The sequence below is a fragment of the Microbispora corallina genome (genome assembly GCF_016863035.1).
Taxonomy (GTDB): domain Bacteria; phylum Actinomycetota; class Actinomycetes; order Streptosporangiales; family Streptosporangiaceae; genus Microbispora; species Microbispora corallina.
In genome coordinates this window covers 222,741-280,411 of sequence record NZ_BOOC01000013.1, presented here as the reverse complement: position 1 = coordinate 280,411, position 57,671 = coordinate 222,741, and the positions used below count along the sequence as shown (strand labels likewise).

General features: G+C 72.8%; 44 protein-coding genes (2 of these 44 cut by a window edge). 28 read left to right on the top strand and 16 right to left on the bottom strand.

Going from position 1 to position 57,671, the window contains the following annotated elements; genetic code table 11:
- The 3 genes in view from Mco01_RS16660 to Mco01_RS16650 are tightly spaced (each overlapping or abutting the next) and all read left to right on the top strand, a layout consistent with a single transcriptional unit that may run on beyond the window.
- Positions 1-333: the 3' end of an ABC transporter ATP-binding protein gene (locus tag Mco01_RS16660; protein WP_204057782.1), read on the top strand. It extends 774 nt beyond the left edge of the window; 333 of the gene's 1,107 nt are visible here — the last part of the coding sequence; the start codon falls outside the window, past its left edge; it ends in the stop codon at positions 331-333.
- Positions 330-1,004, top strand: coding sequence for an ABC transporter permease (locus Mco01_RS16655; RefSeq protein WP_204057781.1), 675 nt, complete (start codon positions 330-332; stop codon positions 1,002-1,004). The genes Mco01_RS16660 and Mco01_RS16655 overlap by 4 nt, the downstream gene beginning before the upstream one ends.
- Positions 1,001-1,687, top strand: coding sequence for an ABC transporter permease (locus Mco01_RS16650; protein ID WP_036331248.1), 687 nt, complete (start codon positions 1,001-1,003; stop codon positions 1,685-1,687). Before Mco01_RS16655 ends, Mco01_RS16650 begins: the two co-directional genes overlap by 4 nt.
- Before the next feature lie 83 nt (positions 1,688-1,770).
- On the opposite strand, the gene Mco01_RS16645 is transcribed toward Mco01_RS16650, so the two are convergent.
- On the bottom strand, positions 1,771-3,003 hold the full coding sequence (locus Mco01_RS16645) for a tetratricopeptide repeat protein (RefSeq protein WP_204057780.1): 1,233 nt from the start codon (positions 3,001-3,003) through the stop codon (positions 1,771-1,773).
- The gene (locus Mco01_RS16640; RefSeq protein WP_204057779.1) at positions 3,000-4,424 is read right to left on the bottom strand and encodes an ATP-binding protein; all 1,425 of its coding nucleotides are present in this window, start codon (positions 4,422-4,424) and stop codon (positions 3,000-3,002) included. Before Mco01_RS16640 ends, Mco01_RS16645 begins: the two co-directional genes overlap by 4 nt.
- Positions 4,425-4,716: 292 nt before the next feature.
- On the opposite strand from Mco01_RS16640, the gene Mco01_RS16635 reads away from it, so the two are divergent.
- Positions 4,717-5,634, top strand: a complete 918-nt coding sequence (locus Mco01_RS16635; RefSeq protein WP_204057778.1) for an ABC transporter substrate-binding protein — start codon at positions 4,717-4,719, stop codon at positions 5,632-5,634.
- A 102-nt stretch (positions 5,635-5,736) separates the two neighbouring features.
- Here the strand turns inward: Mco01_RS16635 and ligD are convergent, their stop codons facing one another.
- Complete coding sequence (gene ligD, locus Mco01_RS16630; protein WP_204057777.1) at positions 5,737-6,690, bottom strand: non-homologous end-joining DNA ligase; 954 nt, start codon at positions 6,688-6,690, stop codon at positions 5,737-5,739.
- A gap of 98 nt (positions 6,691-6,788) precedes the next feature.
- Here ligD and Mco01_RS16625 point away from each other — a divergent pair, with 98 nt between their 5' ends.
- Positions 6,789-7,271 (top strand): flavin reductase family protein, encoded by a 483-nt coding sequence (locus tag Mco01_RS16625; RefSeq protein WP_307825580.1) that lies wholly within the window; start codon positions 6,789-6,791, stop codon positions 7,269-7,271.
- A 4-nt stretch (positions 7,272-7,275) separates the two neighbouring features.
- Here Mco01_RS16625 and sppA read toward each other — a convergent pair whose 3' ends face one another.
- The 6 genes from sppA to Mco01_RS16595 all read right to left on the bottom strand — a co-directional run bounded on the left by sppA (position 7,276) and on the right by Mco01_RS16595 (position 18,535).
- Positions 7,276-8,967 carry a signal peptide peptidase SppA gene (gene sppA, locus Mco01_RS16620; RefSeq protein WP_204057776.1) on the bottom strand — a complete coding sequence of 564 codons (1,692 nt, stop codon included), beginning with the start codon at positions 8,965-8,967 and terminating at the stop codon, positions 7,276-7,278.
- 161 nt (positions 8,968-9,128) lie between these two features.
- Positions 9,129-10,667 carry a glycosyl hydrolase family 18 protein gene (locus tag Mco01_RS16615; protein ID WP_239103656.1) on the bottom strand — a complete coding sequence of 513 codons (1,539 nt, stop codon included), beginning with the start codon at positions 10,665-10,667 and terminating at the stop codon, positions 9,129-9,131.
- A gap of 154 nt (positions 10,668-10,821) precedes the next feature.
- Positions 10,822-13,098 carry a 1,4-alpha-glucan branching protein GlgB gene (gene glgB, locus Mco01_RS16610; RefSeq protein ID WP_239103655.1) on the bottom strand — a complete coding sequence of 759 codons (2,277 nt, stop codon included), beginning with the start codon at positions 13,096-13,098 and terminating at the stop codon, positions 10,822-10,824.
- A gap of 274 nt (positions 13,099-13,372) precedes the next feature.
- On the bottom strand, positions 13,373-14,692 hold the full coding sequence (locus Mco01_RS16605; protein WP_307825581.1) for a maltokinase N-terminal cap-like domain-containing protein: 1,320 nt from the start codon (positions 14,690-14,692) through the stop codon (positions 13,373-13,375).
- 32 nt (positions 14,693-14,724) lie between these two features.
- Complete coding sequence (treS, locus tag Mco01_RS16600; RefSeq protein WP_036331253.1) at positions 14,725-16,458, bottom strand: maltose alpha-D-glucosyltransferase; 1,734 nt, start codon at positions 16,456-16,458, stop codon at positions 14,725-14,727.
- Between the two features lie 31 nt (positions 16,459-16,489).
- Positions 16,490-18,535, bottom strand: coding sequence for an alpha-1,4-glucan--maltose-1-phosphate maltosyltransferase (locus tag Mco01_RS16595; protein WP_204057774.1), 2,046 nt, complete (start codon positions 18,533-18,535; stop codon positions 16,490-16,492).
- A 432-nt stretch (positions 18,536-18,967) separates the two neighbouring features.
- On the opposite strand from Mco01_RS16595, the gene glgP reads away from it, so the two are divergent.
- The 11 genes from glgP (at position 18,968) to Mco01_RS16540 (ending at position 34,192) form a co-directional block, all read left to right on the top strand.
- Positions 18,968-21,565: an alpha-glucan family phosphorylase gene (glgP, locus tag Mco01_RS16590; RefSeq protein ID WP_204057773.1), complete on the top strand. Its 2,598-nt coding sequence runs from the start codon at positions 18,968-18,970 to the stop codon at positions 21,563-21,565.
- A 93-nt stretch (positions 21,566-21,658) separates the two neighbouring features.
- Positions 21,659-22,750 (top strand): glycosyltransferase family 4 protein, encoded by a 1,092-nt coding sequence (locus Mco01_RS16585; protein ID WP_204057772.1) that lies wholly within the window; start codon positions 21,659-21,661, stop codon positions 22,748-22,750.
- 50 nt (positions 22,751-22,800) lie between these two features.
- On the top strand, positions 22,801-23,574 hold the full coding sequence (locus tag Mco01_RS16580; protein ID WP_036331255.1) for an enoyl-CoA hydratase/isomerase family protein: 774 nt from the start codon (positions 22,801-22,803) through the stop codon (positions 23,572-23,574).
- A gap of 124 nt (positions 23,575-23,698) precedes the next feature.
- On the top strand, positions 23,699-24,055 hold the full coding sequence (locus Mco01_RS16575; RefSeq protein ID WP_232326724.1) for a hypothetical protein: 357 nt from the start codon (positions 23,699-23,701) through the stop codon (positions 24,053-24,055).
- A 4-nt stretch (positions 24,056-24,059) separates the two neighbouring features.
- Positions 24,060-25,301: a DUF6395 domain-containing protein gene (locus Mco01_RS16570; protein WP_204057771.1), complete on the top strand. Its 1,242-nt coding sequence runs from the start codon at positions 24,060-24,062 to the stop codon at positions 25,299-25,301.
- Complete coding sequence (locus Mco01_RS16565; protein WP_204057770.1) at positions 25,298-26,140, top strand: M55 family metallopeptidase; 843 nt, start codon at positions 25,298-25,300, stop codon at positions 26,138-26,140. The genes Mco01_RS16570 and Mco01_RS16565 overlap by 4 nt, the downstream gene beginning before the upstream one ends.
- A 75-nt stretch (positions 26,141-26,215) precedes the next feature.
- On the top strand, positions 26,216-27,799 hold the full coding sequence (locus Mco01_RS16560) for a flavin monoamine oxidase family protein (RefSeq protein WP_204057769.1): 1,584 nt from the start codon (positions 26,216-26,218) through the stop codon (positions 27,797-27,799).
- A complete protein-coding gene (locus Mco01_RS16555; RefSeq protein ID WP_204057768.1) occupies positions 27,800-28,315 on the top strand; it encodes a YbaK/EbsC family protein in 516 nt (171 codons plus the stop codon).
- A gap of 106 nt (positions 28,316-28,421) precedes the next feature.
- The gene (locus Mco01_RS16550) at positions 28,422-30,707 is read left to right on the top strand and encodes a serine/threonine-protein kinase (RefSeq protein ID WP_204057767.1); all 2,286 of its coding nucleotides are present in this window, start codon (positions 28,422-28,424) and stop codon (positions 30,705-30,707) included.
- A gap of 11 nt (positions 30,708-30,718) precedes the next feature.
- Positions 30,719-32,683 (top strand): serine/threonine-protein kinase, encoded by a 1,965-nt coding sequence (locus Mco01_RS16545; RefSeq protein WP_239103654.1) that lies wholly within the window; start codon positions 30,719-30,721, stop codon positions 32,681-32,683.
- 63 nt (positions 32,684-32,746) lie between these two features.
- The gene (locus Mco01_RS16540; RefSeq protein WP_204057765.1) at positions 32,747-34,192 is read left to right on the top strand and encodes a serine/threonine-protein kinase; all 1,446 of its coding nucleotides are present in this window, start codon (positions 32,747-32,749) and stop codon (positions 34,190-34,192) included.
- A gap of 118 nt (positions 34,193-34,310) precedes the next feature.
- Here the strand turns inward: Mco01_RS16540 and Mco01_RS16535 are convergent, their stop codons facing one another.
- On the bottom strand, positions 34,311-35,075 hold the full coding sequence (locus tag Mco01_RS16535) for an SDR family NAD(P)-dependent oxidoreductase (protein ID WP_204057764.1): 765 nt from the start codon (positions 35,073-35,075) through the stop codon (positions 34,311-34,313).
- Between the two features lie 162 nt (positions 35,076-35,237).
- Here Mco01_RS16535 and Mco01_RS16530 point away from each other — a divergent pair, with 162 nt between their 5' ends.
- The 3 genes from Mco01_RS16530 to Mco01_RS16520 all read left to right on the top strand — a co-directional run bounded on the left by Mco01_RS16530 (position 35,238) and on the right by Mco01_RS16520 (position 39,630).
- The gene (locus Mco01_RS16530) at positions 35,238-37,598 is read left to right on the top strand and encodes a thiamine pyrophosphate-binding protein (protein WP_204057763.1); all 2,361 of its coding nucleotides are present in this window, start codon (positions 35,238-35,240) and stop codon (positions 37,596-37,598) included.
- A gap of 288 nt (positions 37,599-37,886) precedes the next feature.
- Positions 37,887-38,666 (top strand): electron transfer flavoprotein subunit beta/FixA family protein, encoded by a 780-nt coding sequence (locus Mco01_RS16525; protein WP_204057762.1) that lies wholly within the window; start codon positions 37,887-37,889, stop codon positions 38,664-38,666.
- Positions 38,667-38,676: 10 nt separating this feature from the next.
- On the top strand, positions 38,677-39,630 hold the full coding sequence (locus Mco01_RS16520) for an electron transfer flavoprotein subunit alpha/FixB family protein (protein ID WP_204057761.1): 954 nt from the start codon (positions 38,677-38,679) through the stop codon (positions 39,628-39,630).
- Positions 39,631-39,682: 52 nt separating this feature from the next.
- Here Mco01_RS16520 and Mco01_RS16515 read toward each other — a convergent pair whose 3' ends face one another.
- The 3 genes from Mco01_RS16515 to Mco01_RS16505 all read right to left on the bottom strand — a co-directional run bounded on the left by Mco01_RS16515 (position 39,683) and on the right by Mco01_RS16505 (position 42,510).
- Complete coding sequence (locus tag Mco01_RS16515; protein ID WP_204057760.1) at positions 39,683-40,570, bottom strand: rhomboid family intramembrane serine protease; 888 nt, start codon at positions 40,568-40,570, stop codon at positions 39,683-39,685.
- 94 nt (positions 40,571-40,664) lie between these two features.
- Positions 40,665-41,894, bottom strand: a complete 1,230-nt coding sequence (locus Mco01_RS16510; protein WP_204057759.1) for an MFS transporter — start codon at positions 41,892-41,894, stop codon at positions 40,665-40,667.
- A gap of 124 nt (positions 41,895-42,018) precedes the next feature.
- Positions 42,019-42,510, bottom strand: coding sequence for a TetR/AcrR family transcriptional regulator (locus Mco01_RS16505; RefSeq protein WP_204057758.1), 492 nt, complete (start codon positions 42,508-42,510; stop codon positions 42,019-42,021).
- A gap of 105 nt (positions 42,511-42,615) precedes the next feature.
- Between Mco01_RS16505 and Mco01_RS16500 the strand changes: the two genes are divergently transcribed.
- A complete protein-coding gene (locus Mco01_RS16500; RefSeq protein ID WP_204057757.1) occupies positions 42,616-43,770 on the top strand; it encodes a cysteine desulfurase family protein in 1,155 nt (384 codons plus the stop codon).
- 36 nt (positions 43,771-43,806) lie between these two features.
- Here the strand turns inward: Mco01_RS16500 and Mco01_RS16495 are convergent, their stop codons facing one another.
- Positions 43,807-44,847 carry a DUF695 domain-containing protein gene (locus Mco01_RS16495; protein ID WP_204057756.1) on the bottom strand — a complete coding sequence of 347 codons (1,041 nt, stop codon included), beginning with the start codon at positions 44,845-44,847 and terminating at the stop codon, positions 43,807-43,809.
- Positions 44,848-45,084: 237 nt separating this feature from the next.
- Between Mco01_RS16495 and mnmA the strand changes: the two genes are divergently transcribed.
- Positions 45,085-46,170 (top strand): tRNA 2-thiouridine(34) synthase MnmA, encoded by a 1,086-nt coding sequence (gene mnmA, locus Mco01_RS16490; RefSeq protein ID WP_275410507.1) that lies wholly within the window; start codon positions 45,085-45,087, stop codon positions 46,168-46,170.
- Between the two features lie 6 nt (positions 46,171-46,176).
- Here mnmA and Mco01_RS16485 read toward each other — a convergent pair whose 3' ends face one another.
- The gene (locus Mco01_RS16485; RefSeq protein WP_204057755.1) at positions 46,177-46,809 is read right to left on the bottom strand and encodes an MBL fold metallo-hydrolase; all 633 of its coding nucleotides are present in this window, start codon (positions 46,807-46,809) and stop codon (positions 46,177-46,179) included.
- Positions 46,810-46,828: 19 nt separating this feature from the next.
- Here Mco01_RS16485 and Mco01_RS16480 point away from each other — a divergent pair, with 19 nt between their 5' ends.
- Together Mco01_RS16480 and ligA are read left to right on the top strand one after the other, a co-directional pair.
- Positions 46,829-47,833 carry a methionine synthase gene (locus tag Mco01_RS16480; protein ID WP_239103653.1) on the top strand — a complete coding sequence of 335 codons (1,005 nt, stop codon included), beginning with the start codon at positions 46,829-46,831 and terminating at the stop codon, positions 47,831-47,833.
- 430 nt (positions 47,834-48,263) lie between these two features.
- The gene (gene ligA / locus Mco01_RS16475; protein ID WP_239103652.1) at positions 48,264-50,456 is read left to right on the top strand and encodes an NAD-dependent DNA ligase LigA; all 2,193 of its coding nucleotides are present in this window, start codon (positions 48,264-48,266) and stop codon (positions 50,454-50,456) included.
- Between the two features lie 290 nt (positions 50,457-50,746).
- On the opposite strand, the gene Mco01_RS16470 is transcribed toward ligA, so the two are convergent.
- Positions 50,747-52,204, bottom strand: a complete 1,458-nt coding sequence (locus tag Mco01_RS16470) for a glycoside hydrolase family 6 protein (RefSeq protein WP_204057753.1) — start codon at positions 52,202-52,204, stop codon at positions 50,747-50,749.
- 349 nt (positions 52,205-52,553) lie between these two features.
- Here Mco01_RS16470 and Mco01_RS16465 point away from each other — a divergent pair, with 349 nt between their 5' ends.
- The 5 genes from Mco01_RS16465 to gatB all read left to right on the top strand — a co-directional run.
- Positions 52,554-54,647, top strand: a complete 2,094-nt coding sequence (locus tag Mco01_RS16465; protein WP_239103665.1) for a putative bifunctional diguanylate cyclase/phosphodiesterase — start codon at positions 52,554-52,556, stop codon at positions 54,645-54,647.
- 158 nt (positions 54,648-54,805) lie between these two features.
- Complete coding sequence (gatC, locus tag Mco01_RS16460) at positions 54,806-55,105, top strand: Asp-tRNA(Asn)/Glu-tRNA(Gln) amidotransferase subunit GatC (RefSeq protein WP_036331271.1); 300 nt, start codon at positions 54,806-54,808, stop codon at positions 55,103-55,105.
- Positions 55,102-56,592, top strand: coding sequence for an Asp-tRNA(Asn)/Glu-tRNA(Gln) amidotransferase subunit GatA (gene gatA / locus Mco01_RS16455; RefSeq protein WP_204057752.1), 1,491 nt, complete (start codon positions 55,102-55,104; stop codon positions 56,590-56,592). Before gatC ends, gatA begins: the two co-directional genes overlap by 4 nt.
- A 28-nt stretch (positions 56,593-56,620) precedes the next feature.
- Complete coding sequence (locus Mco01_RS16450) at positions 56,621-56,971, top strand: AAA family ATPase (protein WP_204057751.1); 351 nt, start codon at positions 56,621-56,623, stop codon at positions 56,969-56,971.
- Between the two features lie 35 nt (positions 56,972-57,006).
- Positions 57,007-57,671 carry the beginning of an Asp-tRNA(Asn)/Glu-tRNA(Gln) amidotransferase subunit GatB gene (gene gatB, locus Mco01_RS16445; RefSeq protein WP_204057750.1) on the top strand. The gene runs 844 nt beyond the window's last position, so 665 of the gene's 1,509 nt are visible here — the first part of the coding sequence; it begins with the start codon at positions 57,007-57,009; the stop codon falls past the right edge of the window.

Below are 57,671 nucleotides of genomic sequence, written 5' to 3'. Positions count from 1 at the left end.
GCGCCGGGCGAGCTGGCCGTGGACGAGGACGGCCGCCCCCTCGGCTGGCGCACCGGCGGCGGCCTGTCGTCGTTCGGGACCTTCGACCCCGAGGCCGACTCCCTGCGGGCCGCCCTGGACGCCGCGCTGCTGTCGCCGAACGGCACGGCGGTGGCGGTCGACGGCGACGGACGGGTCCGCGGCGTGGCCCGGCGGGAGGCCCTCGACGAGCTGTTCGGCGCGTACGCCGACGGGGTGCCGGAGCGGGCTCGCGGCTTCCACGAGCAGCCCCCGGGTCCGGGCGGTGAGAGCCCGCCGGAGGGTGGGGCCGAGACCGGACGGGCGGGGTCATGAACGGCGAGCCGCTGGTCCGGTGGGACTGGATCGCGCGCAACTGGGCCAACGGGGACCCGTCCGCCATCAGCACGCTCCTGCTGGGTCACCTGGTCATGGCCTTCCTGCCGGTGGTGCTCGGGCTCGTGGTGGCGCTGCCGCTCGGCCTGGCCTGCGTCCGGTGGCGGTGGCTCTACCAGCCCACCGCGGCGCTGATGAACGTGACGTACTCCCTGCCGTCGCTGGTGCTGTTCTCGATCTTCCTGTCGATCACCGGGCTCACCCGGACGACCGTGGTGATCCCGCTGACGTTCTTCGCGCTGGCCGTGCTGATCCCGGCCGTGGTGGACGGGCTGACGTCGGTGCCCGACCACGTGCGGCAGTCGGCCGTCGCCATGGGGTTCCGCCCGGCGCGCCGCCTGCTCCTGGTGGAGCTGCCGATCGCCGTGCCGGTGGTGCTGGCGGGCCTGCGGGTGGCCACCGTGTCGAGCATCAGCCTCGTCAGCGTCGGCGCGCTGATCGGGCAGGGCGGGCTCGGCAACCTGTTCATCGACGGCTGGCAGCGGCAGTTCTACACCCCGATCGTCGTGGGCATCGCGCTGATCGTGCTGCTCGCGGTGGCCGCCGACGGCGTGCTCGTGCTCGCGCAGCGGCTGCTGACCCCCTGGTCCCGGGCGAGGAGGACGGCGTGAACTGGCTGGTCGGCTTCTTCGGCGACTCCGCCAACTGGTCCGGCCCGGACGGCATCCCGACCCGGCTGCTGGAGCACCTGGAGTTCTCCGCGGCCGCGTTCCTCATCGCCGCCGTGGTCGCCGTACCGCTCGGCATGCTGATCGGTCACACCGGCCGCGGCGCGCTGCTCGTCGTGGTCTCGGCCAACGCGGCCCGCGCGCTGCCCACACTGGGCCTGCTCGTGCTGGTCGTGCTGCTGATCGGCGTCGGCACCGTGCTGCCGGTCCTCATCCCGCTGGTCGTGCTGGCCGTCCCGCCCATCCTCGTGAACACGTACGAAGGGGTGCGCGGGGTGGACGCCGACCTGCGCGACGCCGCGTACGGCATGGGCCTGCGCGGCCGGCAGGTGCTCTTCCAGACGCTCACGCCGGTGGCGCTCCCGCTGATCCTGCTGGGCCTGCGGCTGGCCGCCATCCAGGTCGTCTCGACCGCGACGGTGGCGGCGTTCGTGGGGCTGGGCGGGCTCGGCCGCTTCATCATCGACGGCCTGGCCACCAAGACCTACTCCAGCGTCATCGGGGGAGCGGTGCTCGTGGCGGCACTCGCGCTGGCCGTCCAGCTCGCCTTCACGCTGCTGGACCGGCTCGTGGTCTCGCCGGGCGTGCGCCCCCGCGCGGAGCGGGGAGCGGACGCCGCCCGGTAGGCGGCGTCCCGCCCGCGGTGGACAAGCCGTCCCGCCCCTTCCCGGCGAGCCGTCCCGTTCCTACCGGGCGAGCCGTCCCGTTCCTACCGGGCGAGCCGCCGGACCAGGGCCGCCACCCACACCGAGGCCAGCGCCGCGTACATGGTCAGCAGCAGCACCGTGACCACGGTGTCCGGCCGCGCCGCCGCCCGGGCCGACAGCGTGAGCGAGAGGGGCACGACCAGCGCGAGCGCCGTCGCCCAGCCGCCGACGATCCGGCGGCGGAGGCGGGAACCGGCGTGCGCGGCCTCCTGCACCGGCGTGACGAGCGCCATCGTGGCGGCTCCCGCGGCGCCGGTGGGGGACTCGCCCATGACCACGCCGAGCACGAGCAGGGCCACGCCCGACACGAGGAGCCAGAGGCAGAACAGGGCCGAGCGCGGCTCACCCGTTCGCAGGAGCAGCCGCGTGTACGTCCCTCGCGACAGGCGCAGGGTGACGAGCGCCTCCGACACCCACATCGCCCAGTGCAGCAGCGCGATGAGGACGACGACGGCGATCAGCCAGGGGGCCACGGGCAGCAGGACGACCAGCCACGGGGAGCCCCTGAACCGGCGGGCCAGGCCGGTCGCGAGGCGGTAGACCGGGTTGCGCCGCTTCAGCGCGAGCACGAGGAGCTCCCGCGCCCGGTCGATGCCCGGGTCCAGCCTGAGCACCTCGCGGAACTCGCGGGCGGCCTCCCCCGCGTCGCCGAACAGCAGGAGGGCCCGTCCGCGGACCAGGTGGGACAGGGTGCTCCCGGGATCGAGCCGGACCGCCTCGGCGGCGGCCGTGAGCGCCTCCCGGCCCTCCTCCAGGCCGCAGAGGGCGTCTGCCAGCAGGGCCGTCAGCTCGGCGTCCTGCGGGTCGACGGCGAGCCCCTCCCGCGCGGCGTCCGCCGCGGGCCGCCACTCCTCCAGGCCCAGGTGGGCGCGGGCGACCAGCCGCCACACGTCCACCTGGCCGTGGTCCAGGGCCAGAGCCTCGCGGCCGGCGTCCACGGCCTCGCGGAGCCGGCCCGCGTGCATCAGGACCAGGGCGAGGGCGAGATGCGAGAAGTAGTGGGCGGGTGCGAGCCGCACCGCCTCGCGCGCCTCCGACAGCGCCTCGCCGTCGAGGCCCCTGGCGCTGAGCGCGAAGGCGAGCAGCGCGTGCGCCGTCATGTGCTGAGGGTGGCGGGCGAGCAGGCCGCGCAGCTCCCGCTCGGCGGCCTCGGGCCGGCGCAGCCGCAACAGGGCACGGGCCCGCTGGACGGCCTCCTGCGGGCCCGCCCTGCCCTCGTGCGTGTCCGCGGTCACCAGAGGTCACGCAGCCACGGCAGCAGCTCGTCCCACACGCCGCTCTCGTTGGCGTGCAGGACGTAGTTGCGAGCCGTGCCCAGCCATTCCCTGACGGCCGTCGGCCGGACGGCGCGAGCAGCGGTGAGCAGGTCGGCGGTGGACAGCGGAAGCGGACGACCGGCACGGATCGACTCCTGCAGCCTGGCCTCGACCGCCCGGTCGACCAGGCCCTTGAGGTCCGCCCCGGCGAACCCCTCCGTCGCCCGCGCCACCTGCGCGTAGTCGACGCCGGCGAGGGGCTTGTCCCGGCACAGGATGGACAGGATCGCGGCCCGGGCGTCCGCGTCCGGCGGCGGCACGAACACCATCTGGTCGAACCGGCCGGGGCGGCGGAACGCCACATCGATGTACCAGGGTGCGTTCGTCGCGGCCAGCACGAGCACGCCCTCGTTGGCCTGCTCGTCCACGCCGTCGAGCTCGGCGAGGAACTGGTTGACGATCTGGCGGCCGTGCGCCTGCCGGATGTCCGAGCGGCGGGCCGCCAGGGCGTCGACCTCGTCGAAGAACAGGACGCAGGGCCGGCTGCGGCGGGCCAGGGCGAAGGTCGCGCTCAGGTTGCGCTCGCTCGACCCCACCCACATGTCGAGGATGTCGGCGAGGCCCACGTTGACGAAGGCCGCCCCCAGCTCGCCCGCCGCCGCCCTGGCGAGGTGGGTCTTGCCCGCTCCCGGAGGTCCGTACAGCAGCACGCCGCCGCCGGCCCGCTTGCCGTACGCGGCGAACAGCTCGGGCTGCTGGACCGGCAGCAGCAGTTTCATCCGCAGGGACTCCTTGACCCCGTCCATCCCGGCCACGTCGGCGAAGGTCACCCGGCCGCGCTCCACCTCCGCGGTCGGTTCGGCCCCCCACGGGCCGTACGGGGGACCGGCCGGGGGGTCCGCCGGGCCGGGCACCGAGCCCCGGACGGGCAGGTCGGAGGCGGGCCGGGCGGCGGCCGGGTGCTCGTGGCCGGGCGAACCCCCGGAGGGGGGCGCCTCGGGGCCGGTGAGGAGGGCGTCGAGCCGCGGGTCGGTCAGCGAGGGGTCGCGGGCGACCGCCTCGCGGTACCTGGCCGCCGCGCCGGCCGCGTCGCCCTCCCCCAGCAACGCCCGCGCCGCGAGCAGGGCCGCCCGCGGCGGGTACGGAGACGTCGCGAGGAGAGACTCCAGCGCCACCAGCGCCGCCCCGTTCTTGCCCTGCCCGACGAACGTCTCGGCCAGCCCGACGATCACGTCCGGGTCGGCGGGGGCGAGCACGAGCGCCGCCTGGAACTCGGCCTCCGCCTCCGCGAGATGTCCCGCGGCCAGCAGCAGGCCGGCCAGGTGCCGGCGCAGCGGAAGGTTGTCCGGCGAGAGGCGGGCCGCCTCGCGCAGCGCCCGCAGAGCGGCGTCGTCGGTCACATGCCCACGTCCTTCCGGTGCCGTCGTCCGAGATCGACTCCAGTCTCGTGGCGTACGGCGCGGCCCGGCACCGGATTTTCGGAATGCCCGCGACGTGGACGACCGCGAGTATGGGGCAGAGGGGCCGGGCTTCGGTCATCCGATTTTGTCGGCCTTGTGTGCTACTCCTAGGTGGCTAGTCTGGGCCACGGCCGCGTGCTCACCCGTGGCCGATCGGGGTGAAGGGGAGGAGGCGCACGTTGGAACGTCCGCTAATCTCCTATTTATCTCCCAAAAATGAAGGGATTGCACGATGAGACGCATACTCGGCGTCGCGGCGGTCGTCCTGACCGCGGCGCTTTCGCTATCTGCGTGCGGGGGCTCCGACCCGCTGACCTCCGCCACCCCCGCCGCGCCCGCCTCATCGGGCGGCGCCGCCGGCTCCTCCACGGTCGTCGTCGGCTCGTTCAACTTCCCCGAAAGCGTCCTGCTGGCCTCGATCTACGCGCAGGCCCTCAAGGCCAAGGGCGTCACGGTCGAGGAGAAGCCCAACATCGGCAGCCGCGAGGTCGTCTTCGACCAGGTCAAGAGCGGGGGCCTCACGATCCTGCCGGAGTACATCGGCTCCCTTCTCGCCTTCGTCGACAAGAACACCACGGCGAAGACCAAGGACGAGATCGTCGCGTCGCTCAAGGAGAAGCTGCCCTCCGGGCTTGAGGTCCTGGAGCCCGCCGAGGCGCAGGACAACAACTCGCTGACGGTCACCAAGGAGACCGCCACGAAGTACAAGCTGACCACGATCGAAGACCTGGCCAAGGTGTCCAAGGACTTCGTCGTGGGCGGGCCGCCGGAGTTCAAGCAGCGCCAGGAGCAGAACTTCAAGACGGTGTACGGCCTGGAGTTCAAGCAGTGGAAGCCGACCGGTGACACGACCGCCGACGCCATCAAGAGCGGCACGGTCCAGGTGGGCAACGTGTTCACGACCGACCCGAAGATCGTCCTCAACGACCTGGTGCCGCTGCAGGACAACAAGAACGCCTTCGGCTCGGAGAACGTCACGCCCCTCGTCTACAAGGCCGGCGTGAACGACGCCGTCGTGTCCACCCTGAACGCGATCTCCGCGAAGCTCGACACCACCACTCTGGTGTCGCTGATGAAGCGGGTCGCGGTCGACAAGGACGACCCGCCGGCGGTGGCCAAGGACTGGCTGACCCAGAACGGCCTCGGGTAACCGAGGTGATCGAGGGCCGGCTCTCCCGACGGGAAGCCGGCCCTCCCCGCTTCCTGGACGGCTTCCCGGACGGCGCCGACCGCCGGTGTCCGCCCGGGCTCGTCAGGCGCCGCGGCGGGCGCGGGCGCGGCGCTTGCCCTCGTGCATGGCCTGCACCCGGGCCACCGGGATCGTGTGGCCCTCGGCGATCAGGTCGGCGGGCAGCGCCTGGGGTCCGGGCATGTGCTCGGCCCAGGGGTCCCCGCCGCCCAGCAGGCCGGGGACGGTCCGGATCGTGAAGTCCTTCGGCGTGACGCGGTCGAGGTCCTCCCAGGCCACCGGGAACGACACCGGCGCCCCCGGCCGAACTCGCGGGCTGTAGGCCGCCACGACCGTCGCCCCGCCGGCCCGCGTCGAGTCGAGGAACACCTTCCCGCCCCGGTCCTCCCGGATGAACGCCGTCGTGGCGAGCGCCGGGTCGAGACGCTCGGCCCGCGCGGCGAGCGCCCGGGTGGCCGCGGCCACGTCCTCCACCGGGACTCCGGGGCCGATCGGCACGAACACGTGCACGCCCTTGGCGCCGCTGGTCTTCACCGCGCCCGCCAGTCCCGCGTCGGCCAGCGCCTGGCGCACCAGCAGGGCGGCCCGTACGGCGAGGGGGAACGCGTCCCCCTCGGGAGGGTCGAGGTCGAGCACGAGATGCGTGGGCCGTCCCCACTCGTCCGACCGGAACAGCGCCGGGTGGTACTCCACGGCCCTCTGGTTGGCGAACCACAGTAGCGTCCGGCGGTCGTCGCACAGGGCGTAGGTGACCTCCCGGCGCGAGCTCTCCGCCCACATGGCGACGGTCCGCACCCACTCCGGGGCGTACTTGGGCACGTTCTTCTGCATGAACGGCTCCTGGCCCTGGCGGACCCGGATCACCGAGAGGGGACGGTCCCGCAGGACCGGGATGACGCGGTCACGGACGGCGTCGAGGTAGTCCACCAGGTCGCGTTTGGTCGCGTCCGAGGCGTCGAACAGCGGCTGGTCGAGGTTCGTGAGCGACACCCCGTCGCGCGCCTCATCCGTGGTCATCCGATCACCATGCCCCGGCCTGGACCCGGCCAACCCTCCGTACCCGGCCTCCGCGCCGGACGGCATGATGAACCGCGGGAGACGAAGGAGGCCTGACCGTGGGGGGTTCGTTCACCGAGGCGATGGCGCAGCTGGCCGCCGGCGTGGGGGTGGTGACGGTCAGGGACGACCGCGACGACCTCGGGACGACGGTCGCGACGCTGATGTCGGTGTCGCTCGACCCGCCCCTCGTCCTGGTCAGCCTCGCCTCCGCGGGCTACCTCGCCGAGGTGCTGCTGCGCCGCGACCTGTGGGCGGCCACGCTCCTCGCCGACGGTCAGCAGGCGGTCGCGTCCCGGTTCGCGACGCCCGGCAGGCCGAGCGCGCGGCTGCTGCTGGCGGGCGTCCCCCACCACCGCGGGGAGCGCACGGAGGCGCTCGTGGTGGACGGGGGAGTCGCCGCCGTCGAGGTGGAGACGGTCCGCGTCGTCCCGGCCGGGGACCACACGCTGTTCGTCGGCGCGGTCCTGTCCGTGGACTACGTCGACGGGACCCGCGCCCCCCTCATCCGCCTCCGATCCCGCTACCGCCCGGTGACGTGACCCGTCAGCGGATGGTCCACCAGCCGGGCAGCACGAGCGGGCCGTACGAGGGCAGGTTCAGCTCGCCGGCCAGGCGCGCGAGCGGGCCCCACGCCTCCAGGCGCACCCGGGCGAGGGCGGCCGACCGGTCCTCGCTCGACTCCGCCGGCCGCAGCCGCTCCAGCGGGTGCAGGCGCGGGTAGGTCCGCACCGGCGCGTCGACGGCCAGGCCGGCCTTCTTGCGGGCCAGGGCCAGCGCGTCCTCCAGGCCGCCGAGCTCGTCTACCAGGCCGTTCCCCGAGGCGTCGGCGCCGGTCCAGACCCGGCCCCTGGCCAGCTCGTGGGCCCGATCCCGGCTGATGCCGCGGCCCTCGGCCACCTTGCCCACGAAGTCGTCGTAGATCCGGTCCAGCCACGCGTTGACCCGCGCCCACTGGGCGTCGGAGAACTCCCGGCTCGTGGAGAACATGCCGGCGTTCGCCCCCTCGGTCACCGCCTCGGTGACCACGCCGAGCTTGCCGAGCAGCTCGCCGACGACAGGCTTGCCGCCGAAGACGCCGATCGAGCCGGTCAGCGTCCCGGGCTGGGCCACGATCAGGTCCGCGGCCATCGACACGAAGTACCCGCCGGAGGCGGCCAGGTCGCCCATCGAGACCACGACCGGCTTGCCGGCCCTCCGGGCCAGCACGACCTCGCGCCAGATGGCGTCCGAGGCGACGTACGACCCTCCGGGGCTGTCCACCCGGAACACGATGGCCCGGACCTTCTCGTCGCGGCGGGCCGAGCGCAGGGCCGCGCTGATCGTGTCGGAGCCCATCGCGCCCCCGCCGCCGAGCGGGGAGCGGCCGCTGCGGCCCAGCCGGATCATGCCCGTGCCGTGGACCAGGGCGACCACGTCGCCGCCGGGGTGCGGCAGCCGCTTGGCCAGGGCGGTCTTGGCGTACCGGGACACGTACAGGAGGTGGGCGTCCTCGCCGACCGTCTCCTCGTAGACCTCGTCGCGGTACTTGAGGGCGTCCACCAGTCCGGCCTCGACGGCCTCGACGCCGATGAACGGGCCCTGGTCGATCAGCTCCCGCACCCGGGCCGGGTCGAGCGAGCGGGCCTCGGTGATGCCGGCCGTGATCTGCTCGGTCACCGACTCGGCGATGCGCCCCGCCGACTCCCGGTGCGGCTCGGTCATGTGGTTCTGCGTGAAGGTGTTGGCCGCGGTCTTGTACTCGTGCCGCTGGCCGAGCTGGTACTCCACGCCGGCCTTCGCCAGCGCGTCGCGCAGGAACCGCTGCTCCAGCGCGATGCCGGTGAGCCCCACGTCGCCCGACGGCTGGAGGTAGACCCGCTCGAACGCGCTCGCCAGGTAGTAGGGGACGGTCCCCGCGCCGAACTCGCCGAACGTCTCGGCGAACGCGACCGTCCGCTTTCCGGCGGCCCGGAGCTTCAGCACGGCCGTGCGGAGCTCCTGGACCATGCCGAGGCCGAGGGGGTTGCCGCCGATCTTCACGATGAGGGCGGTGACCCGGGGGTCCTTCCTGGCCCGCTTGAGCCCGGACAGCACGTCCGCGAGCCGGGCCTTGCGCATGGACAGCAACGCGCCGACCGGGTCGGCGGGCGGTCCCTCTGACAGTCCCTCGGTGAGGTCGAGTTCGAGCACGAGCGGTGCGGTACGGCGCTGCCGCAGCTTGTCGACGGTCTCCAGGATCGTCCTCGTCGCGTCCATAAATGCCACCATAAGCGAAGGTTTCTTCCCTGCTACCTCCCTCGGGCAACGCGTCTCCCCGAAGTCACGGCCGCCACACAGGCGGCGGCGAACGGGGCCGGCCCCCGCGTGCCGAGGCGCGCGGGGGGCGGGTGGGGGGTGCCGATCGAGGGCGCGACGATCTAGTTGAGACCGGTGGACATGGCGGTGATCAGCTCACCGTTCGCGGTGTCGCCGCTCGCCTCCCAGAAGAAGGCGCCGCCGAGGCCCTGGTTCTTCGCGTAGGTCATCTTGCCCGCGATCGTGACGGGGGTGTCGTAGCTCCACCAGTTGCCGCCGCACTTGGCGTACGCCGTACCGGCGACGGTCCCGGTCGCGGGGCAGCTGTTCTTCAGGACCTTGTAGTCCTCGATTCCGGCCTCGTAGGTGCCGGGGGCCGCGCCCGTCGCCGAGCCGCCGGGGGCGGCCTGGGTGACGCCGGTCCAGCCACGGCCGTAGAAGCCGATGCCGAGCAGCAGCTTGCTCGCCGGCACGCCCTTGCTCTTCAGCTTCTGGATCGCCGCGTCCGAATAGAACCCGGCGGTCGGGATGCCGCTGTAGGAGGTGAGCGGTGAGTGCGGCGCCGTCGGGCCGGTGGCCGCCCAGGCGCCGAAGTAGTCGTAGGTCATCACGTCGTACCAGTCGACGTACTGCGCGGCCGAGTCGTAGCCGCCCACGTCGATCTTGCCGCCGCCGGTGCCGTCCGCGGTGATGGCCGAGGTGATCAGGTAGTTCTGCCCGAATCTGGCGCGCAGCGCCCTCATCAGGTTGCCGTACGCCGCGGTGCCGCTGCTGTCGCAGCTGAGGCCGCAGGAGTTCGGGTACTCCCAGTCGATGTCGATGCCGTCGAACACGTCGGCCCACCGCGGGTCCTCGACCACGTTGTAGCAGGAGTCGGCGAACGCCGTGGGGTTGGCCGCGGCCTGCGTGAAGCCGCCGGAGTAGGTCCAGCCGCCGAAGGAGAACAGCACCTTGATCTTCGGGTAGAGCGCCTTGAGCTTGCGGAGCTGGCCGAAGTTGCCGCGCAGCACGCCGGCGTCCCAGGTGTCGGCCTTGCCGTCCACGCTGTTGGCGGTCGTGTACGCCATGTCGTAGTCGGCGTAGGTGTCCGACAGCACGCACCGGCCGTTGGTCACGTTGCCGAAGGCGTAGACGAGGTGCGTGAGCTTGGCGGCCGAGCCGCTGGTCACCAGGTTCTTGACGAAGTACTGCCGGCCGTAGACGCCCCAGTTCGTAAAGTAGCCGACGACCTTCTTGCCGCCGCCCGGCCCCGTCGGGGTGACGGTCGGGGTCGGCGTCGGGGTCGGCGTCGGGGTCGGCGTGGGCGTCCTGGTGGGGCTCACGGTCGGGGTCGGCGTGGGCGTGGGCGTCCTGGTGGGGCTGACCGTCGGCGTGGGCGTCGGCGTGGAGGTGCCCGAGAGGGGCTTCCACAGGGCCGGCACGTTCGGCGGCTCCCAGCCGACGAGGGACGTGTGCGCCTGGATCGCCTCGTAGTCCTTGCCCGAGTACGTGACCCGGGCGCCGACGGCGTAGGACGTGTTCGGGGCCCACGCCGCGTAGGCCATGGCGACCAGCCCGCCGCGCGGAGCGGTGACGGAGGCGCCGGCGCCGGCGGTTCCGAGGGCGAGCGGCGCCAGCAGCGCGGCGCCGGCGAGGAGGGACCCGAGCAGGATTCTTCGCAAGGATGGCTCCAGGTTGGGGGGAGGGGAGACCTGGCACTACTCATAGGAAAGTTTCCTATCAGTAGTCGGAGCCTACGGAGCGCTTCACCCGCCGGTCAACGGATCCGGACGCGGTTAACCCCCGCTTAAGCCTCCCCTAAGGAGCCCGCCCGGGTCAGGCCGGCTCGGCCACGCCCCCCTCCTCCTTCGGGCGTCCCGGCTCCTCCGCGGGCACGACGGTCTCCCGCGCGATCTCCTCGACCAGCTCCTCCACGAGCTCGCTCGTGGGCTCCTCGCGCAGCTCCACGGCCGGCTCGACCCGCGACCGCAGCCACACCGCGCCCAGCGGCGGCACCCGCAGGCGCACCGAGTACGGCAGGCCGTGCCGGGGGACGTCGACCGCGTCCACGCCGCCCATGTTGCCGACGCCGCTGCCCGAGTACTCGTACGCGTCGGTGTTGAGGACCTCCTCCCAGCGGCCGCCGACGGGCAGGCCCAGGTGGTAGTCGTCGTGGGGGCCGCCGGAGAAGTTGGCCACGCAGGCGATCACCGAGCCGTCCGTGCCGTACCGCAGGAAGGAGAACACGTTCCCCGGGGCGTCGTCGGCGTCGATCCAGCGGAAGCCGTCCGCCGTGTAGTCCTGGGAGTGGAGGGCGGGGGTGTCCCGGTAGATCCGGTTCAGGTCCTTGACCAGCCGCTGGACGCCCTGGTGGTAGTCGAAGTCCAGCACCCACCAGTCGAGGCCGTTCGCCTCGGACCACTCGGCCCCCTGGCCGAACTCGCCGCCCATGAACAGCAGCTGCTTGCCGGGGTGCGCCCACATGAACGCGTACAGCGCGCGCAGGTTGGCGAAGCGCTGCCACTCGTCGCCGGGCATCTTGCCGAGCAGCGACCCCTTGAGGTGCACGACCTCGTCGTGGGAGAGCGGCAGCACGAAGTTCTCCGAGAAGGCGTACATCAAGGAGAACGTCATCTGGTGGTGGTGGTACTGCCGGAAGACCGGCTCGTGGGCCAGGTAGTTGAGCGTGTCGTGCATCCAGCCCATGTTCCACTTGAAGCCGAAGCCGAGCCCGCCGAGGTGGACGGGCCGCGACACGCCGGGCCACGCCGTGGACTCCTCGGCGATGGTCACGATGCCCGGCTCCTCGCGGTACACAACCGCGTTCATCTCCTTGAGGAACTCGATGGCGTCGAGGTTCTCCCTGCCGCCGTACTCGTTGGGCGTCCACTCGCCCTCGCGCCGGGAGTAGTCGAGGTAGAGCATCGAGGCCACGGCGTCCACCCGCAGGCCGTCGACGTGGAACTCCTTCAGCCAGTAGAGCGCGTTGGCCACCAGGAAGTTGCGGACCTCGTTGCGGCCGAAGTCGAAGACGTAGGTGCCCCAGTCGGGGTGGGTGCCGCGGCGCGGGTCGCCGTGCTCGTAGAGCGGGGTGCCGTCGAAGCGGGCCAGCGCCCACTCGTCCATGGGGAAGTGCGCGGGCACCCAGTCGACGATCACGCCGATGCCGGCCCGGTGCAGCTCGTCCACGAAATGGCGGAAGTCGTCGGGCGAGCCGAACCGCGCGGTGGGGGCGTAGTAGGAGGTCACCTGGTAGCCCCACGAGCCGCCGAAGGGGTGCTCGGCCACCGGCAGGAACTCCACGTGGGTGAAGCCCATCTCCTTCACGTACGCGACCAGTTCCTCGGCCAGCCGCCGGTACGACAGCCCGGGCCGCCACGAGCCCAGGTGGACCTCGTACACGCTCATCGGCTCGGCCAGCGCCGACCTCCCGGCACGGCCGGCCATCCAGTCCTCGTCCCGCCACTCGTACGAGGGCCGGTCCACGATGGAGGCGGTCGCCGGCGGCACCTCGGTCCTGCGGGCCATCGGGTCGGCCTTCTCCCGCCACACGCCGTCGAGGCCGAGGATCTGGAACTTGTACCGGGCGCCGGGGCCGACGTCGGGGATGAACAGCTCCCACACCCCCGACCTGCCGAGCGAGCGCATCGGGTGGGCGCCGCCGTTCCAGTGGTTGAAGTCGCCGATCACCCGCACGCCCTGCGCGTTCGGCGCCCACACCGTGAAGGCCGTGCCGTCCACGTCCTCGTGCCGCATCACCCGCGCGCCGAGCGCCTCCCACAGCCGCTCGTGCCGTCCCTCGGCGATCAGGTGCAGGTCCAGCTCGCCCAGCGTCGGCCAGTGCCGGTACGGGTCGTCGGTCTCGTACGGATGGGCCTCGGGATAGGTGATCCGCAGACGATAGTCGGGGACCTTGTCCAGACCTGGGAGCGTCACCTCGAACACCCCGAAGGCGACGTGCGCCATCTCGTGCGCGGAGCCGTCGACGAGTACCTCGACCTTCTCCGCGAAGGGGCGCAGGGCCCGTACCGTCACGCCGTCGGGGCCGGGGTGGGCACCGAGGATCGCGTGGGGGTCGTGGTGCGCGCCGCCTGCCAGCCGGTCCAAATCCATGCTCTTACCCTGCCCTAGAACCATCCCACACCCCAACAAACTGAGGTCGGAAGGAGAATGCCCGAGAACGTCGCGATCTCACCCGCGACACGAGATCGTTCGCCGCGCACGCCGGGTGCCGCGTGCGGACGGCGCGTGCCGCGCGCGTTTGGCGCCTGCCGCGTGCCGCGGCGCGGGAGCGTGCCGGAGCCGGGCCCGCCGCGCCGCGCGAGGCCGTGTGCGTACGGGGCGCGGGGACGTCCGGGGACGCCGCGTGGAGGGCGTCCCCGGGCCGTCACTCCTCGCCGAACGCGGCGAGCGGGATCGGCAGCCAGGACGGGCGGTTGCGGGCCTCGTAGACGACCTCGTAGACGGCCTTGCTCAGCTCCAGGGCCCGCAGCAGGATGGCGTCGTCGCCCCGGATGCGGCCGCCGCCCTGGGAGTAGCCCGCCAGGAAGGCCGACTTGTTGCGGGCCGACCACTCCCGCGCCCGGCCCTCCAGTTCGTCCGCGCCCGGATGGCCGGCGAGCAGGTGCCGCGCCGCGTAGTCGAACGACCGGAGCATGCCGGCCACGTCGCGCAGCGGCGAGTCGGGCGCCCGCCGCTCCGACAGCGGCTGCCCCGGCTCTCCCTCGAAGTCGAGCACCACCCAGTCGGCCGTGGTCCGCATGACCTGGCCCAGGTGGTAGTCCCCGTGGACCCGCTGGACCGGAATCTCGTGCTCGATGTCGGCCATGCGGTCGAACGCCTGGGCGGCGACATCCGCGTGCTCCGCGAGGGCCGGCACCTCGGCCACCGCCTTCTCCAGGCGGCGGCGGAAGCGCTCGGTCATCCGCTTGATCTCCGGCGGCTCGATCGTCCCGGTGGGGAACGCCTCGGCCAGCTCCCGGTGGACCTGCGCCGTCGCCTCGCCCAGCCGGCACGCCTCGGCCACGAAGTCGCCTCCGGCGTCCTCGGCGGGCATCTCGCCCGGGCTGGCGTACAGGTCCCGGACGCTGGTCAGCGCCATGGTCCAGCCGTCGTTGGCGTTCGGCAGGTACTCCTGCAGGATCGCCAGCGTCGTCGGCTCGCCGTCCAGTTCGGTGTCCATCCACCCGTACGGCCGGGCGACGTGGGTCGACCCGGCCTCGGCGAGCGCGCTGACGATCTCCAGCTCGGGGTTGACCCCCGGGTTCAGCTGCCGGAACAGCTTGAAGATGTACGCGTCGCCGTAGACGAGCGATGTGTTGGACTGCTCGGCGGTCAGCACGAGGCTGCGCTGGGAGGTGTCGATTGCCGCGTGCGGCGCGCTGTGGAAGGCGACGCCGTTCGCGCGCCGGTCGTCGTCCATCCCGTGCAGCAGGTGGCACGTCAGCGACGCGTCGTGCATCGCGTCGTAGAGGTGCCGCTCGCGGCCGTCCCACTCGCAGGCGCCGATACCGACGTGTTTCAGCCGGTCCGGCAGATGGTCGCGAACGCCGACGAGGATCTGGTAGCGCGTCCTGCGCTCCTCCTGCCGTACGGACACGATCAGATGGACCAGGCCAGGATCGCCCGCGACGATTTCGGTCTGGGTGTCGACGGACAGGTCATCGATGGCGCGGCCCTTGCCGGCGAACCACCGCTGCCCGGTGATCCAGCCGGCGAGGAGCCCGTGAAGTGAAGTGATTACTCCTCCTTCGTGCCGGCCGTCCTGTGCGTGACGGGCAAGGTGAACCAGTAGAACCCATGCCCAGGAAGCGTCAAAAGATACGGAAGTTCGCCGATTGGGGGGAAAGGAACTCCGCCCATGCACTCCACCGGGGTGGAGCCCTCGAACCTGCGCAGGTCGAGCTCCACCGGCTGGGGGAACCGGGACAGGTTGTTGACGCACAGGACGCGGTCGTCACCCAGCTCGCGGACGAAGGCCAGCACGCTCGGGTTGGAGGAGTTCAGCTCGGTGAAGTCGCCGAGGCCGAACACGGGGTGGCGCTTGCGGATCTCGATCATGCGCTTGGTGAAGTGCAGGAGCGAGCTCGCGCTCTTCTGCTGCGCCTCGACGTTGATCGCCTGGTAGCCGTAGATCGGGTCCATGATCACGGGGAGGTACAGGCGGCCGGGGTCGCAGGTGGAGAAGCCGGCGTTGCGGTCGGGCGTCCACTGCATCGGGGTGCGGACGCCGTCGCGGTCGCCGAGCCAGATGTTGTCGCCCATGCCGATCTCGTCGCCGTAGTACATCACGGGCGAGCCGGGCAGGCTGAGCAGCAGGGCGGTGAACAGCTCGATCTGGTTGCGGTCGTTGTCGAGCAGCGTCGCCAGCCGGCGGCGGATGCCGACGTTGGCCCGCATCCGCGGGTCCTTGGCGTACTCGGAGTACATGTAGTCGCGCTCTTCGTCCGTGACCATCTCGAGCGTGAGCTCGTCGTGGTTGCGCAGGAAGATGCCCCACTGGCAGTTCTCGGGGATCTTGGGCGTCTGGGCCAGGATCTCCGAGATCGGGTAGCGCGACTCCCGCCGCACGGCCATGAAGATGCGCGGCATCAGCGGGAAGTGGAACGCCATGTGGCACTCGTCGCCGCCGGTGACCGGGTCGCCGAAGTACTCCACCACGTCGGCCGGCCACTGGTTGGCCTCGGCCAGCAGGACGCGGTCGGGGTAGAGGCGGTCCACCTCGGCCCGCACCCGCTTGAGGTACTCGTGGGTCCTCGGCAGGTTCTCGCAGTTGGTGTCCTCCTGCTCGAACAGGTATGGGATGGCGTCCATCCGGAACCCGTCGATGCCGAGGTCGAGCCAGAACCGCAGGACCTCCAGCATCGCCTCCTGCACGTCCGGGTTCTCGTAGTTGAGGTCCGGCTGGTGGTGGAAGAAGCGGTGCCAGTAGTACTGGCCGCGCACCGAGTCGTACGTCCAGTTGGACGACTCGGTGTCGACGAAGATGATCCGGGCGTCCGGGTACTTCTCGTCGGTGTCGCTCCACACGTAGAAGTCGCCGTACGGGCCGTCGGGGTCGTTGCGCGACGCCTGGAACCAGGGGTGCTGGTCGCTGGTGTGGTTCATGACGAGGTCGGCGATCACGCGGATGCCGCGCTTGTGCGCCTCGTCGACCAGCCTGACGAAGTCCCCCAGGTCGCCGAACTCGGGGAGGATCTTCATGAAGTCGGAGATGTCGTAGCCGCCGTCGCGCAACGGGGACTCGTACAGCGGCAGCAGCCAGAGACAGTCGACGCCCAGCCACTGTATGTAGTCGAGCTTGTCGATGAGGCCGCGGATGTCGCCGGTGCCGTCGCCGTTCGAGTCGGCGAAGCCGCGGATCAGCACCTCGTAGAAGACAGCTCGTTTGTACCAGTACTGATCCCGGGGCTTCTCGTGCGTGAAGGTGTTCGGGATGGGCTGGCTGTGGCTGGGCTGAGGCGTCGAGCTCACCTGTTGACTCCCCGGATGTGCCTGGCTGCGCTCACGGGCGGTGCGCTGACCCGTGGCGGAGCGTGAAGATGTGTGCGGGATTGACATATGGGTCGAGGCGCACGTAGTTGCTCTGCCCCCACCGGTACGACTCGCCCGACAGTTGGTCGTCCACGACGAACTCGGCTTGCCAGTCGAGACCGAGGGCGGGCATGTCGAGCCGGACCGTCGCCTCGCGCGTGTTGTGCGGATCCAGATTCACGACGGCCAGCACGACATCGCCTAGGCCGTGCCGTCGTGTGGCCGTGTCGTAGGCGCCGTTCAGCCGCTTCGAGAAGCAGATCAAATCCGGCTGGTCGACGTTGTGAAACCGTAGGTTACGCAATTCCTGGAGTGCCGGGTGGGCTCTTCTCAACAAATTGAGCTGTGTGATGAAGGGGGCGAGGCTGCGGCCCTCACGCTCCGCGGTCGCCCAGTCACGCGGCCTGTACTGGTATTTCTCGCTATCGAGGTACTCCTCGCTGCCCGGGCGGACCGGGACGTTCTCCGCCAGCTCGTACCCAGCGTAAACCCCCCAGGTCGGGGCCATCAGGGCGGCCAGCACGGCCCTGATCTTGAACCCGGGGACGCCTCCGTGCTGGAGATATTCGTGGAGGATGTCGGGCGTGTTGACGAACAGGTTGGGCCGCAGGAAGTGCGAGGTCTCGTGGGAGAGCTCGGACAGGTACTCCTCGACCTCCGGCTTGCTGTTGCGCCAGGTGAAGTAGGTGTACGACTGGTGGAACCCGACCTTGGCCAGCGTCTGCATCATGGCCGGCCGGGTGAACGCCTCGGCCAGGAACAGCACGTCCGGGTCGGTTGTGTTGATGTCGGCCAGCAGCCGCTCCCAGAACCGCACCGGCTTGGTGTGCGGGTTGTCCACCCGGAAGATCCGCACGCCGTGGTCCATCCAGTGCCGGACCACCCGCTTCACCTCGGCGTACAGGCCCTCTGGGTCCTTGTCGAAGTTCAGCGGATAGATGTCCTGGTACTTCTTGGGCGGGTTCTCGGCGTACGCGATGGTCCCGTCGGCCCGGATGTTGAACCACTCGGGATGCTCCTTGACCCAGGGGTGGTCGGGGGAGCACTGCAGAGCGAGGTCGAGCGCGACCTCCAGGCCGAGCTCGCGCGCCCGGGCGACGAACGCGTCGAAGTCCTCGATGGTGCCGAGATCGGGGTGGATGGCGTCGTGGCCGCCCTCCTCGGCGCCGATGGCCCAGGGGGAGCCGGGGTCGTACTGGTCGGGGGTGAGGGTGTTGTTGCGGCCCTTGCGGAACTGCGTCCCGATCGGGTGGATCGGGGGCAGGTAGACCACGTCGAAGCCCATCTGGGCGACCGCCGGGAGCCGCTTCGCCGCCGTCCGGAAATTTCCGGACTTGGGGGCGACGGCGCCCTCGGGGTCGATCACGGCGCCCTCGGACCGGGGGAAGAACTCGTACCAGGAGCCGAACAGCGCGCGCCGCCGGTCGACCCGGATCCGGTTCCTGCCCGACCGTGTGAGCAGGTCCCGCAGGGGGTGGGCCGCGATCAGCGCCGCGGTCTCCGGCATCTGGACCACGGCGAATCGGGCCCTGGGGTCCACGTTGTCGTCCCGCAGGCGCCCCGCCACCGCGAGCAGCGCGGCCCGGTGGCCGCACGTGCCGTCGGAGGTGCGGCAGTCGGCCGCCCGCACGCCCTTGGCCGCGCGTTCGAACAGGCGGGCGCCCTCCTCGCACATGAGGTCGGCGTCGAGCCCACGCGGGATCTTGATGCCCGCGTCGTGCAACCACGTCGCGACGGGGTCGCTCCACGCCTCGACGCGGTAGTGCCACAGGCCCTCGGAGGGCAGCGACACCTCCACCGTCCAGCGGTCGGTGCCGGGCGAGGTCTCCCGCATCGGCAGCATCCGGCCCGGCGTGCCGGCCGGGTCGATCAGCACGGCGCCGGCGGCCACGGCGTCGTGTCCTTCGCGGAACACCGTCGCGCTGATCTCGAAGGTCTCACCCGCGGCCGCTTTGGCCGGGCGCTGCCCGCAGTCGACCACGGGCTGGATGTCCTGGATGGGAATTCGTCCGATCATCGTCACTCAAATCAGGGTCGGCACCGGGTGCCGCCGGGCTTCCGGGGCAAGTCTGATCTTTGCGTGTTCACGAGGCTCTGCGGTACTGCGGGTCGTGCTCAGGTCAGCACAAGACGGGACCCGTCGCCGGGCCCGCTCGTCACTCCTACAGGGGTTGCCCTAATAGTCCACTCTTACCCCTGCCAATGAAAGACGGCTCCACCGTGTTTGGCGCGTCGCCGGGGGGAGATCGATCATTGCGGTGACGAGCCGCCGGGTTGCCGTCGGCATCACCACGACCAGTGTAGTTTGGTGAGGTTTGAGCCGGTTTGTAGGTGGTGAGAGCGCTATGCAGAAAGCCAAGGGGGCACGCCGCGCCGGGCGGTGCCCCTTCCCCGAACAAAGAGTGTTCCGGTCGCGCGTCGTGGCGCTGAGTAACTAGGGTCTGGCCCCGTGAGAGCTATCCGCAGGTTCACCGTCCGCACCGTTCTTCCGCCCCAGCTCGCGCCGCTCGGCGAGCTGGTCCAGAACCTCCGCTGGTCGTGGCACCCGGAGACCATGGACCTGTTCGCCGAGGTGGATCCCGAGGTCTGGGAGCGCGTTGAGCACGACCCCGTGGCGCTGCTCGGCGCCGTCGAGGCCGACCGGCTGCGCGAGCTGGCCCAGGATCGGCGCTTTCTGCGCAGGCTGGCGGACGCCGCCGACGACCTTCGCGAGTACATGACCGCGCCCCGGTGGTACCAGTCGCTCGACGGCGCTCCCGCCGCCATCGGCTACTTCTCCCCCGAGTACGGCATCGCCGCCGCTCTCCCGCAGTACTCGGGCGGCCTCGGCATCCTCGCCGGCGACCACCTCAAGGCCGCCAGCGACCTCGGCGTGCCGATCCTCGGCGTCGGCCTCCTCTACCGGCACGGCTACTTCACCCAGTCGCTGTCGGCCGAGGGCTGGCAGCTTGAGCACTACCCCTCGCTCGACCCCGGCGGCCTGCCGCTCACGCTCCTCAAGGAGGAGGACGGCTCCCCGGCCCGCGTCAAGATCGGCCTTCCCGGCGGCCGCGCGCTGCACGCCCAGATCTGGGTGGCGCAGGTCGGCCGGGTCCCGCTGCTGCTGCTCGACTCCGACGTCGCCGAGAACGACGCGGCGGCCCGCGACGTGACCGACCGCCTGTACGGCGGGGGCACCGACCACCGCCTCATGCAGGAGCTGCTGCTCGGCGTCGGGGGCGTGCGCGCCCTGCGGGCCTACTGCCGGATCACCGGCCACCCCGAGCCGGAGGTCTTCCACACCAACGAGGGCCACGCGGGTTTCCTCGGCCTGGAGCGCATCCGGGAGCTGACCGAGGCCCGGCTGTCGTTCGAGGAGGCCCTGGAGGCCGTCCGGGCCGGCACGGTCTTCACCACCCACACGCCGGTGCCCGCCGGCATCGACCGGTTCCCCGTCGAGATGATCGCCCGGCAGTTCGGCGGGTCGAACGCCTGGCCGACCGTCAACGTGGACCGCATCCTGGAGCTGGGCGCGGAGCCCGACGGGCCCGACTCCGACAAGGCCGTCTTCAACATGGCCGTCATGGGCATGCGGCTGGCCCAGCGGGTCAACGGCGTCTCCGAGCTGCACGGCCAGGTCAGCCGGGAGATGTTCCAGGGCCTGTGGCCCGGCTTCGACGTCGACGAGGTGCCGATCGGCTCGATCACCAACGGCGTCCACGCCCCCTCCTGGGTGGGTCGCGAGATCATGGAGCTGGCCGGCCGGGAGCTGCCCGGGATGATCGACAGGACCCAGGGCTGGGAGGGCGTGCAGAAGCTCTCCGACGCCGACATCTGGGGCATCCGCGGCCGTCTGCGCGCCGGGCTGGTCGAGGAGGCCCGCAGGCGCATGAAGCGGTCGTGGCGGCAGCGCGGCGCCACCGAGGCCGAGCTGGGCTGGATCGACGAGGCCCTCGACCCCGGCGTGCTGACGATCGGGTTCGCCCGCCGGGTGCCGTCGTACAAGCGGCTGACGCTCATGCTGTCCGACCCCGACCGGCTCCGCCGCCTGCTGCTCGACCCGGACAAGCCCGTCCAGATCGTGATCGCGGGTAAGGCGCACCCGGCCGACGAGGGCGGCAAGAAGCTGATCCAGCAGATCGTCCGGTTCGCCGACCAGGAGGACGTGCGGCACCGCATCGTCTTCCTGCCCGACTACGACATGGCGCTCGGCCGGCTCATGGTCACCGGCTCGGACGTGTGGATGAACAACCCGCTGCGCCCGCTCGAGGCGTGCGGCACGTCCGGCATGAAGGCGGCGCTCAACGGCGGCCTCAACCTGTCCATCCGCGACGGGTGGTGGGACGAGTGGTACGACGGCACCAACGGCTGGGCCATCCCCAGCGCGGACGGCGTCGTCGACCCCGAGCGCCGCGACGAACTGGAGGCCTCCGCCCTCTACGACATCATCGAGCGGGAGGTCGCCGACCGGTTCTACGACCGGGCGCCCGACGGCCTGCCCCGGCGGTGGCTGGAGATGGTCAAGCACACGCTGAGCTCGCTCGGCCCGAAGGTGCTGGCCGGCCGCATGCTCCGCGACTACGTGGTGGACCTGTACGCCCCGGCCGCGTCGTCCGCCCGGGCCCTCGCCGGCGACGGGTTCGACAACGCCAAGCTGTTCGCCGCGTGGAAGCTGCGGGTGGGCCGGGCCTGGCCAGGCGTCCGGGTCGAGCACGTCGAGGCCACCGGCATCGGGGACACCCCCGAGCTGGGCGCCCGGCTGGAGATCCACGCCACGATCGCGCTCGGCGAGCTGTCGCCCGAGGACGTCCAGGTCCAGGCCGCGTACGGCCGGGTCGGGACGCACGACGAGCTGATCGCGCCGAGCCACGTCACGCTCAAGGCCGACTCGGCCGACGACGACGGGCGGGCCCACTACACCGGCGTGGTGCCGCTGGACCGCACGGGCGCCTTCGGCTACACGGTTCGCGTGGTGCCGTCCCACCCGCTCATGGCCTCCCCGGCGGAGCTCGGCCTGATCGCCGTGCCGGAGGAGCCGGTGGGGATGACCAACGGCATGCTGCGCTGATCCCGGGGCGGGGGCTTCCGCGACGGGATGAGAGGGTAGACGAATCGGTACGCCGGCGCCCGGGGGAGGCGCCGGTCCGTACCGGAGGTGAGCATGGGCCTGGCGGACACGGGGGGTTCGCGGGAGGCGCTGCACGTCGCGATGGTCGCGCCGCCCTGGTACGAGGTGCCGCCGAAGGGATACGGCGGCATCGAGTCCATGCTCGCCGACCTCGTGCGCGGGCTGGCGGCCCGCGGCCACCGGGTCACGCTGATCGGCGCCGGCGCCGGGGCCGACCTGCGCACCTACGAGGAGCCGCAGTCGGCGCGGATCGGCGAGGCGTACCCCGAGGTGGTGCACGCCGCCCGGGCCGCCCGGCTCCTGCGCGGCCTCGACGCCGACGTGGTCCACGACCATTCGCTGGCAGGCCCGCTGGGCGCCGGGTGCAGGGCAGTTCCCACGGTGGTGACCTGCCACGGGGACGTCACGGGCGAGGCCGGGACGATCCTGCGGGATCTCGGCGAGGCCGTCTCGCTCGTCGCGATCTCGCTGGCCCAGCGGGCGCAGGCGCCCGACCTCAACTGGGTCGCCCGGGTCCACAACGCGGTCGACGTCGCCTCGTTCCCCTTCGCGCCCGTCAAGGAGGACTGGGTGCTGTGGCTCGGCCGGTTCAGCCCCGACAAGGGCGCGGACCTGGCGATCGAGGCCGCCCGCGCGGCCGGCCGCCGCATCGTCCTGGCCGGCAAGCTCGTCGAGGCCGCCGAGCGCGAGCACTTCCGTGAGCGCGTCGCGCCGCTCCTCGGAGCCGGCGCGGAGTACGTCGGGGAGGCCGACGGGGCGCTGAAGCGCGGCCTGCTGTCCCGGGCGCGGTGCCTGGTGCTCCCGCTGCGCTGGGAGGAGCCGTTCGGCATGGTCCTGATCGAGGCCATGGCCTGCGGGACGCCCGTCGTCGCGATCGGCCGGGGGGCGGTGCCGGAGATCGTCGCGGACGGGCTCACCGGCTTCGTCCGCCGCGACCCGTCCGAACTGCCCGCGGCCATCGAGGAGGCCGGGCGGCTCGATCCGCACGTCATCCGCGCCCACGCGGAACGGCGCTTCGACGTCGGCCCGATGGTCGAGGGCTACGAGCGCGTCTACCGCGCGGTGATCGCCTCGTCCTGGCGGGAGGCGTCCGGCCGCGTGCCCGCGCTGCCGCTGACCCGGTGATCGGCGGCCTTAGGGTGGGACCCGACGTGCCAGCGGAGGGACGAGGTGCCATGGGTGAGTTCGTCAGCGTGGAGATCGCCGACCACATCGCGACCATCCGGCTCGACCGGCCGAAGATGAACGCGCTGAACCGGCAGGTCCAGGAGGAGATCGCCGAGGCGGCGCGGCTGGTCGACGCCGACCCCGGCGTCCACGCGGTCATCCTGTACGGCGGCGAGCGGGTCTTCGCGGCGGGCGCCGACATCAAGGAGATGGCCGTGATGTCCTACGCCGACATGGCCGTCCACTCGCGCGTCCTGCAGGACTGCTTCACGGCCGTGGCCGGGATCGGCAAGCCGGTCATCGCGGCCATCACCGGCTACGCCCTCGGCGGCGGCTGCGAGCTCGCCCTCTGCGCCGACTTCCGGGTGGCGGGGGAGGGCGCCAGGCTCGGCCAGCCCGAGATCACGCTGGGGATCATCCCGGGCGCCGGCGGCACCCAGCGCCTGCCCCGCCTGATCGGCCCGGCCCGCGCCAAGGACCTGATCTTCACGGGCCGCCACGTCGAGGCCGCGGAGGCCCTCGCGATCGGGCTCGTCGACCGGGTGGTGCCCGACTCCGAGGTCTACACGGCGGCGCTGGAGCTCGCCGCCACCTTCGCCGAGGGACCCGTGGCGGCCGTGCGGGCGGCCAAGCAGGCCGTCGACCGGGGGCTGGAGGCCGACCTCGACACGGGCCTGGAGATCGAGCGGCTCCAGTTCTCCGGCCTCTTCGCCACCCAGGACGCCCGCGAGGGCATGACGGCCTTCGCCGAGAAGCGCCGCCCCAAGTTCACCGGCCGCTGAGCGGCGCTACAGGGAGGCGCCGCCCGGCGTTCATGAAATCCCCCAGAAACCCCCGTGTGACCGGGCATGCCGGTCATGCCGGTCCGTACGAGGAACCGGTGAAATAGGGCTATCGTGGCGATCCATGATGCGCTTCCTCGGCCGAGTGCTGGCCCCCCCACGGCTTCGCCGGGCGCTGTGGTCCCGGCTGGACGCGCGGTACGCGACCAAGGCCGACCACCGGCAGGGCATCAAGGACGCCCTGTGGGAGGTCCAGATGCTCCGCCGCGAGGTGGTGGCGCTGCGGGACGAGGTCGACCGGCTGCGCCAGAGCGTGAAGGCGCCCCCGAAGCCCGCCGCCGACCCCCGGGTGGCGGAGGCCCACCGGCTGGCGACGGAGGCGGCCGAGGCCCTCGACAGCCTGCTGCGCACCGAGGTGCGCCTGTGGCAGGCCATCGACGACCTGTCGGCGCGGGTGCCCGCCCCCGGGCGCGCGGGATAGCCCCATGCGTGTCGAGTGGACGTACGACGAGGGCGTCTGGCGGCTGACGCTCCTGCTCGACCCGGAGGACGAGGTCACCGGGACCTGCACCGACGGCCAGCGGCTGGAGATGCGCACCAGTTCCTGCCGGGTGCGGCTCGGCGGCCCGGACGGCCCGGGGCTGCCCTCCGACGTGCACCCCGACCTGCTCGCCACGGCGGCATGGACGGTGGCGGCGCCCTGGACCAGGCGGAGGGTGACCTTCGACCGGCCCGTGTCCCCCCGCCTGGCCGAGGCCCTCGCCGCGGGATGGGGGATCGACGCCGGCCCGGTCGCCGGCGACCCCCGCGAGGGGAGCGGGCTCGCGATCTCCTACAGCGGCGGCGCCGACTCCATGGCCGTGGCGGAGGTCTTCCCCGACGCGCCGTTCGTGCACTTCCAGCGGGTGAGCCACCCCCGCGTGCCGAACCGCTGGACCCACTACCGCTCCGACGTCGCCGCCCGCCTGGCCAGGGAGACGGGCCGGGACGTGACCGTCGTCCAGTCGGACCTGGAGTTCACGCTGGCGTTCCCCCGGCCCGGGTACCCGGAGCACCACGCGGTCGCCGTGGGGGCGCTGCTGCTGGCCGACCGGCTCGACCTGGGCGGGCTCGCCTTCGGCTACGAGCTGGGCTCGCGCTGGCTCGGCGGCGGGCGCTACATCCACCGCTTCAGCCCCGACAACCCCATGTGGGCCGGCCACGAGCGGTGGGGCCGGCTGTTCGCCGCCGCCGGGATGCGGATGGTGCTGCCGGTCGCCGGCGTCAGCGAGGCCGTGACGATGCGGATGGCGCTCGAATCGGAGCTGCGCCCCCAGCTGCGGTGGTGCCTGCAGGGCTCGGGTGCGATCCCCTGCGGGCGGTGCGGCAAGTGCCTGTACAAGGAGCTCATCCAGGCCGCGGTCGAGGGCCGTCCCATGCGGACCGAGCTCACCGCCACCAGCGGCCCGGGCCGCAAGTGGCAGCAGCCGCCACCGTACGGCGGGCAGGAGATGATCGAGTACGGCTGCGCGCGCGTGCCGAACATCGCGGAGACGCCGTTCGCGAAGGCGGCGGAGCACCTCGGGGCGACGGTGGAGTCGACCCGCTGGCTGGAGCGCTGCTACCCCCCGGCCGTCGAGGAGGTCCCGGAGCGGTGGCGCAAGCAGGTCGACGCGTACATGCGTGACACCATCGGGCTGATGGCCGAGGACGAGGCCGGCCGGGTGGAGACCTGGGGGGCAGCATGAAGATCTACTTGTCGGTGGACATGGAGGGCGTGACGGGGCTCACCGACCCCGAGGAGATGCACGCGGGCGGCCGGGGCTACGAGCGCGGCTGCGAGCTGATGACGGGCGACGCGAACGCCGTCGTCGAGGGCGCCTTCTCGGCCGGCGCGCGCTCGGTGCTCGTGAACGACGCGCACGGGTCCACCAAGAACCTCAGGATCGACCTGCTCGACCCCCGGGCCACGCTGGTGCGGGGACCGGGCAAGCCGCACCGGATGGGCCAGGGGCTCACCGGGGAGTTCGACGCGGCCTGCTTCGCCGGCTACCACGCCCGCGCGGGCGTCCAGCACGGCGTGCTCAACCACACGTGGATGGGCAAGGAGATCTACAACGTCTACCTGAACGGCGCGATCTGCGGCGAGACCCGCCTGGTCGCGGGCTTCGCCGGCTCGCTCGGCGTCCCGGTGGCCCTCGTCACCGGGGACGAGGCCGTCTGCGAGGAGGCCGCGGAGCTGCTCGGCGACGTGGAGACCGTCGCCGTGAAGACGGGCATCGACCGGTTCTCCGCCGAGCTGCTGCCGCCGAGCGTCGCCTGGGAGCGGATCACCCAGGGCGCCGCCCGGGCGCTCGGGCGGCTGCCGGAGCTGCGCCCCTACGTCGTCCCCCCGCCGTACACGCTGGGGGTGGAGTGGAACTCCACGGCCATCGCGGCCGCCTGTGCCGTAGTCCCCGGTGTGAAGCAGGTGGGGCCGCGGCACACGGAGTTCACGACCGCCGACTACCACGAGATCATGGCGCTCTTCGGGATCTTCTCGATGATCGGCGGCCACGTCGCGTGCGGCAGCGGCGCGTACGGATGACCTGGACGATCGGCACATGGGATCGGGAGACGAACGGGTGGGCGCGGCCGCGAACGGCGCCGGCGACGGGCCGGCATGACGGAGGACACGGATGACAAGGCGACCGACGGCAAGGCGCTGACGCGCCGGGCCCTGCTCGTGGGGCTCGGCGCGGCCGGCGGCGCGGGCGCCATGTACGCGGCGATGGGCGCGCTCGGGCTCGCGCCCGATCGGCAGGCCGACGACTACACGCCCCCCCAGCGCTCCGACTTCACGCTGCGCGGCAGGGGGGCGGCCTCCGTCGTCATCCTGGGCGCGGGCGTGGCCGGGCTCGCGGTGGCGTACGAGCTGGGCAAGGCCGGCTACGACTGCACGATCCTGGAGGCGCGCGACCGGATCGGCGGGCGGAGCCTCACGATCAGGGGCGGCGACCGGCTCCCCGAGCTGTCGGGCGAGACCCAGCAGGCGCGGTTCGGCGAGGGGATCTACTTCAACGCCGGGCCGGCGCGGATCGCCCAGTGGATGCTGACGCTCGACTACTGCCGCGAGCTGGGCGTGCCCATCGAGCCGTTCGTGAACGACAACGCGAGCGCCTACGTCTACAACACCGGCATGAAGGCCCCGGTGCGCGCCCGGACCGCCCGCGCCGACATCTACGGGTACGTCAGCGAGCTCCTGGCGAAGGCCACGAACGCCGGGGCCCTGGACAGGCGGCTCACCCCGGGCGACAAGGAACTGCTGCTCGACTTCCTGTCGGAGTTCGGGGACATCGGCAAGAGCTACACCTACGACGGGTCGGAGCGCCGGGGCTACCGGGTCGAGCCGGGCGTGTCGGCGCCCGTGCCGCTGGGACCGCCGCCCCCGCTGCAGGAGGTCCTCCGCTACGGGCTGGGCCGCACGATCGCGTTCCCGTTCGGCTACGAGCAGGCGATGCCGATGTTCCAGCCGGTGGGCGGCATGGACTCCCTCGCGCGCAGGCTCGCCGACGCCGTGGGCCGCGACAAGATCAGGACGTCGGTCGAGGTCAAGAAGATCACCAACCTGCCGGACGGCGTGCAGATCGAGCACACGGGCGGCTCGACGAAGGCGCAGTACTGCGTGGCCGCCATGCCCCCGCACATCCTCGCCCGCATCCCGGGCAACCTCGGGACGCAGGTGGTCTCCGCGCTGGCCACCCCCAAGCCCGTCTCCGGCGGGAAGATCGGGCTGGAGTACCGCCGCCGCTGGTGGGAGACCGACGACCGCATCTACGGCGGCATCACCGAGACCGACATGGACATCTCCCACATCTGGTATCCCTCGTACGGGTTCCACGGCTCGCGCGGGCTGGTGGTGGGCTACTACAACCTCGGCGACGACGCCGACGCGTACGCCCGCCTCACCCACGCGGAACGGGAGAGCCGGGCGCTGCGGCAGGGCGTGCGGATCCACGGCGACAAGTACCGGACCGAGCTGCTGTCGAGCGTGTCGATCGCCTGGCGGCGCCAGCCGCACATCGAGGGCGCCTGGGTGTCCTGGCCGTCGTTCGAGGCGCCGTTCCGGCTACTGCAGCAGCCGGCCGGCCGCGTCTACTTCGCCGGCGACTGGCTCACCCACCTCATCGCCTGGCAGGCCGGGGCCCTGGAGTCCGCCCGTAAGGTGGTCACCCAGCTCCACACACGCGTCGTGAAGGAGAACTGAATGGCTCTCGACTGGGTGCCCGCCTCCGAGCGGCCCGACCTGCTCGCCGACCCCGTGGCCGCGGCCGTCGAGAAGGGGGCGCTTGACCTGCGGGTCGCCGCCATCGACCCCGATCTCGCCGACACCGCCGCCTTCTGCGACCGGTACGGCGTGGCCATGGAGGACTCCGCCAACTGCGTCATCGTCGCCGGCAGGCGCGGCGGCGAGACCCGCTACGCCGCCGTCATGGTCCTCGCCGTCCACCGGGCCGACGTCAACGGGGTGATCCGCCGGCACCTGGACGCGCGCAAGGCCTCGTTCGCCCCCCAGGCGGAGGCCGTCGAGCTGACCGGCATGGAGTACGGCGGGATCACCCCGATCGGGCTGCCCGCGGACTGGCCGGTGCTCGTTGACGAAAATGTGATCCGGCGGCCGTTCGTGGTGATCGGCAGCGGCGTCCGCCGCTCCAAGCTGGCCCTTTCCGGGGAGGCGCTGGTCGCCGCGACGGGCGGGGAGGTCCTCGCGCTCACCGTTTGACCTGTTCTTGGGAAACCGCAGGCGCCCGCCACACGTTGTGCTGAGCAGGAATGTGGCCTGATGGTTCACTCATGGTCCTTGTTTTAGTCGGTATGGTGCTTACGCAATGAATCAGGACGACCGACTGGGCCCGTACCGGCTGCTGAGGCGGCTCGGTGAGGGCGGCATGGGCGTGGTCCACCTCGCCCTGGACCCGCACGGCAGGCAGGTCGCCGTCAAGGTCCTGCGCTCGGAGGTGGCCGGCGACGACGTCGCGCGCAGGCGGCTGTCGCGCGAGGTCGAGACCATGCGCCGGGTCCGCAGCCCGCACATCGCGGAGGTCGTCGACGCCGACGTCACCGGCAGGCGCCCCTACATCGTGACGCGCTACGTCCCCGGCCGCCCGCTCGACGAGATCATCAAGCAGGACGGCCCGTTGCCGCTGGACGCCCTGCTCAAGGTGGCCAAGGGGGTCGCGGAGGCGCTCGCCGCCGTCCACGCCGCCGGGGTCATCCACCGCGACCTGAAGCCGGGCAACGTCCTCATGCTGGACGGCCAGCCGGTGCTGATCGACTTCGGCATCGCCCAGGCCGTGGACGCCACCCGGCTGACCCAGACCGGCATGTTCATCGGCACCCCCGGCTACCTCGCCCCCGAGATCATCGAGGGCCACGAGGCAGGCTCGGAGGTGGACGTCCACGCCTGGGCCGGCACGCTGCTGTTCGCGGCCACCGGTCTGCCGCCGTTCGGCAAGGGCACGCTGGAGATGATCTTCTTCAACATCACCTCCGGCAAGGCCAACGTGGACGCGGCCCCGGCGCCGCTGCAGCCGCTGCTGCGGGCCGCCTTCCAGCGCGATCCGGCCCGGCGGCCCACGGCCGTGGAGCTGGTGGGGCGGGTCGGGCAGCTGATGCCGCAGAACCGCCGGCCCCGGGTGCCCGACGAGATCACCACGGTCCCCAACATCGACGACACCTCCGGGCAGCCGGTTCCCGAGTTCGGGTCGCGCGCGACAGGCCCGTCCGGGGCGCCGGGCGCCGGGTCGCGGCCGATGCCGCAGACAGGCGTGGGAGGTCCGTCCGCGGCACCGGGCGCGGGGTCGCGGCCGATGCCGCAGACGGCGTCCGGGCAGGGCCCGCAGCAGGGCCCGCAACAGGGGTCGCCGTCCGGCCCGCACCCGGCGGGACCCGGGGGGAGCGCTCCCCACGCGCTGCCGCTCGTCACGCCGCCCGTCGCCCCCGTGGCGCCGCCGCCGGTCCCGGGCTCGCGGCCGTCCGGCGAGGAGTTCGTGTCGCTGCTGCGCGACACCCCCGCCGGCGGACAGCCGGGCGACCCCTTCCCGACCGTCCGCGTCACCGGCGACGACCTACGCAGGGCCGGCCTCGGCGGGCCCGTCCCGGGTGACCTCACGCCCGCCCTGGGCGCGAGCGCCGAGGGCGACGTCCCCACCCGGTTCGACCCGTCGGCCCGCGCCGCCGCGCCGCGGACCGGCCCGGCCGAGGGCGACATCCCGACCCGGATGGCCCCGCCCGCCTCTCCGGCGGCCCCGGGCACGGGCGGCGTCTCGGGGGACTGGCCGACGCCGATGCGCAGGTCCGAGGGCGACGTGCCCACCCGGAGGGTGACCCCCGAGGAGCTGCGGCAGGCCGCCGCGCCCGCCGGGCAGGCGTTCTTCGACCACGCCCCGGAGCTCTTCGAGCGGACTCCGCACGTGAACCAGCCGCATCCGGCGCCGTTCCTGCCGACGGTCCGGGTGCCGCCGCCCACGGCGCCACCCGCGCCGTACCCGGGGGCCGTGTCGCTGCAGCGCTCGAAGGCGTACGGCGTGGCGAGCGCGCTGCTGCTCGTCGTCATGACGTGCCTCGCGGTGATCGCGCCGCTGCTGGTGTGCGTGCTCGCGCTGCCGGTGGCCGTGCTGCTGCGCGCGGCCGACATCGCCCAGCCGAAGCTCCAGGCGCGGCGCCCTGCGGGCGCGGCGGCCGCCGACGTCATCCGGGTGCTCGGGCAGCCGGGGGCGCTCGTCAGGTCGGTCGGCGTCACGATCGCGCTGGTGCCGTACGCGCTGGTGCTGGGCCTTCCGGTGACGCTGCTGCTGACCGTGCTGGTGGGGTCGATGCCCGTGCTGGCCGCGCTGAGCTGGGGGATCGCGGTCGCGTTGTGGACCGTGTGCGCCGGGCCGGGGGTGGAGGGCCCGAGCCGGCAGATGCGGCGCACGCTCGCCTCGCTCGTGCCGGGTGAGGGGGCCGCCAAGGGGCTGGCGGCGGGGATCGGCGTGCTCGCGGTGCTGGTCGCGGCCGTCGCCCTGACAAGCGTGATGGGTAGACAGTCAGCAGGGCACTTCTGGGGTCCCATCGACGTTCTGTCTGTAGTGCAACGTCTGAGTGATTTGCGGACCCAGGCGGGAAATCAGTGACGGGGGACGACATGTCGGCTACCGAGGCTCCGGAGAGGATCGGCCCCTACCGGCTCCTGCGGCGGCTGGGTGAGGGCGGCATGGGCGTCGTCCACCTCGGCCTGGACGGCGAGGGGCGCGAGGTGGCGGTCAAGGTCCTGCACCCCCATGTGGCGACCGACCTCAAGGCACGCGACCGGCTCACCCGCGAGGTCGAGACCATGCGCCGGGTCCGCAGCAGGCGGGTGGCGGAGGTCCTCGACGCCGACCTCACCGGGGCGGCGCCGTACATCGTGACGCGGTACGCGCCCGGCCGCACCTTAGAGCAGACCGTGCTGGAGGACGGGCCGCTGGGCCCGCACGACGTGATCAGGCTCTCGCGCGGGCTGTGCGAGGCGCTGGTCGCGATCCACGCGGCCGACGTCGTCCACCGGGACCTCAAGCCGGCCAACGTGATGCTCGTGGACGGCGAGCCGCTCGTCATCGACTTCGGCATCGCGCACCTGGTCAACGCCACCCGGCTGACCCAGACCGGGATGTTCGTCGGGACGCCCGGCTACCTCGCCCCCGAGATCATCAGGGACACCGAGATCACCCAGGCCGCCGACGTGCACGCGCTGGCGGCCACCGTCTTCTTCGCGGCCACCGGCAAGCCCCCGTTCGGGTCCGGCACGTTCGAGTCGGTCTGCTACAACATCCTCGAGGGCAAGGCGCAGATCGACGTGGCGCCGCTGTGGCTGCGGGGCTGGCTGCGGCTCGCCCTGGCGCCCGACGCCGCCTCCCGCCCCACCGCCGCCTCGCTGCTCAAGCTGGCCAGGGCGCTCGACCCCTCGGTCACCGCCCTGCAGGAGACGCCGCGCGACGGCGGGACCCGCGTCCTCGACGGGACGGCCGTCAACGGGAACTCCGTGGGGGAGACCCGGGTGCTCGACGACGCCGCGCCCCTGTCGTCCGCGGGGCGGCCCGACCGCACCAGCGTCCTGCCGGCCGACGAGAGCTACGCCGACCTGCTGCCCCCCGTCAACTACGCCGAGCCTCAGCGGCCGCGCCGCGAGCCCCGCGCCCCCCGGCCCCGGGGACCCGTGCCGCCGTCCCCGGCCCCCGTCCCGGCGTACGGGCCGGGCGGCCCGGCGGGGTACGGTCAGGCGGCCTACGGGCCGGCCGGGTACGCCCCGCCCCACCATCCGTCGTCCGGTTACCCGCCGCCGCATCCCGATCAGCGCGTGGCGGGCTACCCGGCCCCCCAGGGCACGGTCCCGCCCCTCGCCCGCCCGACGGCCCCGCCGGCCGAGGCGCGGCCGTACGGCGGCGAGCAGGACCGGCCCCGCTACCGGGCGGGCCACCCGGTTTTGGCGGCCATGCTCCTCGCCACGCTCGTGGCCCTGGCCTGCCTGGTCCCCGTGGTCGTGTGCCTGTTCGCCGTGGTGGCGGTGCTGTGCCTGCGGGTGGGTCACTACCTGCTCGGCGACCTGGCCGAGCGCCGCTCCGTCCGGGGGAGCAGCGGCGCCGACCCCCTGCTCGCCGTGCTCGGCACGCCGTGGGCCCTGATCAAGGCCGGCCTGGCCACCCTCGTCCAGGTGCCGCTGGCGGCGATGTTCGCGATGTGCGTCTGGGGCGGGCTCGTCTACCTCGGCGGGATGAAGACCGACCCCGCGGCCGCGTACGCCGCCGGGGCCTTCGCGGGCGGGCTGTTCGTCCTGCCCGGCGGCGGCGCCCCCCGTAAGGCCGTCGCCCGGGGGCTGAGCGCGGTGATCCGCAGCCCCGGCGCCGGCATGGTCGTGACCATCGCGGTCGGCACGGTCGCGCTGTTCGCGGTGATGACCGCGCTGTCGGCCGACGCCTCCTGGGCGCCGTGGCGCCCGCCGTCCGTGGCGGTGTCCCACGTGGTCGCGGACCTGAAGCAGAAGGGCCAGGACACCGTGGTGAACCTGGTCACGGGCGTGATCGGTGACATCATGGACAGGATCGGCCTGGGCTTCCTCACCTTCTGGACCTGACCGGCACCCCGGTCCCGACAAGCGCCACAAGCCGCCGACGCCCGCGACGCGAGGAGGAGCGGAATGGGTTCGCCGGAGCACCTGGGTCCCTACCGCCTGCTCTCCACGCTCGGCTCGGGCGGGTTCGGAGAGGTCCACCTCGCGCTCGACCCCGACGGCCGGACGGTCGCGGTGAAGGTGCTCCACCCGCACGTCGCGTCCGACTCCGTCGCGATCACCCGTCTCGCCCGCGAGGTGCAGACCATGCGCCTGGTCCGGGGACGGCACGTGGCCGAGGTCCTCGACGCGTCCCTTGAGGGCGACCGGCCGTATGTCGTCACCCGCTACGTCCAGGGGCGGCCATTGAGCGCGGTCGTCGCCGACGACGGTCCCGTGGAGGGCGCCGGCCTCGTCCGGCTCGCGATCGGGCTGGCCGAGGCGCTGGAGTCGATCCACGCGGCCGGGGTCGTGCACCGGGACCTCAAGCCCGCGAACGTGATCGTCGCCGACGGCGAGCCGTATGTGATCGACTTCGGCATCGCCTGCGCGCTGGAGTCGGCCTCGGTCACCGCCTCGGGCGCCGTCGTCGGCACGCCGGGCTACCTCGCCCCGGAGGTGCTGGAGGGGCGGGACGCCGGGCCGGAGTCGGACGTCTTCGCCTGGGCGGCCACCGTGGCCTTCGCCGCCTCCGGGTGGCAGCCGTACGGGACCGGGCCGGCCGCGGCGATCGCCTACCGCGTCGTGCACCGGGAGCCGGACCTGACCGGCGTGCCGTCCTGGCTGGTCCCGCTGCTCATCCGGTGCCTGCGCACCGACCCCGCCGCCCGGCCGCCCTCCGGGGCTCTGGCGGCCCAGGTCGTGGCGGCGGCCCCCGCCGCCTTTCCTGCCGCGTCCATTCCGGCCGCCTCCGAGGCCGGCGACCGGCCGCGGCGGGGTCCGGCCGCCTGGCGGCGCAGGAGCCGCGAGCCGGGTCACGGTGGGCCGCGAGAGGCCGCCGTCCACGGTGAAGGCCGGGCGGCCTACCCGGATCCTCCTGACGCGGCGGCGTTCGGGCCGGGTGCGCAGGACGGACGGCGGGACGTGGACCGCTCCTGGTCGGCGGCCCCCACGTCCGCCGGGTCGCCCTCCGCGCCACCTTCGGCGTCGCCCTCGGAGGCGGCCACCCGGGAGTGGCGGCCCGGCGACCGCAGGCGCCCGCCGGAGGACCTGCGCGCCCGCCACCGGCGCAAGCTCCACCGCCGCTGGGTCATCGGGTCGGCGGTCGTCGTCGGCCTGTTCGCGGCCGCGGCCCGCCGCGCCCTCCCCGAGGTGTCGCTGCTCCTGCTCGTGCTGTACGGCATCGGCGTGCTGATCGACGCGGGGTTCGGCCTGGCGGCCCGGTCGAGGGGCCGGCTGGCCGTCGACGTGGCGGGCGGCGTCGGGGTGGTGGCCGTCTGGGCGCTGCTGAGCACGCTGTTCAGCACGGCGACCCTGCTGCTCGCCGTGGGCACCGTGCTGATCCTGCTGCTCATGCTGGTCTTCGCGAGCTGATCGGCCTCGGGCCGTCCCGGGGCCGTACCGGGCCGGGCCGGTGGCGTACCGAAGGCCGGGCCGGGCGGAAGACCGAGCCCTCGCCCGGCCCGCTGCTCCGCCCGGCCCGCGCCCGTCGCTAGGCGGCGATCACCGCCGCGGTGGTGCGTCCGCCGTCCACGTCGAGGACGATCCCGTGGACGAACTCCGACTCGTCGGCGGCCAGGTAGACGGCGGCGTGCGCGACGGCCTCCGGGCTGCCGACGTCCCCGGCCGGGGTGCCCTTCATCATCACCGCGCCGGCGTGCGTCTCGCCCGGCACGGGGGTGTGCACGACGCCGGGCGAGATGGCGTTCACCCGCACGCCCCGCAGGCCGAACTCCGCCGCCCAGGCCCGGGTCAGGGTCTCGACCGCGCCCTTGGTGGAGCTGTAGAGCGCCCCGACCGGGATCCCGAGCCGGGCGATCCACGAGCCGAGGTTGATGATCGTGCCGCCCCCGGCCTCGACCATGGCCGGGGCGATCGCCGCGGTCAGGAAGAACGGAGCCTTCACGTTCACGGCGTACACCTCGTCGAAGGTCTTCTCGTCGGTGGCCGCGGTGCCGTCGGCCGGGTAGATGCCGGCGTTGTTGACGAGGATGTCGATGCGCCCGCCCAGGACGGACGCGGCCTGCTCGGCCAGGGCGTGCGACGCCGCGGCGCCGCCGTCCAGATCCGCCTGCACGAAGTCGGCCCGCCCGCCTCGCGAACGGATGCCCTCGACCACCTCGGCGCCTCGATCGGCACTGCGGCCCGAGACCACGACGTGGGCCCCCTCGGCGGCGAACGCCTCGGCGATGGCACGGCCGATATTGCTGGTGGCCCCGGTCACCAGGGCCTTCTTGTCCTGCAGTCGTCCAGCCACGGCGGTTCCCCTCTCTTTCGCGGTTGCTGTGCCGCCACTCTGCGACGCAGAAAATGGACCGGCAAGTCCAATCGGCCGGTCACCTGCGGCCTGTTTGCGCCGAACGGATAAAGTGCACGATTCAGGCTGAAAGAACACCTGGAAGCGAACGGGAGACGCGCCATGACCGAACCTGGCCAGGCTCCGGACGTCCCGCCCCTGGACGTCCTGGACGAGATCCAGCGTCGGGTGCTGTGGCTCGCGACGCGGATCGTGGACGCGGCCAACCACGACCGGGACACCGGCGACGGGGTGAAGGTCGGAGGCCACCAGGCGTCCAGCGCGTCCCTGGTCACGGCGATGACGGCGCTGTGGTTCGCCCACCTGCGGGCGGCGGACCGGGTCGCCGTCAAGCCGCACGCGTCGCCGGTCTTCCACGCGATCCGGTACCTGCTGGGCGAGCTCGACCGCTCCTACCTGACCCGGCTGCGGGCCCGGGGCGGCCTGCAGTCCTACCCCTCCCGGACGAAGGACCCGGACGGGGTGGACTTCTCGACCGGCTCGGTCGGCCTGGGCGCGGCGGCCCCGCTGTTCGCCGCGGTGACCCGCCGGTACGTGGACGCCCACTTCGGCCCGCGGCCCGAGTCGCGGTTCGTGGCCCTCCTCGGCGACGCCGAGCTGGACGAGGGCAACATCTGGGAGGCGGTCGCCGACCCGGCCACGGCCGGGCTGGGGAACGTCCTGTGGGTAGTCGACTTCAACCGGCAGTCGCTCGACCGCGTCGTCCCCGGCGTGCGGATCGACCAGTGGCGCGGCCAGTTCACGGCGGCCGGGTGGCACGTCGTCGAGGTCAAGTACGGCCGGCGGCTGCAGGAGGCGTACGCCCGTCCCGGCGGTGAGCACCTGCGGGCGTGGATCGACGCGATGCCCAACGAGCAGTACCAGTCGCTGTTCGGCCTCGCCGGGCCCGAGCTGCGCAAGCGGTTCCTGGACGGCGCCCCGGCCGAGGTGGAGGCGTTCGTCGCCGACACGCCCGACGAGGACCTCGCCCCGCTCGTGACCGACCTGGGCGGGCACGACCTCGACGCGATGCTCGACGCGTACGCCCAGTGCGACGCCGTCACCGACCGCCCGAGCGTGGTCTTCGCCTACACGGTCAAGGGGTGGGGCCTGCCCGTCGCCGGCAACCCCCGCAACCACTCGGCGCTGCTGACCGGCGAGCAGATCGACCGGCTGCGCGCCTCGCTCGGACTCGACCTCGACACGGAGTGGGACCGCCTCGACCCCGCCTCGCCCGCCGGCGCCTGGGCGGAGGCCCGCGGCCGCGCCCTCGCCCGCCCCCCGCGGCGGCCGGGGCCGGCCGTCTCCGTGCCCGCCGCCACCGACGTCCGCACGGCCAAGCCGGTCTCCACCCAGGAGATCTTCGGCCGGGTCCTGGTGGAGCTGAGCCGCGTCCCCGGCGTGGCGCCGTACCTGGTCACCACCGCCCCCGACGTCGCCACGTCCACCAACCTGGCCGGCTTCATCAACAGGACCGGCGTCTTCGCCCCGGCCGACCGGCGCTCGTGGAACGAGGACCGCGTGCTGCGGTGGGCCGAGAGCCCCTCCGGCCAGCACATCGAGCTCGGCATCTCCGAGATGAACCTGTTCCTCCTCCTGGGGCAGCTCGGCCTGTCGTGGGACCTGTCCGACCAGCCGCTGCTGCCCGTGGGCACCGTCTACGACCCCTTCGTCCTGCGGGGCCTCGACGCCTTCCTGTACGGCACGTACTCCGGCGCGCGCTTCGTCGTCGCCGGGACCCCGTCCGGGATCACCCTGGCCCCGGAGGGCGGCGCCCACCAGTCCACCATCACCCCTTCGGTCGGCCTGGAGCTGCCCGGGGTCACGCTCGTCGAGCCCGCCTACGGCGCCGCCCTCGACTGGCTGCTGTGCGACGCGCTGTCGCAGGTCGCCGCGGCCGAGTCGGCGGAGGGCTCCTACTACTTCCGGTTGACGACCCGCCCGATCGACCAGGCCCCGTTCCAGGCCGCGCGGGCCCGGCTCGGCGACGCGGTGCTGCGCGCCCAGGTGCTGGCCGGGGCGTACCGGCTGGTGGACGCCTACGACGCCCATCCGGAGCTGCGCGGGCCGGGGGCGCCGGTCGTGCACCTGGCCGCCTCCGGGGCCGTGCTGCCCGAGGTGCTCGCGGCCGCCGCGGAGCTCGCGGAGGAGGGCGTGGCCGCCCACGTCGTCGACGTGACCTCGCTCGACCGCCTCTACAGCGGGTGGCGGCGCGCCCTCGCCGAGGGCGTCCGCGGCGCGAGCGTCCCGGCCCTGCCGGGCAGCCTGCGGGCGGCCTTCCGCGACCGCGCGCCGATCGTCACCGTGCACGACGCCGCGTCCCACGCCATGGCCTGGCTCGGCTCCGCCCTCGGCGTGCCCTGCGTGCCGCTCGGGGTCGACCGGTTCGGCGAGTCGGGTAGCGTACGGGAGCTCTACGAGCTGCACGACCTGCTGCCTGGGCACATCGTGAACGCCGCCCTGGCGGCGCTGTCCCTGGCCTGAGTCCCCGGGTCTCCTTTGGAATAAAGTTCGGTATCGTGGAGGAGGCGTCACCTCCGTTTTCGGGTCCCCCGGCGTGCTCGCCGCGCCGTGAAGACCGGGGAGTTTGCGTCTAAGCTACTGACGGGTAACATGACGAGCGGGGGACCAGGGAGAGCGCGACGCCCGGGCCACCCACTGTCACCACGCCCATGAGCGCCTGGCAGTCTGGCATCACGTGCGCGTACCCCGCGCCACGAACCGAGAACCCGCGGCGTCAGCCGTACGGAAAGGGGAGGTCGGCCACCGGCCATGAACATCGTCGTCTGCGTGAAGCAGGTCCCCGACACGGCGACCGAGCGCAAGCTGAGGTCCGATGACAAGACGCTCGACCGCGACGCCGCCGACGGCGTCGTGAACGAGCTCGACGAGTACGCGGTCGAAGAGGCGCTGCGGCTCAAGGAGGCCCACGGGGGCGAGGTCACCGTCCTGAGCATGGGTCCCGCGAAGGCGGCCGAGACCATCCGCAAGGCCCTCGCCATGGGCGCGGACAAGGCCGTCCACCTGCACGATGACGCCCTGCACGGGTCCGACGCCCTGTCCACGTCGTACGCCATCGCCCAGACGCTGAAGAAGATCGGGTTCGACCTGGTCATCCTCGGCTCGGAGTCGACCGACGCCCGCACCGGCATGCTCGCCGCGATGCTGGCCGAGCGGCTCGGCGCGCCGCAGCTCACGCTCGCCGGCAAGGTCGAGGTGAACGGCTCGGACATCACCGTCGAGCGGCTCACCGACTACGGCCACGACAAGGTGGAGGCCACGTTGCCCGCCGTCGTGTCGGTCATCGAGAAGATCAACGAGCCGCGCTACCCGTCCTTCAAGGGCATCATGGCGGCCAAGAAGAAGCCGGTCGAGACGCTCGGCGTCGCGGACGCGGAGATCGCCCTCGACCAGGTGGGCCTGGCGAACGCCTGGAGCGAGGTCGTGGACTTCGCCCCGGCGCCCCCGCGCGCCGCCGGCACGGTCATCAAGGACGAGGGCGACGGCGGCGCCAAGGCCGCCGAGTTCCTCGCGTCGAAGAAGTTCGTGTGAGGGGCTGGTCATGAGTGAGGTTCTGGTTCTCGTCGACCACGTCGAGGGTGAGATCAAGAAGGTCACCCTCGAACTCCTGACGCTGGCCCGGTCGCTGGGCACGCCGTCGGCCGTCTGGGCCGGCCCCGGCTACTCCGACGCCGCCAAGGCGAGGCTCGCCGAGTACGGCGCCGAGAAGATCTACGTGGCCGACTCCGAGGAGATCGCGCAGTACGTGGTGGCCCCCAAGGCCGAGCTGCTGGCCCGGCTCGTCGCGGACAAGACCCCGGCCGGGGTGCTCGTCGCCGCGACCGGCGAGGGCAAGGAGGTCGCCGGACGGCTGGCCGTCAAGACCGACTCGGGCGTGATCACCGACGCCGTGGGCGTGGACGGCGACTTCGTCGCCGAGCTGTCGATCTTCGGCGGCGGCGTCAACGTGCGCAGCCGGGTCGTCAAGGGCACCCCGATCATCGCGGTCCGCCCGAACGCCACCGCCCCCGTGGCCGCCCCGGCCGCGGGCGCAGAGGAGAAGGTGGAGGTCGCCCTCTCCGACGCCGCCCGCGCCGCCAGGATCGTGGAGCGGGTCGTCCAGGAGAAGGGCGGGCGTCCGGAGCTGACCGAGGCCGCGATCGTGGTCTCGGGCGGCCGGGGCGTCGGCTCGGCCGACAACTTCTCGATCATCGAGAAGCTGGCCGACTCGCTGGGCGCGGCGGTGGGCGCCTCCCGCGCCGCCACCGACGCGGGCTGGTACCCGCACGCGTTCCAGGTCGGCCAGACCGGCAAGACCGTCTCGCCGCAGCTCTACATCGCGGCCGGCATCTCCGGGGCCATCCAGCACCGGGCCGGCATGCAGACCTCGAAGACCATCGTCGTGATCAACAAGGATCCCGAGGCGCCGATCTTCGAGATCGCCGACTTCGGCGTCGTGGGCGACCTCTTCCAGGTCGTCCCGCAGCTGACCGAGGAGATCGAGAAGCGCAAGTAGCCGCTCGGCCGCCGGAGGCGCCGCATCCCCTGGAGGGGTGCGGCGCCTTTCGTCATACCGGCCGGCGTCGTCCGGCCGTCCTGGTGGCCCGGGGGAGGGCCGGGGCGGTGAGAGCGAGCACGGCGCCGGCCGCCAGGCCGCCGAGCAGCGCCGGTCCGTGCAGGTTGGCGAGGGCGGAGAGCACGGCGCCCGCGGCGAGCACGGCCAGTGCGGGCGCCCACCGGGGCAGCCGGTCGCGCCGCAGCACGAGGTGGGCGCCGGCCGTCGCGGTCACCGCGCCCACCACGATCGCCGCGACTCCCTCCGCGGCCGTCGAGATCATGATCAGCGCGTACCAGGCCGCGACCGCCGCCGCCGTCCCCGGTCCGGTCTCCCGGACGAGGGCCTTCAGGGGCGACGGCGCCGCTTTCGACGGCGGCAGCGCGGTGCCCGAGTGCGCCGCCTGCGACGGCGCCGCTGGTGCGGACGCTGTGCCTGAGTGCGCCGTCTGCGACTCCGTTTGTGGGGGCGCCGTTTGTGCGGGCGCCGCGCCCGGTGATCGTAGGTCGCCGGCACGGCCGAGGAGGGCGGCCGCGCAGCCTCCGGCGAGCCCGCACACCGCGATCGAGTTGCCCGCGCCCACCGTCCCGAAGACCAGTCCGGCCGCCTGCCCGGCCGCGGCCCCCACCAGGTAGAGGGCGAGCCACCGCCCGGGACCGAGAGCCCGCTCGGCGAGCACGCCCACCACCAGCAGGGTCGCCAGATTGAAGGCGGTCCCCGCGAGACCGCCGTCCTGCACGAGCAGCGAGGTGACCGGTCGCCACCACTCGCCCGCGCGGATGAGGTCCGGATCGCGCTCGAGAGCGCCGGTCAGCGCCGGGGCCGCGATCTGCGCGAGGCTCGGCACGGCGGTGACGGCCAGGACGGCCGTCGTCGTCCAGGGGAACGGTCTGGTCGTCACGCGTCCCAGCGTCCCGCACCCCGTCCTGTCGTGGCGAGAACGGATGTACGGACCTTCCCGGGACTTTTGTCACGGAGGCGGGAGCGTTCGGCCGTCAGGCCGCCCGGGGCAGCGGCTCGTCGCCGTCCTCCGCCGTACGGCCGTCGAGGCCCCCCGGCACCCGCCGGAACGGCAGCGTCCGGGACGCCGGGAGGAACCGGGCGGCGACGGCGATGAGCACGCCGAGGACCACCGCGGTGACCATCGCCGAGCGCAGGGACGTCAGCGTCGACACGAAGCCGATCACTACCGGACCGAGCAGCAGCCCCGCGTAGCCCATCGCGCCCGCCTGGGCGATCGCGGGGCCGGGCGTGGCCGTGGCCGTCCCGGCCAGCGACATCGCCATCGGCGAGATCGTCGCCACCGACAGGCCGATGAGGAACATGGCGGCCACCGCGGCGAAGGCGGAGGGGGCGGCGATCACGGCCAGGTAGGTGGCGGCCGTGGCGGCGCCGGACGACACGATGAGCGCCCGCGCGCCGAACCTGCCCCGGAGGCGGTCGCCGCCGAGCCGGGCGACCAGCATCCCGGCCTCGAACACCGGGTAGCCGAGCGCCGCGACGGCCTCGGGAGCGCCGAGCGTGCCGATCAGGTAGAGGCCGTTCCAGTCGGCCACCACGCCCTCGACCATGAAGGCGGCGAAGGTGATCGCCCCGAGCAGGTAGACGACGCCGGGCAGCCTGCGCCGCCCGTCCCGCGTGCCGGACGGCCCGGCCGTCTCGGCGGCCGGGTCGGGCAGGTAGGTGCGGCTGAGCACGAGCGACACGGGCAGCGACACCGCCGCTACCAGCAGCAGGTGGACCGTGAACGGCAGCCCGGCGGCGATGGCCGCGGTGCCCGCGAGCCCGGCGGAGATCGCCCCGACGCACCACCCCGCGTGCATCCCGCTCATGATCGGCCTGCCGTACGCCCGCTCCACGACCGAGCCCTGGGCGTTCATGGCGACGTCCACCGCGCCGAAGGCCATGCCGAACAGCGCGGACGCGGCGACGAGGGCGGGGAACGACGGCACGAAGGCGAGCAGCACGAGGGAGGCCGCGCACAGCGGGGCGCCGATCCGCAGGACGCCGCCGCTGCCGGCCCTCGCCATGACCACGCGCATGAGCTGCATGGTCACCAGCGCGCCGAGCCCCCAGGAGAGCAGGGCGAGGCCGACCGACGACTCCGACAGATGGAGCCGTCCGGCCAGCGCGGGCAGGCGCACCGTGAACGTGCCGCACATGAGGCCGGCCAGGACGAAGGTGAGGATCGCCCCGGCACGGGCCGTCCTCAGGGCGCGGGTCATCACAACTTCCTTTCGGGGTCGGTGAATACGGTTTCCGACGAGGGGAGAGCGGGCACACTCCGTTAGGTCGCCCTTTACGGCGCATTGCCGGAAGGGCGACCGCCATGCCCGGGTCCGGGCGGAGTCAGAGAAGGTCGAGCAGGCGGCGTTTGACCGCGCCGTAGTCGACGATGCCGGGGCTGTGGGTCGCGACCTCCCAGACGCCCTCACACGCCAGCCGCACGACCTGCGACGCCACCGGGTCGGGTTCGTCCTCCAGCCCGTGCAGGTGCCAGCGCGCCATGGCCTCGCGCAGCGGCGCGAGCAGCGCGGGATCGCCGGCGGCGCCGGTGACCACCGCCCAGCGCCGCAGCCGGCCGGTCTCGACGGCCTCGAAGGTCGCCGCCAGGTAGGCCCTGGTGTACGTGCTCTCGTGCTGGGCCTCGACGAGGGCGTCGAACTCGGCGATCAGCCGTTCGACCATGCCCTTGATCAGCGCGTCCTTGCTGGAGAAGTGGTAGAGGAGACCGCCCTTGCTCACGCCGGCGCGCTCGGCGACCGCCGACAGGGTCAGGGCCTGGACGCCCTGGTCCTGCAGCAGGCACTCGGCCGCGTCGAGCAGTTCGTCCCTCCTCATGACACTTACTGTACCGTCTGGACGGTTCAGTGGCAAAGCCGGGGGATAGCGAGGATCGGACATCCGGATAGGCTTGGTTGGCCGAGGATCGTTCTGGGAGGGGCCGTGGGAACTGCGTATCTGGACCATGCCTCGACCACGCCGATGCTCCCCGAGGCGATCGAGGCGATGACCGCGCAACTCCGCCAGGTGGGCAACCCCTCGTCGCTGCACGCCGCCGGGCGGCGGGCGCGGCGGGTCGTGGAGGAGTCGCGGGAGACGATCGCCTGCGCGCTCGGCGCCCGGCCGAGCGAGGTCGTCTTCACGGCCGGCGGCACCGAGGCCGACAACCTGGCCGTGAAGGGGCTCTTCTGGGCCCGCAGGCGGCCGCGCGTCCTGCTGAGCGCCGTCGAGCACCACGCCGTCCTCGACCCGGCCCACTGGCTGGCCGACCACCATGGCGCGGTGGTGGAGCTGCTGGAGGTCGACGACCGCGGCCGCGTCCACCCGGAGACGTTGCGCGCCGCCATCGAGCGCGACCCCGGGGACGTCGCCCTCGTCAGCGTCATGTGGGCCAACAACGAGGTGGGGACGGTGCAGCCGGTCCGCGTGCTGGCCGCCATCGCCCACGAGCACGGCATCCCGTTCCACACCGACGCCGTGCAGGCCGTGGGCCAGCTCCCCGTGTCGTTCGCCGAGTCGGGCGTGGACGCCATGACCGTGTCCGGCCACAAGGTCGGCGGCCCGATCGGTGTCGGCGCGCTGCTGCTGGCCCGGGGCGTCGACCCCGTGCCCGTGCTGCACGGCGGCGGCCAGGAGCGCGACATCCGGTCCGGCACGCTCGACGCCCCCGCCATCGCCGGGTTCGCCGCGGCGGTCGAGGCCGCCGTGAAGCACCAGGACGCCACGGCGGAGCGTCTCACCGCCCTGCGCGACGACCTGATCGAGCGCGTACGGCGGGTCGTGCCGGACGTCATCCTCAACGGCGACCCGGACAACCGGCTCCCGGGGAACGCCCACTTCTCGTTCCCGGGTTGCGAGGGCGACGCCCTGCTCATGCTGCTGGACGCCAAGGGCGTGGAGTGCTCGACCGGCTCCGCGTGCTCGGCCGGCGTGGCGCAGCCGTCCCACGTACTGCTCGCGATGGGCCAGGACGGCGCCCGGGCGCGGGGCTCGCTGCGCTTCTCGTTCGGCCACACCTCCACAGAGGAGGACGTCGACCGGGTGGCCGACGTGATCCCGCACGTCGTCGAACGCGCCCGCCGCGCCGGTCTCACCTGAGGCCGGCGGGGTCCCCGAGCGGCCGGGGCCGCTCGCTCAGGTGAGGAAGTGGGCGACCGCGCTCCACGACGGGTCGTCGGCGACCTCCACCGTGGCGCGCCCCTCCTTCCAGGCCGCGGCCAGCTCGCGCACCGCCCGCGCGGCGTCGCCCGCCGGGTCGGCGTACACGTGCAGCACCCTGCTGCGCTCCGCGCTGAGGTGGGCCACCAGCGCGGCCGTGCCGAGCGCCCCGAGGCGCTCGGTCAGGTTCACCTCGAAGTCGCGCAGCGAGCCGAGCGACACGCCCGCGGGCAGCCCGTCCGCGTCGGCGTTCGCGTACGGCAGGGTGATCGCGACGTGCTGGTCGAAGAGCGGGTGGTCGACCGGACGGAGGGGGTAGCGGGCGGCGGCGGCCAGTTTGCCGCCGTTCGCGGTCTGGCCCTCCAGCAGCGCCCACTGCTCGTCCTTGAAGCCGCCGGCCACGTCCGCCACGACGGCGGGCAGGTGAACGGCCGGGACGGCGTCGATCGGCTCGAACTCGGCGGCCACGATGTCGCCCACCCAGCGGGCCACCTCGTCCTCGCCCAGCAACCAGTCGAGCGCGAGCAGGGTGGCCTCCATCCGGGTGTCGTCATCGATATCCGGAAATATCGGGTGAAAGGCGGAGACGTCCACGCGGGGTGTGCCCGGCGGCACGCGCAGGCCCAGCACCAGCCGGTCGAGCCCGAACTCCCGGCCGCCGACGTCGACGGTCAGCTCGGACGCCCGAGGGTTCGCCTGACGGGAGGGGTGGAACTCCCACAGTTCGTCCGCCGGAGGGGCCGCCAGGGCCCACCGGTGCGCGAACGACCGCAACTCCGGGTCGCCGGACGCGCTGACCACCAGGGCGTGCCTGGCGAGGGTCCCCGGGGCGATCTCCCAGACCAGGGACGGGTCCAACGCCGTGACGGCCGGTCCGATCGTCTCGGCCAGCGCCTCGGCGTCCTCGGCCTCGACGTGACCGTCGATCAGGGGGCGGGTCTCGGCCCACCAGGTCCAGAAGCCGGCGATGGCCTCCGCCGGCTCAACCGGCTCGCTCTTGCGCCCGAACAGTCGCATGACCCCGCATCCTCCCAGTTCGCCTCCCGCTCTGCCAACGCGATCGCGACACGGCGCGGCCGCGGAGAGGGGCCGGGACGGACGCCGAGGTGGCGCGGGCGCGCCGGAGGCGGCGGGGACCTGGGCGAGGCCGGTCGTCGGAGGCGCGGCCGGTTGTCCGGGGGCGCAGGGCGGTCGTCCACAGGGGCGGACGCGCCGCAGCGGGAGAGCGCGCCGTACGGGTAGTCTCGAACTGCTATGAGTCCCACACCACGGCTCCGCGTGCTCGCCGCCATGTCCGGCGGCGTGGACTCCGCCGTCGCCGCCGCCCGGATCGCCGAGGCGGGCCACGACGTGACCGGCGTCCACCTGGCGCTCTCGTCGAACCCCCGGTCCTACCGCACCGGCGCGCGCGGCTGCTGCACGCTCGAAGACGCCCGCGACGCGCGACGGGCCGCCGACGTGATCGGCATCCCGTTCTACGTCTGGGACATGGCGGAGCGGTTCCACCGCGACGTCGTGGAGGACTTCGTCAGCGAGTACGCCGCGGGCCGCACGCCCAACCCGTGCCTGCGCTGCAACGAGAAGATCAAGTTCGAGGCCGTGCTCGACCGGGCCCTCGCCCTGGGCTTCGACGCGGTGGCGACCGGCCACCACGCCCGCCTGGCGGGCGGCGTGCTGCGCCGCAGCGTCGACGAGGCCAAGGACCAGTCGTACGTGCTCGGCGTGCTCACACGCGAGCAGCTCTCCCACGCGATCTTCCCGCTCGGCGACTCGACCAAGGCCGAGGTGCGCGCCGAGGCGGGCCGCCGCGGGCTGACCGTGGCGGACAAGCCGGACAGCCACGACATCTGCTTCATCGCCGACGGCGACACGCGGGCGTTCCTGGCCGACCGTCTCGGCGCGTCGGAGGGGCCCATCGTCGACGCGCTGACCGGGCAGGTCGTCGGCACGCACCAGGGCGCGTACGGCTTCACCATCGGCCAGCGCAAGGGGCTGCGGATCGACCGGCCGGCCACCGACGGGCGGCCGCGCTACGTGCTGTCGGTCGAGCCGGTGTCCAACACCGTGACCGTCGGCCCGCGGACCTCGCTGGAGGTGCGCGACATCGTCGGCGAGCGGCCGGTGTGGAACGGCCCGGCCGGCGAGCCGTACGAGCCGATCGCCTGCAGCGTGCAGCTGCGCGCCCACGGCGAGGTGTACGGCTGCCGCGCCCAGTTGTCCGGCGGCGAGCTGCACATCGCGCTCGACAGGCCGGCCGCGGGCGTCGCGGCGGGCCAGGGCGCCGTCCTCTACGAGGGCGACGCCGTCATCGGCTCCGCCACGATCGCCTCGGCGGTCTGACGGCCGTCAGGCCAGCTCGACCGACTCGCCCACGGGGATGCGGCGGAAGTCGCCCTTCTGCTTGTCGCCCTCCCCGCCGAGGAAGTTGTCGATGAGCATCTGGCCGATCTCGTTGACGAGGCCGTCGTGCGTGGAGTACGCCCGGGCCGGACGGACCTCGCGCAGATAGACGATCATCTCGTAGGCCTTGAGCCAGGGCGCGTTGCTCGGGACGAGCAGCGTCGGCACCTCGACGCCCGGCACGGTCAGCGCGTCGCCGGGGTAGAAGACCTCCTCGTCCACGAGGAAGCCGACGTTCTGCACGATCGGCATGTCGGGATGGTTGGGGGCGTGCCACTCGCCGATCGTCTTCACGCCGAAGCCGGCGGTGGTGAAGGAGTCGCCCTCCCGGACCACCTGGACCTTGGCGGGGATGTCGCCCAGCTGGTCGGCCACCGCCTGGCAGGTCCACACCTCGAGGCCGGGGGCCGCGCCGCGCAGCAGGCCGGCGTCGACGTGGTCGAAGTGCTCGTGCGTGATCAGCACCGCGTCCGCGCCGTCGAGCAGGCCCTCGCCGCTGAACGAGCCGGGGTCGATGACCAGCGTGGATCCGTCCTTCTCCAGCCGCCAGCACGCGTGCCCGAGTTTGGTGAGTTTCATAATCCCTAAGCTAGTCCCCGTGAACGAGCATCCGTGGGGCGAGGCGACCGCCACAGGCGTTGGGTCCTACCCGGGCGAAGACCACATGGAGGCGCTCCGGACGGCGTTCGGCGAGCTGCCGATGCCGTACCTCCCCGAGCTTCCCGCTCGCGGCGTCGGCGCCGACATGATCGGCCGGACGGCGGCGCTGCTGGTCGAGCTGCCGGTCGAGGTCCAGCCCTCCGGGTGGAGACTCACCGACCGGCCCGGCCGCGACCTCAAGCGCGCCCTCGACCACCTGCGCCGCGACCTCGACGGCCTGGAGGAGGTCTCTCAGGGGTACGAGGGGCCGCTGAAGATCCAGGCCTGCGGCCCGTGGACGCTCGCCGGAGCGGTCGAGCTGCGGTACGGCGACAAGGTGCTGGCCGACCCGGGAGCCGTGCGGGACCTGGCCGAGTCGCTGGCCGAGGGGCTCGCGCAGCACGTGGCCGATGTGCGGCGGCGCGTTCCGGGGGCCCGGCTGGTGGTCCAGCTCGACGAGCCGGGGCTGCCGGGTGTGCTGGCCGGGTCGGTGCCGACCGCGTCCGGCTTCGGCCGGCTGGCCGCCGTCGAGGCCCCGGTCGCCCGCGAGCGGCTGCAGACCGTGATCGACGCCCTCGCCCCCGCGTTCCCGATCGTCCACTGCTGCGCGCCCGGCGTCCCCTTCGAGGTCCTCCGTACGGCGGGGGCGCGGGGTGTCTCCCTCGACGTCACGCGGCTGCGACGCCGGGACGAGGACCAGATCGGGGAGTCGGTCGAGGCGGGGGTCGCGCTCTTCCTGGGCGTCGTCCCGGGCACCGGCACCCGGCTGCCGGACAAGGGCGTCGTGGCCAAACCCGCCACGGAGCTGTGGCGCAGGCTCGGCTTCGCCCCCGCGACGCTGGCAGATCAGGTCGTGCTGACGCCCGCGTGCGGCCTCGCGGGCGCGTCCCCGGCGTACGCGCGGGCGGCTCTGGCCCGGTGCCGGGAGGCGGCGCTGGTCCTGCGGGAGGACCCGGGGGAGTGACGGCCGGACCGGCTCACGCCACACCTGATCCTGATCGGTCGTGGACCGTGCCAACCTGGTCGGCGAGCCGGACAAAAAGGAATGAAAGTCGGCCGCGGGCGGACTACCGTATTCAGTGATCACTCCTCGACGGGGTCCCGCGCTTGGTCTGGAGCGGGCCTCGGGTGGGTCGGATCGGCGGGAGCCGCCCGCGTCCTCGGAGCGGCTCCCGCGCCCATGTGAGCCTCCGCGGGGCTCGCCGGTGCGCGCCCTCGAGGCCGCGTGCGTACGAGGGCCGGCATGGCGGGGCGGGCGGTACGAGAGCCGGTGTGCGGGGGCGGGTCGTGCCGGTGTGCGCACGCGGGCGGATGCGCGCTCGCGCGATGGGGGCGGAAGATGTCGGTGGCCGGAGATACGGTTTCCCTGGGCGGTTGACGAGGGGAGACGCGACGTGACCGATCAGGTGAACGAGGTTGAGGCCGCGCCCTCGGAGGCGCGCGAGCGGCACGCGGAGCTCGCGGAGCTGATCGAGGAGGCCAACTGGCGCTACTACGTGCTCGACTCCCCGACCGTCGCCGACGCGGAGTACGACACGTGGATGCGGGAGATCACCGCGCTCGAGGAGCGGTATCCGGACCTCCGGACGCCCGACTCGCCGACGCAGAAGGTGGGCGCCCCCGTCTCCTCCGAGTTCGCGCCCGTGGCGCACCTGCAGCGGATGGAGAGCCTCGACAACGCCTTCAGCCAGGACGAGCTCGCCGCCTGGCAGGCCAGGGCCGAGCGGCTGATCGAGGCCGACCCCGGGCCGTACCTGTGCGAGCTCAAGATCGACGGCCTGGCCGTGGCGCTGGTCTACGAGAAGGGCCGCCTCGTGCGGGGGGCGACCCGCGGCGACGGGCGCAGCGGCGACGACGTCACCCCCAACATCCGCACGCTCCGCGACGTCCCCCAGCGGCTGACCGGCGACGACGTGCCCGACCTCGTCGAGGTGCGCGGCGAGGTCTTTCTCCCCGTCGAGGGATTCAAGAAGCTCAACGAGCAGCTCATGGACGAGGGCAAGCCGCCCTTCGCCAACCCGCGCAACTCGGCCGCCGGCTCGCTGCGGCAGAAGGACCCCCGCATCACGGCGCAGCGCCCGCTGCGGCTCATCGTCCACGGCGTGGGCAAGTGGGAGGGCGCGGAGCCGCCCAGGACGCAGTCCGAGATGTACGACCGGTTGAGGAGCTTCGGCCTGCCGGTGAGCGACCGCTACCGCGTGGTCCGGTCGCCGGAGGAGATCCACGACTTCATCGAGCACTACCGGGAGCACCGCCACGACCCGGAGTACGAGATCGACGGCGTCGTGGTCAAGATCGACCGGATCCCCCTGCAGCGGCAGCTCGGCTCGACGAGCCGGGCGCCCCGGTGGGCCATCGCGTTCAAGTACCCGCCGGAGGAGGTCACCACCAAGCTCCTGGACATCCAGGTCGGGGTGGGCAGGACGGGGAGGATCACCCCGTTCGGCGTGATGAGCCCGGTCGTGGTCTCTGGATCCACCGTGGAGCGCGCGACCCTGCACAACGCCTCCGAGGTGGAGCGCAAGGGCGTGCTGATCGGCGACACGGTGGTCCTGCGGAAGGCCGGCGACGTCATCCCCGAGATCGTCGGCCCGGTGGCCGATCTGCGCGACGGGTCCGAGCGGGCCTTCGTGATGCCCACCCACTGCCCGGAGTGCGGCACCGAGCTGGCCTACGAGCGGGAGGGCGACGCCGACCTGCGCTGCCCCAACACCCGCGCCTGCCCGGCCCAGCTGCGGGAGCGGATCTACTTCGCGGCCGGGCGGAGCGCCTTCGACATCGAGGGCCTGGGCTACGTCGCGGCGACCGCGCTGACCCAGCCGCTGCCGCCCCAGGAGCCTCCGGTGCGCACCGAGGCCGACCTGTTCGACCTGACGATGGAGCAGCTGCTGCCCATCAGGTCCGTCGTCCGCGACCCCGACTCGGGCCTGCCGAAGATCGACCCCAAGACGGGGGAGCCGAAGGTCGTCTCGTTCTTCGGCACCACGTCCGGCGCCCCCAGCAAGAACGCCGAGCTGATGCTGGAGGAGCTCGAGCGGAAGAAGAAGGAGCAGCCCCTCTGGCGGGTGCTGGTGGCGTTGAGCATCCGGCACATCGGGCCGCCGACCGCGCGGGCGCTGGCCGACGCGTTCCGGTCGATCGACGCGATCGCCGCGGCGTCGGAGGAGGAGCTCGCGGCAGTCGAGGGCATCGGCCCCCGGGTCGCCGCCACCATCAAGGAGTGGTTCGAGGTCGAATGGCACCGGGAGATCATCGACCGGTGGGGGGCCGCGGGCGTCCGGATGGCCGACGAGGCCCCCGCCGACCAGGGTCCCCGCACGCTGGAGGGCATGACGCTGGTCGTCACCGGCACGCTCGCCGAGTTCAGCCGCGACGAGGCCGGCGAGGCCATCACGGCCAGGGGCGGCAAGGTGTCCAGCTCGGTCTCGAAGAAGACCGGCTTCGTGGTGGTCGGGGAGAACCCGGGTTCCAAGTACGACAAGGCCGTCAAGCTCGGCGTCCCCATCCTCGACGAGCAGGGCTTCCGGACCCTCCTGGCCGAGGGCCCCGACGCCGCCAGGGCCGTCGCCCTCCAACCCCAGGAGTGACGGCCTCCGCCCGGCGGCTCACGGCGGCACGGCTCTGGGTGGCGCGGCTCTTACCTGCGCGGCTCTGGGCGGCACTGACCCGCTGAACATAGATGAACCCCTGCACGCCCCGGGGGAGTGGCGTGCAGGGGTTCGGTCGGCGGACGGCGCGAGCCGCGCCCACCTCACGAGGCCCGGCTCCGGCCTGTCGGCCTCACAAGGCCCGGCTGTGCAGGGGTGCCTGCGCCGGTGTGGAAGGCCCGCCGGGCCGGGTCTCCGTCACGAGAACCCGGCCCGGGAGCCCGGCCGCCTCAGGAGGCGGCGCAGGAGACCGTCGACGGGGTGCCGTTGGCGCTGTTCCAGTTCGCCAGGAAGCCGAACGTGGTCGACGCCCCGGCCCCGAGGCTCCCGTTCCAGCTCAGGTTGGTGACCGTCACGCTGCTGCCGCTGGTGGTGGGGGTGCCGTTCCAGAGCTGGGTGATCGTCTGGCCGTTGGGGAACGTCCACTGGACCTTCCAGCCGCTGATCGCCGCCGATCCGCTCTGCACCGCGACCTCGCCCTGGAAGCCGCCCTGCCACTGGCTGATCACCTTGTACGTGGCCGTGCAGCTCTTGCCGCCCGTGGGCGTGGGTGTCGGCGTGGGCGTGGGGGTCGGCGTGGGAGTCGGCGTGGGAGTCGGGGTGGGAGTCGGGGTGGGCGTAGGAGTTGGGGTCGGCGTGGGGGTCGGCGTCCGCGTGGGCGTGGGCGTCGGCGTGGGGGTCGGCGTCCGCGTCGGCGTGGGCGTCGGCGTCGGGGTGTTGGTGGGCGGGGGCGCGGCGATGGCCAGGTCGTAGGCCCGCTGCGGCACGAACTGGCCCGCCGGCGCGATGCAGCCGTCCGACTCGCCCGGCGGCTTCACCCAGAGGAACGCGTCGATCGCGCTGTCGCCGGTGTTGGTCGTGCTCCAGGTGCCGGTCGCCCGGCCCGCCGGGTCGCACCACTCGCTGCCCGACGGGCCGTTGCCGTTGCGGCTGGTGTCGATGACGGCGTGCAGCTTCGAGATCCCGGTCGCGGAGATGACGCTCTTGGCGTACGACACCAGGCCCGGCGTGGACCGGTAGTTGGAGACGTTGAGGGCGATGCCGTCCGCGCTGTTGCCGACGTCGGCCGCCCTGAGCCGGTTGGCCATGTCCGAGGCGCCGACCCAGGCGTCGTGCCCGGCGTCGAAGTACACCTTCACCTGCGACGACGTGCCCTTGAACTTCTTGCCCGCGTACGCCAGGGAGGCCTCGACCTCGGCCTGCTGCGACGCGTTCATGCAGTTCGTCATGATCGACAGCGCGTCGGGCTCCAGGATGATCTCCGCCGGACGCCCGCCGAGGCCGGCGGCGATCTCGTCGACCCAGGCGCGGTACGCCGTGTGGTCGGGCGCGCCGCCCGCGCTGGCGCCGCCGCAGTCACGGTTCGGGATGTCGTACACGACCATGATCGGGATCTTGCCCGCGGCCGCCGCGGCGCCGACGTACGCGTCGACCTGGCCGCGCACCGTGGTGGGGTTGTAGCTGGCGAACCACCGGCCCTGCGGGACGGCCGCGACGCGGTCCCTGATGACCGCCGTACGGCTGTCGCCGGGGTTGGCCGCCACCCACTTGGCCGCGTTGGTCGTCGGGTCGACGTAGAAAGCGGAGTCGGCGGCCTGGGCGGCGGACGAGGTGAAGACGGCCGCCCCGGCCGCGGCCGTGGCGGCCACAGCGAGAACGGCCGCCAGCACGGGCCTTCTGCGAGACATGGATTACTCCGTCCGGGTAAGGTGGGAGCGCTCCCACCGAGTCATCCCGGATCGTAGGTACCGCCCGACGGTCCCAGAAGGGCGTGCCGTAATAAGGCTGGAGTCGAAACGTAATACCCGCAGGCCCCTCGCGTCCCGCCTCCAGGAGGCCGGTGAAACTTTCACCACAAGGCGCGCGAAACCGCTGTGATCGACCGATCTCCAGAAATTGGTGGTAACGGACTGTGCCCAACCGGTTTCGCGAAGTGGCCCAGAGGCCGTACCCTCCCATAGTGACCTCTTGGGGGGTTTCTTACCGATGACGTTGACTCGCAGCCTCATGCCGCTTTCCGGGCTGCCGCGCACGCTGATGCCGGCCGCGGACCTCGGCGGCCTGACGGTGCCCATCGACACGCGCGACACCGGCCCGCGCCCCGGCTCGCCCCTGTGGGCCTACCTCACGGCCGTCATCGCGGTCGGCTCCACCGCGCTGGCCGTCGCCCAGGTGCGCCTGGGCCTCGGCGAGCTGGCGCAGATCGCCCGCACGCCGCTGTTCTGGATGCTCGCCGTGCTCGTGGTGCTCGGGGAGCTGCGGCCGGTCACGGTGAGCTCCTCGACCCTCGTGGGCGGCACGCCCACCTCGACGATGTTCACGTTCGCCGTGCTCATGTACTACGGCCTGCCGACGGCGGCGCTGCTCCAGGCGGCGGCGGTCGTGGTGAGCGGGCTCGTGCACCGCCGGGCGTGGCACCGCGTGATGTTCAACCTGTCCCAGGTCACGCTGGCGTGCACGGCCGCGGCCGTCGCCTTCGGCGCGTTCGGGATCCACTCGGCGCCCGGCTCGCCCTGGACGCCGGACGGCCCGGACATCCCGGCCATCGTGCTGGCCGGCGGGGCGTACTTCGCGGTCCGGGCGTTCCTCGTCTGCGGCGCCGTCGCGCTGCACGAGCGGCGGCCGATCAGCCGTGTGCTGCGGGCGTCGATCGGTCCTCAGGCGCTCGTGTACGGCGCGCTGCTCGGCCTCGCCCCCCTCGTCGTCGTCGTGATGGCCCACTCCTCCGCCCTGGTCCCGTTGTTCCTCGCGCCCCTGGCGGCCGTCTACTTCACCGCGACGCTCTCGCTGCGCCGCGACCACCAGGCGACCCACGACGGGCTCACCGGCCTGCCGAACCGGAAGATGCTGATCCTGCGCACGGAGGAGGCCCTCACCGAGGCCCGTGCCGACGAGCGGGTGGGGCTGCTGCTGCTCGACCTCGACCGGTTCAAGGAGGTCAACGACACCCTGGGCCACCCCGTCGGCGACCGGCTGCTGCAACTGGTGGCGCACCGGCTCACCCACAGCGTGCGCCCGGGCGACGTGGTCGCCCGGCTGGGCGGCGACGAGTTCGCCGTGCTGCTGCCGTCCATCCGGGACGCGCAGGCGGCCAAGGAGGTCGCCTCCCGGCTGCGAGTCGCGATCACCGAGCCCGTACGGCTGGAGGGCATGACCTTCGACCTGGACGCCTCGATCGGCATCGCCCTCTACCCCGACCACGCGCCCGACTTCGAGCTGCTGCTGCAGCGCTCCGACGTGGCCATGTACCTGGCCAAGGAGGGCCGTACGGGCGTCGAGTTCTACCTGCCGGCCAAGGACCGCAACTCGCCGGAGCGGCTGAGCCTGCTCGGCGACCTGCGGCGGGCCATCGACGCCGACGAGCTGGACCTCCACTATCAGCCCAAGGTCAGCCTGGAGAACGGGCAGGTCGAGAGCGTGGAGGCGCTGCTGCGGTGGTGGCACCCGGTCCGCGGGCCGGTCTCGCCCGTCGAGTTCATCCCGCTGGCCGAGCAGTCGTACCTCATGCGCGAGCTCACCCAGCACGTGATCCAGCGGGCCCTGCAGCAGGCGGCCCGGTGGTGGCACGCGGGCATCGAGGTGCCGATCTCGGTGAACGTCTCTGCCCGCGACCTGCTCGACTCCGGGCTGCGCGAGCAGCTGGAGAGCGGGCTGGAGAAGCTGGAGCTGCCGGCCACCGCGATCCAGCTGGAGGTCACCGAGCGCATCCTGATGACCGACCAGGCCTACAGCGCGGAGACGATCCGCACCCTGGCCGGCCTGGGCATCCAGCTGTCGCTCGACGACTTCGGCACCGGCTACTCCTCGCTCGTCCGTCTCCAGCGCCTCCCGGTCGCCGAGGTCAAGATCGACGCGTCGTTCGTACGGCGGGTGGTGGAGTCGCGCGACGACGAGCGCATCGTCCGGTCGATCATCGACCTCGTGCGGTCGCTCGGGCTGCGCTCGGTGGCCGAGGGCGTCGAGTCGCACGAGATCGCGACGCGGCTGCGCGAGATGGGCTGCCAGGCCGGTCAGGGCTGGTGGCTCGCCAAGCCCATGCCCGCGGCCGAGTCGACGGTGTGGCTGCGCACCCGGCTCAGCTCCGCCTTCACCGCCCGCCCCGCCGACGGCGCCCGCCTCGCCTCGCACTGACCACCCTCGGGCGGGAATCACCGGGCGCCGCGGCGCGAAGTGAGCGGGACATGGGAGGAAGCGGAACGACGCGCGCCCCGTAATGCGTCGGCCTCGCCCGATGACGAGCCCTAGGATGGGAAAGTCCAATCTCCATCATGAAACGGGTTCGACGACTCATGTCCGCCATAACCCGCGATGAGGTCGCTCATCTCGCCCGGCTGTCCCGGCTGGCGCTGGCCGACGACGAGCTCGACCACTTCGCCGCCCAGCTCGACCAGATCGTCGGCGCTGTCGCCCGCGTATCCGAGGTCGCGGCCGACGACATTCCGCCGTCCTCGCACGCGCTGCCGCTGACGAACGTCTTCCGCCCGGACGAGTTGCGCCCGTCCCTCACGCCGCAGGAGGCCCTGTCGGGCGCTCCCGCCGTGGAGGAGGACCGGTTCCGCGTCCCGCGGATCCTGGGGGAGGAAGCATGAGCTTGATCCACAAGACTGCCGCCGAGCTCGGCCGGCTGGTCGCCTCCGGCGAGGTCTCGGCCGTCGACGTGACCCAGGCCCACCTGGACCGCATCGCCCAGGTCGACGGCGAGGTCCACGCGTTCCTGCACGTGGACGCCGAAGTGGCGCTCGCCCAGGCCCGCCGGGTCGACGAGCGCATCGCCAGGGGCGAGTCGCTCGGCCCGCTGGCCGGCGTGCCGATCGCGCACAAGGACGTCTTCACGACCGCCGACATGCCGACCACGGCCGGCTCGAAGATCCTCGAGAACTGGCGGCCGCCGTACGACGCGACCGTGACGGGCCGTCTCCGCGAGGCCGGGCTGGTGATCCTCGGGAAGACCAACCTCGACGAGTTCGCCATGGGCTCCTCGACGGAGAACTCGGCGTACGGGCCGACCCGCAACCCATGGGACCTGAACCGGATCCCGGGCGGTTCCTCCGGCGGGTCGTCCGCGGCCGTGTCGGCCTACGAGGCGCCCCTGTCGACCGGCACCGACACCGGCGGCTCGATCCGCCAGCCGGCGGCCGTCACCGGCATCGTCGGCATGAAGCCGACGTACGGCGGCTCGTCCCGGTACGGCCTGATCGCGTTCGCCTCCTCGCTCGACACGCCGGGGCCGTTCGCCCGGAACGTGCTCGACGCGGCGCTGCTCCAGGCCGCGTTCTCGGGCCACGACCCGCTCGACTCGACCTCGATCGACCAGCCGGTGCCGCCGGTCGTGGAGGCGGCGCGGCAGGCGGACGTCGCCGGCATGCGGATCGGCGTGGTCAAGGAGTTCGGCGGCGAGGGCTACCAGCCGGGCGTGCTGGCGCGCTTCCACGAGGCCGTCGAACTGCTGGAGTCCCTGGGCGCCAAGGTGTTCGAGGTGTCGTGCCCGACGTTCGGGTACGCCCTCCCCGCGTACTACCTCATCGCGCCGTCCGAGTGCTCGTCCAACCTGGCCCGCTTCGACGCCATGCGGTACGGCCTGCGCGTCGGCGACGACGGCACCCGCAGCGCCGAGGAGGTCATGGCGCTGACCCGGGCCGCCGGGTTCGGCCCCGAGGTCAAGCGGCGGATCATGCTCGGCACGTACGCGCTGTCGTCGGGCTACTACGACGCCTACTACGGCCAGGCGCAGAAGGTCCGCACGCTGATCTCGCGCGACTTCGACGCGGCCTTCCAGCAGGTCGACGTCCTGGTCTCGCCGACGACGCCGACCACGGCGTTCCCGATCGGGGAGCGGGCCGACGACCCGATGTCCATGTACCTGGCCGACCTGTGCACGATCCCGAGCAACCTCGCGGGCAACGCGGCCATCTCCGTGCCGTGCGGCCTGGCCGACGAGGACGGCCTGCCGGTGGGCCTGCAGATCATGGCCCCCGTCCTGGGCGACGACCGCTGCTACCGGGTCGGCGCCGCGGTCGAGCAGGCCTTCGAGAGCCGCTGGGGCGGCCCGCTGCTGGCCAAGGCCCCCGCGCTGTAGACACCGCAGAGGGGAGGGGAACGGCGGCATGATCACCCGCATCGAGATCGACGGCTTCAAGTCCTTCGAGAACTTCGCGCTCGATCTGCCGCCTTTCCTCGTGCTCATCGGCACCAACGCGAGCGGCACGTCGAACCTGCTCGACGCCCTGACGTTCGTCGCGACCGTCGGGACCGGGGGGTGGACGCCGCGGTGGCGGAGGTGCGCGGCGACGCCCGCGGGCTGTTCCGCAGGCGCGGCGACGGCACGCGGGTCGACCGGATGCGTTTCGCTCTGGAACTCCTTATCCCGGACTCCGGGACTTCTACGTGTCGGTGGCGGAGACCGCCGGCCTCGGCGAACTGCGGAAGGTGCCCGCCTTCCAGCAATGGTGGAATGACATGATCGAAGCTCTGGAAGGACTGGGTTACCAGCATGGCTGATACCGCGACGCTCATGCCGTACGACGAGGCGCTGGAGCGCTTCGAGCCGGTGCTGGGGCTGGAGACGCACGTCGAGCTGGGCACCGAGTCGAAGATGTTCTGCGGCTGCCCGACGACGTTCGGCGCGCCGCCGAACACGCACGTGTGCCCGGTGTGCCTGGCGCTGCCCGGCTCGCTGCCGGTGGCGAACGAGAAGGCCATCGAGTCGACGATCCGGATCGGCCTCGCGCTGAACTGCACGATCGCCTCGTGGTGCCGATTCGCCCGGAAGAACTACTTCTATCCGGACATGCCGAAGAACTACCAGATCAGCCAGTACGACGAGCCGCTGTGCACCGACGGCTACCTGGACGTCGAGGTGGACGGCCGCACCATCCGGGTGGAGATCGAGCGGGTGCACCTGGAGGAGGACACCGGCAAGTCCACGCACGTGGGCGGGGCCACCGGCCGGATCCACGGCGCCGACTACTCGATCGTCGACTACAACCGGGCCGGCATCCCGCTCGTCGAGATCGTCACCAAGCCGATCGCCGGCACCGACCGGCTCGCCCCCGAGGTCGCCCGCGCGTACGTCACCGAGCTCCGCGAGGTGATGCGCTCCCTGGGCGTCTCGGACGTGCGGATGGAACAGGGCTCGATGCGCTGCGACGTGAACGT

What these genes read in the sequence shown, in the direction of transcription:
- Mco01_RS16655 (WP_204057781.1), top strand. Translation starts at nt 330, where the DNA reads ATGAACGGCGAGCCGCTGGTCCGGTGGGACTGGATCGCGCGCAACTGG.
- Mco01_RS16635 (WP_204057778.1), top strand. Translation starts at nt 4,717, where the DNA reads ATGAGACGCATACTCGGCGTCGCGGCGGTCGTCCTGACCGCGGCGCTT.
- Mco01_RS16510 (WP_204057759.1), bottom strand. Translation starts at nt 41,894, where the DNA reads ATGACCCGCGCCCTGAGGACGGCCCGTGCCGGGGCGATCCTCACCTTC.
- Mco01_RS16465 (WP_239103665.1), top strand. Translation starts at nt 52,554, where the DNA reads ATGCCGGCCGCGGACCTCGGCGGCCTGACGGTGCCCATCGACACGCGC.
- glgB (WP_239103655.1), bottom strand. Translation starts at nt 13,098, where the DNA reads ATGGATTTGGACCGGCTGGCAGGCGGCGCGCACCACGACCCCCACGCG.
- Mco01_RS16550 (WP_204057767.1), top strand. Translation starts at nt 28,422, where the DNA reads ATGAATCAGGACGACCGACTGGGCCCGTACCGGCTGCTGAGGCGGCTC.
- Mco01_RS16495 (WP_204057756.1), bottom strand. Translation starts at nt 44,847, where the DNA reads ATGCGACTGTTCGGGCGCAAGAGCGAGCCGGTTGAGCCGGCGGAGGCC.
- Mco01_RS16545 (WP_239103654.1), top strand. Translation starts at nt 30,719, where the DNA reads ATGTCGGCTACCGAGGCTCCGGAGAGGATCGGCCCCTACCGGCTCCTG.
- Mco01_RS16485 (WP_204057755.1), bottom strand. Translation starts at nt 46,809, where the DNA reads ATGAAACTCACCAAACTCGGGCACGCGTGCTGGCGGCTGGAGAAGGAC.
- Mco01_RS16520 (WP_204057761.1), top strand. Translation starts at nt 38,677, where the DNA reads ATGAGTGAGGTTCTGGTTCTCGTCGACCACGTCGAGGGTGAGATCAAG.
- ligD (WP_204057777.1), bottom strand. Translation starts at nt 6,690, where the DNA reads ATGACCACGGATGAGGCGCGCGACGGGGTGTCGCTCACGAACCTCGAC.
- Mco01_RS16525 (WP_204057762.1), top strand. Translation starts at nt 37,887, where the DNA reads ATGAACATCGTCGTCTGCGTGAAGCAGGTCCCCGACACGGCGACCGAG.
- Mco01_RS16470 (WP_204057753.1), bottom strand. Translation starts at nt 52,204, where the DNA reads ATGTCTCGCAGAAGGCCCGTGCTGGCGGCCGTTCTCGCTGTGGCCGCC.
- Mco01_RS16530 (WP_204057763.1), top strand. Translation starts at nt 35,238, where the DNA reads ATGACCGAACCTGGCCAGGCTCCGGACGTCCCGCCCCTGGACGTCCTG.
- Mco01_RS16450 (WP_204057751.1), top strand. Translation starts at nt 56,621, where the DNA reads ATGATCACCCGCATCGAGATCGACGGCTTCAAGTCCTTCGAGAACTTC.
- mnmA (WP_275410507.1), top strand. Translation starts at nt 45,085, where the DNA reads ATGAGTCCCACACCACGGCTCCGCGTGCTCGCCGCCATGTCCGGCGGC.
- Mco01_RS16540 (WP_204057765.1), top strand. Translation starts at nt 32,747, where the DNA reads ATGGGTTCGCCGGAGCACCTGGGTCCCTACCGCCTGCTCTCCACGCTC.
- sppA (WP_204057776.1), bottom strand. Translation starts at nt 8,967, where the DNA reads ATGGACGCGACGAGGACGATCCTGGAGACCGTCGACAAGCTGCGGCAG.
- Mco01_RS16505 (WP_204057758.1), bottom strand. Translation starts at nt 42,510, where the DNA reads ATGAGGAGGGACGAACTGCTCGACGCGGCCGAGTGCCTGCTGCAGGAC.
- Mco01_RS16570 (WP_204057771.1), top strand. Translation starts at nt 24,060, where the DNA reads ATGCGTGTCGAGTGGACGTACGACGAGGGCGTCTGGCGGCTGACGCTC.
- Mco01_RS16560 (WP_204057769.1), top strand. Translation starts at nt 26,216, where the DNA reads ATGACGGAGGACACGGATGACAAGGCGACCGACGGCAAGGCGCTGACG.
- Mco01_RS16595 (WP_204057774.1), bottom strand. Translation starts at nt 18,535, where the DNA reads ATGATCGGACGAATTCCCATCCAGGACATCCAGCCCGTGGTCGACTGC.
- Mco01_RS16585 (WP_204057772.1), top strand. Translation starts at nt 21,659, where the DNA reads ATGGGCCTGGCGGACACGGGGGGTTCGCGGGAGGCGCTGCACGTCGCG.
- gatC (WP_036331271.1), top strand. Translation starts at nt 54,806, where the DNA reads ATGTCCGCCATAACCCGCGATGAGGTCGCTCATCTCGCCCGGCTGTCC.
- Mco01_RS16555 (WP_204057768.1), top strand. Translation starts at nt 27,800, where the DNA reads ATGGCTCTCGACTGGGTGCCCGCCTCCGAGCGGCCCGACCTGCTCGCC.
- gatA (WP_204057752.1), top strand. Translation starts at nt 55,102, where the DNA reads ATGAGCTTGATCCACAAGACTGCCGCCGAGCTCGGCCGGCTGGTCGCC.
- Mco01_RS16575 (WP_232326724.1), top strand. Translation starts at nt 23,699, where the DNA reads ATGATGCGCTTCCTCGGCCGAGTGCTGGCCCCCCCACGGCTTCGCCGG.
- Mco01_RS16565 (WP_204057770.1), top strand. Translation starts at nt 25,298, where the DNA reads ATGAAGATCTACTTGTCGGTGGACATGGAGGGCGTGACGGGGCTCACC.
- Mco01_RS16580 (WP_036331255.1), top strand. Translation starts at nt 22,801, where the DNA reads ATGGGTGAGTTCGTCAGCGTGGAGATCGCCGACCACATCGCGACCATC.